The organism is Bellilinea caldifistulae, assembly GCF_001306055.1.
Taxonomy (GTDB): Bacteria; Chloroflexota; Anaerolineae; order Anaerolineales; family Anaerolineaceae; genus Bellilinea; species Bellilinea caldifistulae.
In genome coordinates this window covers 1-57671 of sequence record NZ_LGHJ01000004.1, presented here as the reverse complement: position 1 = coordinate 57671, position 57671 = coordinate 1, and the positions used below count along the sequence as shown (strand labels likewise).

The following is a 57671-nucleotide window of genomic DNA, read 5'->3' as shown; positions in this document are numbered from 1 at the left end:
TTTAATGGTGATCAACTGATTTTCGGCGAAAATTATGTTCTTCGTTCATCCCAAACGCTGAACGGCTCACTGGTCGTTTTGGGCGGTAATGCCGAAATTGAAAACGGGGCTACCGTCAATGGCGAAATTGTGATCATTGGGGGCAACCTTCAAGTGAGCGGCAGGGTCAACGGGGATATCAGCGCGATCGGCAGCAACGTCTATCTGGATAGTACTTCCTTTGTTCAAGGTGATGTCCAAATTATTGGGGGTTCCGTCACCACTCAAGCGGGTTCAACCATCACAGGAAGCATCAATCGGCTAAAACCGCAAACCATGATGTTCGACTTTGATCGGTTCGAGTTCACCCCCTTTGACGACGCCTCACCTTTACGTCTCTTCACGTCGTGGATGAGAGATGCCCTGGCCAATATTCTGCGCATTCTGGCTATGGCAGTTCTGGCAGTGGTGGTTGCGTTGCTGCTGCCGCGCCCGCTGCGGGTAATCGGCAACACTATCGCCGATCAAACCCTGTTGAGCGGCGGGATTGGACTGCTGACCATGGTTGTTGCGCCGCTTATCCTGCTCGTCCTGGTAATCACCATCCTTTTGATCCCCGTAGCACTGATTGCGATGCTGGTACTGGCTGTTGCGGTGCTGATTGGTTGGATTGCAGTCGGCTTCCAGATTGGCGAACGAATTGCCACCATGCTGAAAACCCAATGGGTTGAGGCCGTCTCGGCTGGCATTGGCACCCTCATCCTCGGACTGATTGTCTGGCTGCTTGGGTATTTGTTCTGCCTGGGTGGAATAATGTCTCTACTGGCGGCCAGTATCGGTCTGGGAAGCATCATTCTCACTCAATTTGGTACCAGGCCATATCCGGCCCCCCCGACCGTGGTCTATGTTCCTGCATCCCCCCCGCCAACTCCGCCGGCTGCGCCGTCAACTTCGTCAGAAGAAGGTTCTCCTGCAACCCCAAATGAAAACTGAACCGAGATCGAAACTGTCATGAAAATCCGAAATAAACACCTTTTGATTTTTCCTGTCATTGCACTGCTGGTCAGTTCACTGGCATGTTCCTTTACCGTCAATTTGCCGGAGGCAAAATTGGGCGAAACTCAAACCTTCACCATAAGCGAAGCTCTCCCCGAAGATTCCCAGACCGCCAAAATTTCCATCGAAATGGGCGCCGGCGAGCTGGATATTCAAAGCGGTAGCAAAATGTTGATTGAAGGACAAATTCAATACAACATTTCCGAATGGAAACCGGAAGTCATTCGCGATGGACAGAACCTGATCATTCGCCAGGGCCGCAAAGAAAACCTGCGCATTCCGACACGGGACGTGATCAATCGCTGGCAGTTCAAACTGGGCAGCGCCCCCGTGGATCTGGACATTGCAGCCGGCGCATACAAAGGTACTCTCAATTTGAGCGGAGTCGCACTCACCCGTCTGAACATTCAAGATGGAGCCAGCCAGGCAGAAGTGCGCTTTGACCAGCCGAATCCCGTGCAGATGGAAAGCCTCCGCTATCGAACCGGTGCATCCGAAGTTTCTTTGATTGGGTTGGGTTATGCCAGCCCCGCTTTTCTAAATTTTGAAGGCGGCACCGGCTCCTACACCCTGGACTTTTCCGGTCGGCTCCAACAAGACATGAACGCGAGTATAACAGTTGGTGTGAGCAGCTTGAAAATCGTCATTCCAACCGGCACGCCGGCGCGCGTTGTCATCACCGGTGGACTGAACAATGTTCAACCGAGTGGAACCTGGCGCATCTCGAATAATGTTTATGAAACCGAGGGAGACGGACCGAAAATTGAAATCAACCTGAATATGGGTGTGGGCAATTTGGAATTGGTTACCCAATAAACTCAACGGCAGCCATCTACCGCGAAAATAAACAGGTTTTCAGCGGTTCGTACTGCGATCAACTGCCCGTCAGCCGACCATTTTGACTCGGCTACGGGCAGTGTTTCCATTGGTAGAGCCGATTTTGTGCCAGATGTCAGATCACCAATCCAGGCCACATTGGTACGATCCGTGAAAAACACCCGCCGGGCATCCGGAGACCAGTTCGCATTTCGCCAATTGCGGTTTGGCACCACACCAGGCTGATTGAGGACGATTTGAAGGCTGGTGTCCTGCCCGGGACGGGTTTCCTCTACAACAGTCTTTACACCGCTAACCAGATTGTGTTCCACATAACGCAAACAATCTGCGCCACAACTTTCGGATACCTGAAGGACCTGATCTGAGCCCCAGCCGACAATACCTTTCAGACTGGAAAACTCATCCGTCACAGCCACATCGTACAGGTCAAGTGTTCTTCGATCTCGCAAGGAATATACCCCGATAGAATACTGCGCTTCTGCCGGACGGAGGATCACAAACGCAATCTGCTCGCCGGAAGGCGACCACGTCAAATCCCCGGCAACGCGAATATCTTTGGTGCGTTGTGTTTCTCCGTTATCAACATCCAGAATGACCAGATCTCCCTGGTACCATCCCCAACTATCATTGACAGGGGTAATAAACGCAAGCCGATTGGTGTCCTTCGACCAGGCCAGCATATCCCCCATCAGCCGGTCGGTTTGGATGACCACGGTTCGATCCAACAGACAGGCCCGGCCGGGTACCACCGTCAGACCATCATTGGTCAGGTCAGCGGCAAGTATGGTTGTAGGAGTGTTCTCAATAGCCTGTTCACCCCCCGCCAGAGAGGTGCAAGCCGCCAATATCCAAAACAGAATACCCCAAAGAATGCTTTTTCCTGAAACCAAAGACTTTTTCATGATGCTTCTTGACGGGAAGAAAACGGCAGGTGATAGATGCCCAATTCTTCAATCAAACGGTAAACCGCCGGGGGAACATAATACCGATAAGCACGACCTGCCGAAATCCGCTGACGAATTTGACGTGCCGAAATTTCTAATAATGGCGCCTCAATAAAACAAACTTTGACCGTCAAACCGGGAATTTTTTGCTCCAATTCGCGCAAATCCACCTCATCCCCCGGCCGGCGCATGACCCCCAATCCGTCTATCAAGTGAATCAGCCGCTGGGGTTGATGCCATGTCGGCAGGTCATGCAACGAATCACCGCCGATCAGGTAATAAATTTCCGAGGATGGAAATTGACCTTTTAGAATTTGAACGGTATCCACCGCATAATGCGGCCCGGGGCGCTCCATATCTACCCGGCATAACTCAAAAGAAGGATTATCACCGATTGCCGCCAGCAGTAATTTCATGCGGATGGACAGCGGAGAAATGCTTTGATCCTGTTTATGAGGTGGATCGGGAGTCAAGACCCATAACAAACGGTCAAGTCGTAGCTGATCTTGCGCCTCGGCAGCCAGAATAAGATGTCCGACATGGGGTGGGTCGAACGTGCCGCCAAATACACCAATCCGCTGGGCTTTCATTCCTGCCATTCCAGTTCGTACTCATCCCCAATATAGACGGTATCGCCGTTTTGAATACCCATTTCACGCAGCTTGTCTTCAACTCCCAATCGCTCAATCATCCGCTGAAAACGGCGCACCGAACCTTCAAATTCCCAGTAAGTCATCGCCGCTGCCCGCTCAATGGCTGCTCCCTGGACCTTGAAACCGCCATCCGGTGTGCGGGTGACCGTAAATTCGCGCGGATCATCCCCGGGGCGATACACCGGCAATTTCTCAGGCTTTTGAGTCTCCGGCGCAGTTTTAAGCAGTTCCACGCAGCGCCACAACACCGGTTCCAGTCCAATTTTTGCCAGAGCCGATATGGCATATGGCTCTTGCACTCCTTTTTTCTGCAATTCCGTCTTAATGGTTTCCCAGCGGGCCTGGACTTCGGGCAAATCCATCTTATTGAGCGCCACAATCATGGGTTTTTGCAATAACTGCGGATCAAACAGCGCCAGTTCAGCATTGATCTGACTGAAATCAGCCAACGGGTCGGCAGAAAGACCATCCAGCAGGTGGATGAGTACCCGGGTGCGCTGAATGTGCCGTAAAAAGGCATCACCCAAACCAACTCCCTGATGGGCTCCTTCAATCAAACCGGGGATATCCGCCAGAATCAGGCTGGTATGTTCATCCAAATCGGCAACACCCAGGTTCGGTTCAAGGGTAGTAAAAGGGTAATCCGCAATTTTTGGTTTGGCATTGGTCACGGCCGCCAGAAAACTGGATTTACCCGCGTTCGGCACACCCACAATTCCCACATCCGCAATCAGTTTCAACTCCAATCGCAGATTACGTTCTTCACCCGGTTCACCCTTTTCGGCAATTCGCGGAGCCTGGTTGCGGGGTGTGGCAAAACGAGCATTCCCGCGTCCACCGCGTCCGCCTTTACACACCACCAACCGTTGGCCGGCCTCAACCAGGTCACCGAGCAATTTACCGGAATCAGCATCATACACAACCGTGCCAGGAGGAACGGGAATGATCAAGTCCGGTGCAGATTTGCCGGTCATGTTGTTAACACCCCCTTTAGCGCCGTCCTGAGCAATAAACTTACGCTGATAACGAAAATTTACCAGCGTGTTCAGGGTTGGCACGACTTCCAGAACAACATCACCACCGCGCCCGCCATCGCCGCCATCCGGCCCGCCGCGGTTAACATACTTTTCCCAGTGAAAATGGACAAAACCATCTCCCCCTTTTCCGGATCGAACATAGATTACCGCCTCGTCAATGAACATGGGTTTACCAGACCATCTGCCTTTGCCTTCCCCCATTCTCAAGTTACAGAATGGGGGAAGGTCTCATGATCAGAAAAACAGCCTACTTGACAAACCTGGCTTTTAAAATATCTTCCAGGGTGGGCTGCCCAATTTCCTGTAATTCATAGCGTACGCGCTGCATTGGTTTACGGATCTTAATCACACGGTTCAAGTCAATCGGCGTTGCAGAAATGACCAGGTCCACATCGGATTGATTGATCGTTTGCTCCAGATCACGCATTTGTTCTTCGCCGTAGCCCATGGCCGGCAGGATCGGTCCAGTAGTGGTGTATTTCTGATAGGTCGCAGCAATTGAACCGACTGCAAATGGGCGTGGGTCAACAATTTCGGCAGCTCCGAACCTTCGGGCAGCCACCCAGCCCGCGCCGTAGGCCATCTCGCCATGGGTCAGGGTCGGGCCATCCTCAATCACCAACACCCGTTTGCCGCGGATTTCCTCCGGGCGATCCACGAATAAGGGGGAGGCACCTTCAATAATCGTGGCTTGGGGATTAAGCGCTGACAGGCTTTCCCGCACAGCGATAACCGCATCTGGGCTGGCCGTGTCCACTTTGTTGATGACGAATACATCCGCCCGGCGGACGTTGGTCTCACCGGGGTGATAGCGCACCTCATGTCCGGGGCGGTGAGGGTCGGCAACCACAATCGCCAAATCATCCTGGTAGAATGGAAAATCGTTGTTTCCGCCATCCCACAGGATAATATCCACTTCCTGCTCAGCCTGTCTCAGAATACGTTCGTAATCCACACCGGCGTAAACAATCACGCCATTATCCAGATGTGGTTCATATTCCTCGCGTTCCTCAATTGTGCATTGATGTTTATCCAGATCGCTGTAATCGGCAAAGCGCTGCACCGCTTGTTTGACCAGATCACCATAGGGCATGGGGTGGCGAATCGCCGCCACTTTAAACCCCAGATTGATCAGAATCTTGGAGACACGGCGGGTGGTCTGGCTCTTGCCTGAACCGGTTCGCACCGCACAAACCGAAACAACCGGTTTGCTGGATTTGAGCTGAGTTCCCTTAACGCCCATCAACCGGAAATCCGCTCCGGCTGCCAACACTTCCGAAGCTTTGTGCATAACATATTCATGAGAAACATCACTGTAAGCAAAAACCACCTGGTCTGCTTTCAAAGTGCGGATCAAATCAGTCAGTTCGCTTTCCGGATAAATCGGAATGCCTTCTGGATAGAGGCTGCCCGCCAGTTCGGCCGGGTAGCGGCGGCCTTCGATGTTCGGAATCTGGGTCGCCGTGAAAGCGACTACCTGATAGTCCGAATTGTCGCGGAAAAAGACGTTGAAATTATGAAAGTCTCTTCCCGCTGCACCCATGATGATCGTTCGAATAGCCATACTTTTTGTTTCTCCTTTTTGAATGTGAATGAGATTGAGAATCTGTTCACATCGCTTGTGGGGCTGTGATGCCCAGCAAAGTCAGGCTGTTGGCAATTGCCTGACGTGTTGCCGCTGTAAGGCGCAACCGAAAGTTGCGCACTGCCTCCTCTGCCTGTAAGACCGGACACTGCGTATAAAAATCATTAAACGCTTTGGCCAGTTCGTAGGCATAGGTGGCAATCCAAAGGGGTCGGAGTTCAGCGGCTGAGCGCTGTACCTCAGCCGGTAAACGCGAAATTAAGTTGATTAATTCGACTTCTTGCGGCGTCAGAGGCCCGGTGACTTTGCCTTCCTCTGGAACAGCCTGGCCAGACTTGCGTAATATGCTGCCTGCCCGAACATACGCATATTGTATATAAGGCGCAGCCTGACCGTTAAAATCGAGGGCCGACTGCCAGTCAAAGGTAACCACTTTGGTATTCTCCCTCGCCAGCATTGGGTACTTTATGGCGCCAATCCCCACTGCCTGAGCAATCTTCTGTTTGACCTCATCGCTCAAATCAGGGTTCTTTTCGCGGACTACCGCCAGCGCCCGGGCGATTGCCTCGCGGATTAAGTCTTCCAACAATACAACCGTCCCCTCGCGAGAAGCCATTACCACATTCCCCGGCAAAATCACCAGTTCATAAGGAATGTGTTGGCAGCGCGTAGCCCACTCATAACCCGCCAGCTCCAACGTCTTGAAAACCTGCTGGAAATGCAAAGACTGCCGCACATCCACTACATAATAGGAACGGCTCAGGTCGGGATAATCGGTAAACTTCTTCTTTGCCAGCGCTAAATCTTCGGTAGCATAAAGGGCGGTATTATCTGAGCGCAAGACCACCAGAACACGGTATTTTTCGGTCTTCAAACCGAGCAGCTCATCCAGTTTCACCACCACGGGTCCCTCCGGTCGCTCATCCACCGCAATGCCCTTGGCGATCAATTCGTTCACAATCTCTTTACCGGGATGTTCCACCTGACTGTTGAAATAATACACATCAAAGTGAATATCCAGCTGGCGGTAAATTTCTTCAAACCCATTCAGGGACCACTGGCGTGTTTCTTCCCACAGTGCCACCACCTCCGCATCCCGCTGATCCCAGCGAGCGTAGAGTGCCCGAACCTCGCTTTCCAGTTCCGGGTTTTCTTCCAGCCGCCGATTGGCTTCGGCATAAATATCTCCCATCCAACGAGTAATGTCACTGGTGGGTTTTTCGCCGCGATGAAAATTCATGTAGCACCACAGCCACTTGATTACATGAAGACCAATATCCCCCGGATAATTGGCGCGCACCACAGAGAAACCGGCAAAATCCAGCAACCGGCTGATGACATCGCCCAAAATTGCGCTCCGTAAATGCCCGACATGAAAGGCTTTATGGGTATTAGGCTGAGAAAACTCCACCATCACTCTTTCATTGCGGCGGATGCCTCTACCAAAGTTCTCTCCCTCTTGCAATACCGTATTGATTACCTGTTCCGCATACGTACTTTGTAAAAAGTAAATATTCAAATAGCCATTGACCGACTCAATTTTTTCGAACCCCTGAGGGGTTCCCAGATAAGAGGCTACCTGAGCGGCCAGTTCAGCCGCGCGGGCATTCACATTGATTTTTTTGCCTTGCCGTGCTTCCAGCGCCGCCAGTTGAAAAAAGGAAGTGGAAATCCCCCAGTGACCGCTGAAGGGTATCCATTTCCACTGAAAATCCACCTCGGGCAGCTGATTTTCCTGACAAAAAGCCTTGATCTTCTCTGTGATTGCTTGCTGTTCTCGTTCGAACATGCCTGAACCCTTTAACCAAAGATGCCAAAATGAACGGGAGAATTATAACACGCCCCGACTTCCCGATGGATGCCACAAAATCAAAAGCGGGAGATACAACTCCCGCTATCATTAAATCATCATCAAAAAAAAGGTAATTCTACTTGCTGAGAGCAGCCAGGCGCTTCATCAAGCGGCTTTTGCGGCGCGCGGCGTTGTTTTTGTGAATCACGCCTTTTTCCGCAGCCTTATCTAGGGCTTTAACTGCCAAAACAACGGCCTCGCGGGCTTCGGGAGTTTCACCGCTTTCAATGGCCACCCGGGCTTTGGAAACGGCTTTTCGGGCCGCACCGCGGAAAAAGCGATTGCGAAGACGGCGTTTTTCGTTTTGTTTATTGCGCTTGATTTGTGACTTTATGTTAGCCAAATTACTTCCTCCAAAAAAACGTTCAATCCATTGCGAAAGCCAATTTTACTCGAAAGATGTTTTTTTGTCTAGAAAAAATTTGGAATTCTGAAGTTCTTATCCGTACCAATGAGCGGCTTTCATGGTCGGAGTCAAATGGTAGCAACGTGATTCGACCCCCGCTGCGCGAAAGGCAGCTTGCATCGTCTGGGCTACGGCGTTGGCATTGTCGTTGGCAAAAGCAATCACGCTTGGCCCTGCACCGGAAAGCGCTGCAGCGGCTCCCAGTTCATTGGCGGCTCGAATGGCAGCCTGGCTGCCGGGGATCAAGGGGAAGCGATAGGGTTGGTGCAGACGATCATCCATGGCAGTCATCAACAACTTTCGGTCGCCTTCACGCAGGGCATCAATCACCAGTGCGGTACGATTGAGGTTAAATATCGCATCACAGCGCTCAACCATTGCCGGCAGTAATTTGCGCGCCTCGCGGGTAGACAAATCCACCTTTGGGACAACCACCACAAGATTCAAAGCGGGTAAAGTATACGATCGGACGATGGGAGGATGAAGATCGGAGGCCACAAGTACCAATCCGCCAAAGAGTGCGGCAGCAGCATTATCGGCATGACCCTCAATGTCAATCGTCATGCGCAGCAACTCCAATCGGGTAAGGGGTTGCCCCAGGAAGAAATTGGCAGCGATTAGTCCCGTCAAAATTGCGGCGGTACTGGATCCTAACCCTGACTCGATTGGGATAAGATTATGACATTCGACTTGCAGATCGCGCGGCATGGTCGCTTCCCGGCGAACATACAGGGTTGTAAACGCCTGTACAACCAGATTGCCCGTATCTTCGGGCAATTTACCGGCACCCTCTCCCTCCACATGAACCCTGATTCCATCTCCGCCCAGTCGAAAGGTTGTTGTATTCCACAAATCCAGCGCAAGCCCCAAACAATCAAAACCCGGCCCCAAATTGGCAGAACTTGCCGGTACCGTTACCACCAATTCATTCATGGCTGACCTCCCCCAAGATGATCTCTTCCAGACTTCTTAATTCCGGTTTGACAATTTTGGGGCTGCTGAATTGCCTGACAATAATGTCCGGGTCTTTTAGTCCATGCCCCGTGCAGACCGCCACCACCCGTTTACCCTTGAGATTGAGCCGTTGTTGGCGGATCTCCTGTGCCAGTCCTGCCAAACCAGCTGCCGAGGCCGGCTCAACCCACAACCCATGCAAGGCTAAACGGCGTTGCATTTGCAAGATTTGATCATCACTGACCGCGATGATTTTGCCACCCGACTCCTCGGCTGCCTGTAAGGCTTGTTCCCCGCGTGCTGGCCGGCCGATCCGAATCGCAGTCGCCACGGTTTCAGGATGCTCCACCGCATGTCCCAACACCAGCGGCGCAGCCCCCTCAGCCTGCACTCCCAGTAATTTCGGTAACCCGCTTTGTCTGGCTTGATGATACTGGCGGAAACCCATCCAGTAAGAGGTGATGTTGCCAGCATTCCCAACGGGCAGGCAAAGCCAATCAGGCGCACCTTGAAGCACATCGCAAATTTCAAAAGCAGCCGTTTTCTGCCCTTCCAAACGGTATGGATTGAGCGAATTAACCAGCCCAATCGGATGTTTCTGGCTGATTTCCACTACCAGATTGAGGGCATCATCAAATGAACCGTCAATTTGAATGACATCGGCACCGTAGGCAATCGCGCCAGCCAGTTTTCCGGCTGCCACTTTGCCCTGCGGAATAATCACAATCGCACGCCGGCCGGCGCGGGATGCGTATGCTGCTGCCGAGGCTGCCGTATTGCCGGTCGAAGCGCAAATCACCGCCTTCACCCCCCGACCTACCGCCTCGCTGATCGCCACCGTCATCCCGCGATCCTTGAAAGAACCGGTCGGGTTCATCCCCTCAAACTTTACCCACAGGTCAAACCCGCCACCCAATTCTTCCGCCAGTCTTGGCATGGGAATCAGGGGAGTATTGCCTTCGAGAAGACTGATCACTTGCAGATGATCAGGCACATCCAGCCATTCTCGATACCGTTCAATAACGCCACGATAAGTTTCCAAAATCACCTCAACCAGAACAAGGGGATTTGAAATAGGACATCATTGCGAGCTGGACATACATCACCCTGCTCGCAATGATTGATTCCTTAAAGTTTAATTGTATGTCAAAAATTCGAAACAGCCGCCTTATTTATCCAGCAAAGCCGCAACGCCGGGCAACTCCAACCCTTCCAGCATTTCCAGAGAAGCCCCACCGCCGGTTGAAATGTGCGTGATTTTTTCCGCCAATCCGGACTGATTGATTGCTGCAACCGATTCGCCGCCGCCAATCACGCTGATCGCACCGGAGGAAGCCACTGCCCTCGCAATACCAAAGGTGCCTTCGGCAAACTTGGGGAACTCAAAGACGCCCATTGGGCCGTTCCAAACCACCGTTCCGGCTGCGCTGATAACCTTGGCATACGAGGCAACCGTTTCAGGGCCAATATCGAGAATCCGCCATCCATCCGGCACCGGGCCAACCGGCATTACCCGTGACTCAGCCTCGGCATCAAATTTATCGGCAATCACAACATCCACCGGCAGGCGGATTTTCTCCTTCCCTTCTTCCAGCAACCCGCGGGCTGTTTCGAGGGCCTCATCTTCCACCAGCGAATCGCCCATCGGGTAACCCTGTGCTTTGAAGAAAGTGTTAGCCATCCCGCCGCCGATCAGGATTGTATCGGCTTTTTTGAGCAGATTCTTAATCACACCAATTTTATCGCTGATTTTCGCCCCACCTAAAATCGCCACGAAAGGCCGTTTCGGGTCATCAATCGCCTGCCCGAGGTATTTAATCTCTTTTTCCAGCAAGAACCCCGCCACCGCAGGCAGGTAAGCTGCAATTCCGGCCGTCGAAGCATGGGCGCGATGAGCCGTTCCGAAAGCGTCATTGACATACACATCGGCGAGTTTTGCAAGGGCTCTGGACATGCCCTCGTCATTCTTTTCTTCCTCAGGGTGAAAACGAGTGTTTTCCAACACCAGCACCTCACCCGGTTTGAGGGCTGCTGCAGCCGCTTCGGCTGCCGGGCCAATGCAATCCTCCGCAAAGGCCACCGGCTTGCCCAGCAGGTTGGATAGATGATCGGCAACCGGCTTAAGCGAATATTTGGGATCCGGCCCTCCTTTGGGACGACCAAGGTGGGAAGCCAGAATCACGGCCGCTCCCTGATCCAGAAGATATTCTATGGTGGGCAATGCTGCCCGAATGCGGGTGTCATCCCCTACCACCCCGTCTTTGACCGGCACATTGAAGTCCACCCTTACGAAAACCTTTTTGCCTTTCACATCAATATCGCGAACGGTCTTTTTGTTGAACATAGTTACCTCCCGCTTGGGAATTCAATCAAAAAACGAATAACCGGCTTGCATCAAATGTCATTTGCAAGACCCCTCACGGAGTCTTGCAAATGACTCGATTGTTAATCTTCTCGGATGAAGTTTAGAGTGATTTGGCCATCATCGCAGCCAGATCAGCGGTGCGGCAGGAATATCCCCATTCGTTATCGTACCAGGCCACCACCTTGACCAGATTACCGCCCATCACCATGTTGGAGGGCAAGTCAACGATCGAGGAACGCGGATCACCCTTGAAATCCATTGAAACCAGCGGATCGGCATATGAGCCGGTGGTCACACCCAGAATGCCCTTCAATTTACCGTTGGCAGCCTCAATGAACATTGCATTCAGCTCATCCTTGGTGGTGGATTTTTCAACCGTTGCCACAAAGTCCACAATGGAAACTGTCGGGGTTGGGACGCGCAAAGCATACCCATCGAATTTACCCTTCAACTCCGGAATGACCAGCGCCACTGCTTTTGCCGCACCGGTGGTGGTGGGAATGATGTTCAATCCGGCCGCACGGGACCGGCGCATTTCTTTCTTGTGACCCTGATCGAGAATCACTTGATCGTTGGTGTAGGAATGGATGGTAGTCATCACCGCAGAGATGATCCCCAAATTTTCATGCACCACTTTGGCAGCCGGGGCAAGACAGTTTGTCGTGCAGGAAGCATTGGAAATCACATGATGCTTGGCAGGATCATATTTGTCATCGTTGACGCCCAAGACGATGGTGATATCTTCATTTTTGGCAGGAGCACTGATGATGACCTTCTTCGCTCCGCCGGCGTCAATGTGAATCCGCGCGCCGGGCTTTCCTTTGGCAGGATCACCAACCGCATCGGTGAACACCCCGGTGGACTCAATCACAATCTCCACACCCAGATCCTTCCACGGCAATTTGGCAGGATCTTTTTCCGCAAAGGTCTTCACGGGTTTACCGTCAATGACAATGTCACTGCCAACCACTTCGACCTTGCCCGGATAGATGCCGTAGTTCGAGTCGTACTTAAACAAGTGGGCATTCTGCTGGGGATCAAATAAATCGTTGACAGCCACCACTTCCAATTCATTCGGATAGTATTCCATGATGGCTTTCAAAACCTGGCGGCCAATCCGCCCAAAACCATTGATACCAACTTTGACTGTCATGTTAGAACCTCCTGTTTAGTAGAAAAGAATTGGATCAGCCTCTCGTTTCGATTTTTTCGCTCACGAGAGGCTCTTCATCGCGTTGGGAAAGAGGACCGGTTCGATCATAAAACAGGTCCATAACGACCCTGGCAAGCTTCCTTGAATCATGTCGCCAGGGCTGGACTTCATCCAGCAAATCAGCACAGTAGATCGAGTACTGCTCGCTCAGCCGTTCGTTTGGCAGTACCGGCTCAACTTTTTCGGGCAATTGCTCACTGACCCGATTGTTACAGATGACCAGATCAAATATTCTCCCGCCGAGATGCTTTTCAATAGCCTGAACGTGATCAAGGCAGTCGAAATGATCGGTTTCGCCGGGCTGGGTAGCAACATTGCAGATGTAAAACTTGAACGCGCGGCTGGCATTGACGGCCGCTGCAATATCCGGCACCAACAAATTGGGCAGGATACTGGTGAACAGGCTGCCCGGTCCGATCACGATCAGTTCAGCGTTGAGAATCGCTTGAATTGCCATCGGATAGGCTTTGGGATTGGAAGGCTCCAACCACACCCGCTTGACTCTCCCCGGCGTGGTGGGTATGTTGCTCTCCCCTCGCACCCGAACATCCTTTTGAGTGGAAGGGTCAACCAAATCAGCAACCAGGCGAACATCGTGGAGAGTGGAGGGCATAACCCTGCCGCGCACCGCTAAAACCCGCCCCGATTCAGCAACAGCCTTTTCAAAACTCCCGGTAATATCGGCCAGAGCTGAAATGAACAAATTTCCCAGACTGTGCCCGTTGACTCCCGCGGCTTCACTGAAGCGGTACTGAAAAATTTGGGTCAGCAAGTCCTCATCATCCGAAAGGGCAGCCAGACAGTTGCGAATATCACCCGGCGGCAAAATGCCCAAACTACGCCGCAATGCACCCGAAGAACCGCCATCATCCGCAACGGTAACAATGGCAGTCAGGTTGTGAGTGTACTCTTTCAGGCCGCGCAACAAAGAAGACAAACCAGTACCACCACCAATCACCACCACCCGCGGCCCTTTTTCCTTTCGGCGGTAACTGCTAACGGTATCCACAATCGGCTTATCAGGGCGCATAAAGGGTCTTAAAAGCGAACGATTGAACCCAATGACGCTGTATAAAATCAGACCAATCCCGGCAAGCGTGAAGATCACCACCCGCATGCCACGGTCGAGTTCTTGCAGGGAAAGCAGCGTCAGAACAGGTTGCAGGGTTTCGGGCGCATTTCGGTAAAGATCCAGCGCCACCATGGTCAAACCCAACGCTACCAGCGTCGTGCCAACCAATAAGGGGATCAGCCAGCGTTTAACCCCAATACCCGGAGCCAGCCAGCGTAATTCCTGCCTGACGGTTTGAAAGAAGCGTTGAATTCCGGGCATCTTTTTGGGCTGCATACCACATCTATTTATAATCTTGTTTTCCCTCAGCGTCAACTCACCTGAGGTTGATCAGTCAAATTTTGTGATACTCTTCTGATATAATTTGTGACATGGATAACTTTATTGTAGCAGATATTGGCGGCACTCAAATACGGGTGGCTTTGTTTTCGAGGGGAAGAATTGACCCGCTGAAAGTCCGCAAAATCCGCACTCGTGACAAAGAGCAGACCCCTCTGGAACGATTGATTGCCCTGATTAAAGAGGTCTGGGCAGACATGGATAACGTCCGGGCAATTTGCGTTGCGGTTCCCGGCTTTATTGATGCAGAAAATGGCCTCATCATTGATGCCAACAATATTCCTGGCTGGGTAAATTACCCCATTCGTCAGCTGCTTGCGGAGCATTTCTCGGTTCCAATCCTGATTGGCAATGATGCCAACCTCGCCGCATTGGGGGAATGGCGTTACGGCGCCGGGCAAGGTCATCATCATCTTCTGTATTTGACGATCAGCACGGGCATTGGCGGGGGTGTCATCATCAATGACCAACTACTGGTGGGGGCGCGCGGTTTAGCCGCCGAATTTGGACACATTACCATCATCCCCGAAGGACCCACTTGCAGTTGCGGACAGCGCGGCCATTTAGAAGCGGTCGCCTCTGGGACGGCAATCGCCCGCTGGGTGCAGGAAAAAATTGCTTTGGGTTTCCCGTCCTCCCTTGAGGGAAAAGCCAGTCTCACCGCCCGGGAAGTTGCTGAAGCCGCGCATCAGGGGGATGAATTGGCCTTGCGAGCCATGAGCCGTGCCGGAACATATATCGGTTATGCAATTGCCGATTTTCTGCATTTGTTCAATCCATCAATTGTCATCCTGGGGGGTGGTGTCTCCACTACCGGCCCGTTGCTGATTGATCCGCTGCGCGCTGCTGTTGTGGAGCGAATCATGGACCGTGCCTATCTGAAAGACCTGACCATCACTACCGCCCAACTGGGGGATAATGCCGGGTTGGTTGGCGCACTGGCGCTGGCCGAAAGCGGCATTGATCCGTAAAAGCCCGTCCATTCTCAAATCGCTAACGTCAGTCGGTTCATAAACGATTCCCCCAACGAAAAAGAACCAATCGGATATGGACAACAAAGGTTATCCCATGCGGCGATTTGCTATAATCAACTCAACAACAGTCTCTTTCGAGTTTTTATAAACGCTACCCAAAAATCCCTGACTGCAAAACAATTATGGAGGATTTATGCCAATTAAAAACCTGCCCGGACCCCAGGCGCGGAAGTGGATTGAGCGTGATCATGCCGTAATATCACCATCCTACCCGCGGGGTTATCCCTTCGTCATGGACCACGGAAGGGGTGTCGAAGTCTGGGACGTGGACGGCAACCGCTTTCTGGATTTTTCAGCAGGCATTGCGGTTGTTTCCACCGGTCATTCCCACCCCAGGGTGGTCAAGGCCATTCAGGAACAAGCCGAAAAGTTTATTCACATTTCCTCGGACTTTTATCACCAAAAATGGATTGAACTGGCCGAGAAAATCAACCAGATTGCTCCATTTCAAGAAGATGCCGTCAGTTTTATGACTAATTCCGGCACCGAGAGTATCGAGGCTGCGATAAAACTGGCCCGCTACACGACCAAACGCACGGAATTCATTGGATTTTTAGGGGGGTTTCACGGACGAACAATGGGGGCGGTTACTTTTACTGCCAGCAAAGCATCCTATCACCGGGGTTTCTTCCCATTAATGAACGGCGTAGTCCATGTTCCCTTCCCCGATCCATACCGCCCCATCCTCGCCAGCCGTCCAGGTGAGGATTATGGTGAAACGGTTGTCCGTTATATCGAAGAGGAAATTTTAGGCCGCATTCTGCCGGCCGATGCGGTTGCCGGCATTCTGGTCGAGCCTGTTCAGGGCGAAGGTGGCTACATCATTCCCCCGCCGGGTTTCTTCCCCGCCCTGCGCCGTTTGTGCGACCGGCACGGCATCTTGCTCATCGCCGATGAGGTACAATCCGGCGTTGGGCGCACCGGCAAATGGTGGGCAATTGAGCATTTTGGCGTTGAACCGGATATCTTTTGCGTGGCTAAGGGGATTGCTTCCGGTATGCCGTTAGGTTTAATGGTTGCCCGAAAATCGCTCGTCACCTGGACAAAGGGCTCTCACGGTAATACCTATGGAGGCAATCCACTTTCTTGCGCCGCAGCGCTGGCTACATTAGAAATCATTGAAGATGAACTGCTCGAAAATGCCACCCGGGCAGGCAACTACGCCATGGAAAAACTGCGTGCCATCCAGGAAAAACATCCCTCCATCGGTGAGGTGCGCGGGATCGGTTTGATGATCGGGATTGAGTTCGTCTATGACCGTCAAACCAAACAGCACGCCGATGATCTCCGAGACCGGGTCGTTGATTTGGCCTTTGAAAATGGTTTGTTAACCCTGGGCGCTGGTCGAAATGTCATCCGCATTTCTCCACCGCTCAGCGTCAGTTTGAACGAGCTGGATGAAGGATTGGCCATTTTGGAACAGGCCATCGCACAGGCAGAACAGGAAATGCTGCCGGTGAGTCAGACTCAACCCCAGCCCTGCTAGAAGGAATTTTCGATGCTGTTGCCTGATTTTCGTGTCCGACAACGCGATTACTTGCTGGAAATCTCCCGCGCCCTGACTCAGGAACTGGATCTGGAAAAATTACTTGGTCGGATTCTGGCAATTTCCATTGAAATGCTGGCCGGACAGGCAGGGCTGATCGCCCTTCGAGATGAACGCGGTAGCTGGACTGTACCGGTGTCCAATGGTCTGCCGCCTTTATTTCTGCGCTACCTTGCGCCCTATCTGGATCAGATCACCGAAGATACCCCCCCTGATGAGTTCGAATTGCTCGAAATCAACCGCCGGTTGCGAGAACTGGCGCGCATGGCCAGTATGGGCTTGTTAAACGGGGTTGTCTTGCCGCTGGTCGCCCGCCAAACCGTCGTGGGTGTGATCTTTATCTTTCGTTCCTACCCGGACAACTTCTCCGCCAACGACCGCGCCCTGTTACGCAGTTTTGCCGATCAAGCGGCCATCGCCGTTCAAAACGCCCAGTTATACACTCAATCCGAGCGCACCAATCAGCGTTTGAACGCCCTGCTGGACTCGGTTGCAGATGGCATTCTCATCCTGGCCCCGGATTTGAAAATTGACCGAAGCAACCCCGCCGCCGCAAGGCTCTTAAACCGGCCCCTTGAAAAAATTCAGGGCAAACCACATGAAGAAATTATCCGCTGGGCAAAACCACCCCGCGACATGACCCTTGAACAGGCGGTGGCCGGCGGTTGGCCGTTAACCGCTCATGCCCATTTGTATGTTGAAGGTGACCTCATTCGCGGCGATTCCTTACCTCCGCTTCCGGTTGGTATTACTTATGCTCCACTGATATCGGACGGCATTTTGCTGAATATCATCGCTACCCTGCGCGATATTACCCACTTCCGACAGGCAGAAGAACTCAAAAGCACCTTCATCTCCATCATCTCTCACGAACTCAAAACACCGCTGGCTCTGATCAAAGGCTATGTCAGCACTCTACGCCGGGAAGATGCCCGTTGGGATCGCGAAATCGTCAACGAGAGTCTGGCAATTATTGAAGAGGAAGCCGATCGTCTGGATTTGCTGGTTGAAAATCTGTTGGATGCCTCCCGTCTGCAGGCTGGTGGATTGGCGCTCAAACTCTCTGATGTTAATGTGCCCGATCTGGCCCGGCGAACCGCCGAACGGATGCAGATTCAGACTACCCGCCACACCATCCTGACCGATTTTCCACCTGATTTTCCAATCATCCTGGCGGATGAAAACCGCTTACGTCAGGTGCTGGCAAACCTGATCTCGAACGCCATCAAATATGCTCCGGAGGGGGAAATTCGGATCAACGGGCAGGTGAGGCCGGATATTGTGATCATCTGTGTCAGCGATCAGGGGCCGGGTATTGCCCCGGATGATATTCCACATGTTTTCGACCGATTCTACCGCTCCGCGGAGGCGATGCGCCAGACCAAAGGAGCCGGTTTAGGCCTGTACCTGACCAAAGCCATTGTCGAAGCCCATGGCGGAAAAATCTGGGTGGATACCGAAAGCGGTAAAGGGGCGAGAATCTGCTTTTCGCTACCCCGTATCGAAGAAACACCCCCTCCGCCGAAAGTGGTATAATGAACCCGTTCGTTCCGCCACCGGCTGAGGCGAGGAATACCCCGCCCCAGATTTTTTATAATGATTTCTTTGATAGAAGGTGAGAAAATTCGCATGGCAAAAATTCAGACCCAATGTCCTCGCTGCAAAGCCCCCGTCGTCGCAGAAATTGAGCAGCTGTTCGACCTGAATGTCAACCCGCAGGCCAAACAGCAATTGTTAAGCGGTCAGGTGAATGTGATTCACTGTCCCTCCTGCGGTTATGAAGGTATGCTTGGCACCCCTATTGTGTATCATGATCCTGACAAGGAATTATTGCTCACTTTTGTTCCCCCCGAATTGGGTTTACCGGCCAATGAACAGGAAAAACTGGTTGGACCGCTGATTAATCAGGTCATGAACAAACTGGCGCCAGAAAAGCGTAAAGCCTACCTTTTACGGCCTCAAACCATGCTCACCTTTCAAACCTTAATTGAACGGGTCTTAGAAGCCGATGGTATTACCCGCCAGATGATTGATGAGCAGCAAAAACGGCTCAATTTGCTCCAGCGGATTCTTTCCACCCCTCAAGCCGAATTGCGCCTGGAAATTATCAAGCAGGAAGAAGCCTTGATTGATGCTGGCATGTTCTCATTGCTCACCCGTCTGATCGAGAGCGCCCTTGCACAAGGCGATGAGCGTGGAGCCAGGGTTCTGGCTGCCATCCAGAAAGAACTGCTGGATAATACCGCTGTCGGTCAGGAAATCAAAAGTCAGTCTGAAGAAGCCCAGCAAGCCGTTCAAATGCTGCAAGAAGCCGCAAAAGAAGGTTTCACCCGCCAGAAATTGCTCGATCTGGTTCTGCAAACCGCCAATAGTGATGTCAAACTCAGCACCATTGTTTCAATGACCCGCAACGGCATGGATTACACCTTCTTCCAAATGCTGGCTGAACGGATTGATCAGGCAAGCGGCGAGGAGAAAACCCGTTTGGAGAATCTGCGTCAAAAATTGCTTGATTTTACGCGCAAAATTGATGAGCAGATTCAACTGCAACTGGAAGACAGCCGAAAACTGTTGAATCAAATTTTAGCCTCAGAAAATATCGAAACTGCCACACAGGAACATCTGGGGGAGATGGACGCCTATTTCGTTGAAGTATTACAGGAAGAAATGAATACCGCTCGTTCCAACGGGGACCTCGAACGAATTGCCAAGCTTCAAAAGGTCAATGGCGTCCTGGAAAAGGCTTCTGCGCCCCCGCCCGAACTGGCCCTGATTGAACAACTCCTCGAAGCCCCCACTTATGACGAGCGCATGAAACTCATGCAGGAAAAAGCCGAGATGGTCACCCCAGAATTTGTTCAAATGCTTTCGGCGCTGATTGCCCAAAGCGAGCAAGAACAGCCCCCTGAGGTGGTCACCGCCTTGAAAGAGATTTACCGCATTGCCCTGCGTGTTTCGATGATGTCAGCCTTAAATCAATAGTTGAGGTCCGGAATTCCACAGGACGCGCTGCTGCGCCTGCCATAAACCGGAATACACACCGCCTGCCGCCAGCAGGCGGTGATGATTTCCGCGTTCGACGATTTGCCCATTTTGCAGCACAAGAATTTCATCCATCTGATCCATCTCAATCAAGCGATGGGTGATCCACAACACACCCTGCTCCCGAAAAAGATCAAAAATCGTTCTTATCAATTGAATTTCATTCAACGAATCCAGGCCCGCAGTTGGCTCATCCAGCAGGATGAAGGGCGCCTGACTCAGCAAAGCCCGTGCCACAGCCAACCGTTGGCGCTCCCCTCCGCTCAGGAACTGACCGTGTTCGCCCACCCAGCTTTCCAATCCATCCGGTAAAGCCTTCAGCCATTCGGTTAAACCCGCCGTTTGAATGGCGTGGTAAAGTGCCTCATCACTGGCATCGGGACGGGCAATCAACAAGTTTTGCCGGACGGTGGCGCTGAACAGATACGGCGTTGCCGAAACAACCCCAAAATAACCCCGGATGTGGGTCGAATCGAGATGTTGATAACCCACTCCATTCAAGCGAATTTCCCCCTCGTCATAATCCCAAAAGCGAAGCAGAAGTTGAATTAACGTGGACTTACCAGCCCCGCTTTCTCCCACAACGGCAATTTTCCTGCCGGGGGAAAGCCAGAAATCAATCCCCCTCAGGGCCGGCAGCGTCAGTTCGGGATAGGTAAAGGTGAGTTTGTTGACCTCCAGCCGAGGATATTCGACCGCAGGCGTCCCTTGCGGGTCAATGGGATCATTCACGGCTGGTGACTGGTCGCTAATTTCAAACAATCGCTTCGCCGATTCGAGATTTCCGCTCAACAGTTGAGCGGCTTGCGGCAGTGAATTGACCGCTTCAAAACTGGCCAGGGTAAGCACGGCAAGGACTGCCAGCCGGTAACCTTCCAATGCACCGGCATTGACCAGCGGAATAGCCAACCACAACACCAGCACGAGGGTGAAATTGCTCAGAAAGGTCATTAGCCCGTTGACCAAACCACTGCCCAGTACCATGTGACGTTGAATGCGAGAAACCGCCGTGAGCGAAAACTCGACATCCCCCTTAATTCTCCCTTCTTGGCTATACGCAACAATATCCGCAAGCCCCTGGATGATTCCCACCATCTCCGCGTTCAACAGCGCCCTTTGCTGAACATAAACTCCCCCCCATTTCTGACCAATCCAGTAAGCCAGCAAAGATAATCCCCCACCGCCTGTCAGCAGCCCCCCGGCCAGCACCATACCCAGCCGCCAATCCACCAGCCCGACAAACCAGCCCATTCCGACAGTAACCAGAATCGCACTCAACGGCGGAGCAATCACCCGCACATAAAAATTTTCCAGCGTTTCAATATCCCCAATCGCCCGCTGAAGGACATCTCCGCTTCGATAGTCCTGCAGCCTGGCCGGGACCAGCGGTTCCAGACGACGATAAAACCATACCCGTAACTGAGCCAGCAGTCGAAAATTGACCGAATGCGACACCAAACGTTCTAAGTAGCGCAGGACGGCACGTGAAATTCCAAAAAAGCGCACTCCAACGATGGACACCTGCAAAGGTGCAATACCGGGCTGTAAAGCCGCTCGCGCAATTAAATCTGCCGAGGTGCCCAACAACCCAACACCTGCAAAAACGGTGGCAGCATTCAACAACACCGACAGGGTGACCCATCCCCAAAATGGCTTCAAAAATCCCAGGAGGCGCAGGATAGCCCTCATAACCTCCCCCCGTAACCCTGCACCAGACGGGCATAGAAGCCATTTTGGTCTATTAATTGAAGGTGATTCCCTTCTTCAATTACCTGCCCATCCTGTAAAACCAAAATCCGATCAGCCCGCATGACAGTCGGCAGGCGATGAGCAATCATCAAAACGGTACGACCCGTGCACAATCGAAGGATGCTTTCTTCCAGAACCTGTTCCAGCGAAGCATCCAGATGCGCGGTTGGCTCATCCAAAATCACAATTGGCGTATTTTTAAGAAAAGCCCGCGCCAGTGCCAGCCGCTGAATTTCTCCGCTACTGAGTTTTGCCCCTTGCTCCCCAATCCGTGTGTCCAGTCCGTCCGGCAGACGCCCAACCACCTCGTCCAATCTCGCCTGTTGAATCGCCCTTTTCAATTCCAATTCATCTGCCTGAGGCGCCACCAGCAGGAGATTGTCGCGCAGCGTACCGTGTATCACGTAGGGCCGCTGTCCAACCCATGCAATTTGCCGACGCCACGAACGCGGATCAATTTCGGCCAGCGAGTGCTGATTGACCCATATATGACCTTGTTGAGGTTGAATGAAGCCGATCATCAAACTGGCCAGCGTGGTTTTTCCGCTCCCGCTGCTGCCAACCAAAGCCACGCTCTCACCATAGCGGATTTCAAAATTCAGGTCTCTCAAAGCGGCCGTTTCTCGTTCCGGAAAACGGAAATGCACATTTTCAAATCGAATGACACCTCCGCTTTGAAATAAAGGAGCAGTTTTAGTAGAGATTTTGTCCAGATGTGGCACGGAGTCAATCCATCCAAAAATTCGATTTGCAGCGCTCACGCCGCTCATGCCGGCATGAAAGCGCTGCCCCAGCAAGCGCAACGGCTGATAAAACTCCGGCGCCAACAACAAAACCACAAAAGCCTGTTCAAACGGCATCAGGCCGTAAAGCAAACGCAACCCAATTTGAACCGCAACGACCGCCGTGCTGATGGTTGCTACCAGTTCTAACACCAGCGCCGATAAAAACGTAACTCGCAGCACCTCCATCGTTTTTTTGCGGTAGTCTTCGGATACTCTGGAAATCCGCTCAGCGTGTCCGCGAGAACGATTCCACTGTTTGAGTTCTCTCAACCCCTGCAGGGTGTCCAGAAAGAAGGCACTCATCCGGCTGAGAGCCTGCCATTGGCGGCGCGTGACATTTTCCGAACCCTTTCCAATCAACACCATAAAAAAGGGAATCAGAGGAGCCGTCAATAAAAAGACCAGACCGGAAAGCCAATCCAGCGGGAAGACCGCCAGCAAAATGGTTAGAGGGGTGATTGCAGCCACAACCAGTTGGGGAAGGTATTGAGAATAGTAGGCATCCAGGGCCTCTACCCCATTGATAAATGTATTGCTGATTTCTCCACTATTTTCCTGCTGAACAAGTGACGGGCTACTATCCAGCAGCAGGTTAAGGAATTTTCTGCGGAGGTTGTCTTTGATCCTGATCGCCAGCCAGCCGGAAATGACCTCGATTCCTCCCACCGCCCCTGACCGCAAAGATCCGATGACGAGCAGACCGCCCAGCCACGGCAGCACTTCGTTCAAATCGCCACCGTTTAAAAATACAGCAGATAAAATTCGACTCAACATGCGTGCCTGCAGAACAATCAGGACCGCCGCTGCAAGACTTACGCTCCCAATCAACACCACCAGCCAACGTTCCGGCCCTAAAAGGCCAAGCAGACGCCTGTCAAGTTTCATCTTTTTTTGTCAGGTCACTGATCCGAAAGCACTACTTTTGAGGACGGGCGTGTTTCAGGGCAAGTTTCAGGGACTCAATTGCCGGAACGGGTGTCGGATCAACCCCATAAGCCATCGCCAGATAGTAGGAAACATAGTCCCCAAAATGGAGAGTTGTCCACATTTGCGCCAAACGGCTTTCACCTTTGGCCTGAAAATAATCCGTACCCAAACCAGCCAGCATAAAAGTTTGCCGGGTCAGATCACTGCGCAGGATGTTCTGAGGATGATCCAGCGAAGCCTTTAAAAAGATGATCATCGTCTGGCTGAGCATGGATGGCGGGTTTTCCACACCGGCAAGGGTGTTATGGTCGGCTTCCGGTAAAAATTCAAATTGTGCCCAGGTCTTGGAAACCTCGCTGATCTGGCCTTTCCAACGCCGCGCTACCGGAGCAAGAAAACCCGATCCCATCACCACTACCCAGCGGTTGATCAATTGACCGGCTAAGCGTTTAGCCGGATTGCTCGTAACCGGTACTTCTGCCAGCAAGGTTTGTTGTTGCTGCCGCATCGCCTGAGTAGCATCCCTCAACTCTGCGGACGGGTCAGGCAACAAACCCAGCCGACTCAACATCGCCAGCAGCAATCCAAAGGAAAATCCCACTGCCGCCCGTGGTTGCCCGGTGTGCTTGAAACGCCAGAGCGGAATTCCCTGACTTTCAGCCAGTTCAGCCAGCTTGCCGCCTGTGCATATGGCTGCCACCGAGCAGCCGGCTGCAATGGCTTGTTCAAAAACCGAGAGTGTTTCTTCCGTGTTACCAGAATGACTGGAAGCAATCACCAGTGTCGCCGGTGAGTTCGCCCAGGCCGGCAGCGTGTAATCGCGTTGAACCACGAAGGGTACCCGTCCAAGCGGTTCGAGATAAGCCCCTAACAGGTCTGCCCCAATCGCTGAACCGCCCATTCCGGCAACCAGCACCTGTTGAATATCACTTACCGGCGGCAGTGATAATTGATTCCCCATCTCCCAGGCTTGTTCCAGTTGGGAAGGCAAGTGATTAATCTCTCCCAACATGTTTTGGGAATCAATTTGGGAAAATTTCTGAAAGTCATCCAGGCTGTTCATCGTGTTCTCCACAATCTTGATGGTATTTGGTCATGGGATTGCCCATGTAAGGAAATCAAAGCGAATCGTCAGCGGTGATGGCGAAATTGAAACTACCCTCAAACTACCCGAAAGCCCCTGATTGGTTCGGTAACAAAGAAAAGTACCCTCCGGAATTGATTCCACGCCGATGCGGTTTGTTGAAAAAATTGCACTGCGGCAATCATTGACGGACGGCTGGACCTCTCCGAAAATCATCAATCCGGCATTCCCGAACACCTCGACCCAAATACTTCCTTCATCGGTTTGTATAAGTCGAATATCCGCCTTTTCCTCGTCGCCGCTCAACTCACCAAGGTCAAGATCAACCCATTCCCCCAATCCGAGGTCAAACCTGCCGCTGGCAAGAGTGATTGGAGTTGGTGTCGTTGTTGGAGTTGCCGTCGGCGTGGAGGTGTAAATCGCGATGACCTGGATACGAGCCCAAAAAGGGGCATTTCCGCCCGGCCCAATCCCAAATAATTTACCTTCTGGATTCCGCAGCATCCAGTAACTGGTGTATAAACCGGGCTGTTGCGGTGCTAACATATCCACCGCAATATCCACGCTTTCACCGGGTTCAACTTTACCCGGCAGGGGCTGTGAGGGGCTGACTCCCAGTCGGTCACCGGAAAACCAGACCACCTGATAATTCCGATTCCAGGTACACGACCCGCGATTGACCAGCCGCCAGATTTTGGTAAACTGCTGACCCGGTAACAAACGGCTGTCATCCGGGTAAGTCACATCCAGCATGCTCCCCGCCCCGGCCCGATCACACGGAATTTCGGCAGGAAATGCTGTGCCAGTATTTTGTAGCGAAGGGGTCGGTGTAAGGATAATCGGCGTGGGGGTAACCGCCGGTTGGGTTACATTCTGGTTCAAAGTCGCCGCTAAACTGGCTGCAATTTGAGTAAGTTGAATTTCCGCGGTTTGAGCAAGTGCGGTCAAGTCCAATGAAGCAGCAGGGCTGCCGGATGGTATGTTGCAGGCAGCCAAAGCAATCATCAAAAACAAGGTAGAAAAAAGGAAAATGATATACCGGATTGATAAATAAAACCCATCGTTCATGGCATGACCAATTCTACCAAGAATTCTGGCTGCACACAGAATCTGGATAATCAAGTAAAATTAGAGAACCTCTGTCCGATAATTACTGTTAGAAAAAAGGGCTCACATGATTAAACATGACGCGGTTCAACCCGTCCGTTATCTTCAATACCGAAGTGGAATCACTTCTCTGGTGGAAGAAGGACTTGTTATTTCCGAAGCCAGTGTCAGTCTGACGGTTAATGGAACACTCTGGCTATCCTGGATGTGCACCCCGCTGGAACTGGAAGATTTAGCCGTTGGTTTTCTATTCAACGAAGGAATCATTCAAAGCATCCATGAGATTGAAATCCTGCGCCCCTGCGATCATGGCGCAAATGTGGATGTCTGGCTCAATCATCCGGTGGAAAAACCCCTCACGTGGCGCAAGACTTCCGGCTGCACAGGTGGTGTGACCAGCGATGATGCTCAAAAACACACCCAGCCCATCCTCAACGGAGATGTCTTTCCGGCAGAAAAACTGGTTATGTGGATGGATTTACTGTTCGATTCCCAACAGTTATACCGGCAAACGCGCGGCGTCCACTGCTCTTTATTAACCGACGGGAATAAGGTCATCGCCCTTGCCGAAGACATCGGCAGGCACAATACTCTCGATAAAATTGCGGGTAAAATCCTGCGTCAATCGCTCCAGCCCAGCCGGCGCATTATCCTGACCACCGGACGGATCAGTTCAGAGATGTTGCAAAAAGCCGCCCGGATTGGCGCTTCGATTGTCATCTCGCGCACCTCGCCCACTTCTCTTTCCATTCAACTGGCTGACCAGTACGGGATTACCTTGATCGGTTATGCCCGCCGCAATCAGTTCAACCTCTACACCCATCCGCAGCGGGTTCGTTTTGACGAATCCTCAAATGCTACCGAAAAACACACTGCTCCCTATTCCATTTCGGCGTGAGCCGCTGCCTCGGCACGGGTTAATTCCTGCGGGGTATTGATATTCCAGAAAATTCGTCCTTGCGGATCAAAAGGCTCCCATTCCGTCTGTTCGATGGTGTAAAGCCTCACCTTTGGAAACCACGCAATCATTTTTCTCTCGCCCATTTGAATTGCCAGCTCAACTGCCTGTTTACATGTCTGGGTGCGATAAACAGCATGGAGAGGCTCATAACCGCCCTCGCCTCTGGGAACCACCGCATCCCAATTCCCCTGTTCCAAAACCTGTAACTGGTACACCAGCAATTCAGCACTGACGAACGGCATATCACAGGCCAGCACAGCTGTTACTGGCGAGTTGGAAACTGATAAAGCGGTCAGAAGACCACCCAAAGCTCCATAGCCGGGCAAAATGTCCGGATATATCGGCAAATTCAAAAAGTCATAATCCGCCGGTTGATTGGCGGTAATCAAGACCTCCCCGGCAATGGGTTTGACCCGTTCGACCACCCGCTCAATCAAAGGCTGCCCCATGAATGGAAGCAAAGCCTTGTTTTTTCCCATCCGACGGGATTCACCGCCTGCTTGAACCACTACCGTCAACTTCATGTATAATAATTATAACCGGTTTAGTAGGAATTATCCGACTTCACCCCCAACCATTGCTCCCCTCTGCTGCTCTTTCCAAAATTCGCTGGTCGAAAAGGAGAACCCATGTCCGACCTGGATTTAAGTCCCCTTCTCCATCGTTTGGAAAGCTATCATTCGCGGGGACGAACGTCCCTGCTGCCTGCCCTGCATGATGCTCAGCAAATTTACGGTTACATTCCCCGTGTGGCTGCCGAAGCCGTCGGACAGGCTTTGAACGTCCCGCTTGCCGAAATTTATGGAGTGATTGAATTTTATTCCCTGTTTTACAGCCAACCGGTTGGAAAAACCGTCATCCACGTTTGCAATGACCCGGCTTGTGCATTGGCAGGTTCCGAAACGCTTTTCAAACAAATTCGCTTTCAGCAAGAGGCTGCCCCAACCGGCAATTCGTCATCTTCTTTGACGATCGAGATGGCACCCTGTTTAGGCCTGTGTGAACACGCACCTGCCGTTCTGGTACAGGGTCAGCCGGTTGCCAGAGCTGACCGCCAAACCTGGCAGGATTTGGTCAGTGGTAGGGGCGAGCGGCCTTCCAGTCTGCTGGGTGGCACGGTCTCAATCCTGACAGCCAACTGCGGGCTGGGTCATACCGTTGAATTATCCGAGTACCTCGACCTGGGCGGTTATCAGGCTCTCCGCAAAGCTCTCCAAACCCCGCCGCGCCAGATCATTGAGGAAATCAAAGCCGCCGGGTTGGTTGGACGGGGTGGAGCTGCCTTCCCAACCGGTTTGAAATGGGAAGCCGCCGCGAATGCTCCCGGATCAGTCAAATATGTTGTCTGCAATGCCGATGAAGCTGAACCCGGCACCTTTAAGGACCGTGTCTTGATGGAAGATGACCCCCACAGCATCCTGGAAGGGATTATCATCGCCGGTTATGCCATTGGTGCCCAAAAGGGCTATGTCTATATCCGCGGTGAGTACTTGTTGCCCTATCAGGCCATGAAGAAAGCCGTGGAAGACGCCCGCGAAGCCGGTTTTCTGGGTAATAATATCCTCGATACCGATTTTAACTTTGACATCGAAATTCGACGCGGTGCAGGCGCTTACATCTGCGGCGAAGAAACCGCTCTATTTGAGTCCATCGAAGGTAAACGCGGCTTTCCAAGGTTAAAACCACCCTTCCCAACCACTCACGGATTATTCGGCAAGCCCACGGTGATTAATAATGTAGAAACCCTCGCCAATGTACCGGTGATCATCCGCAAAGGAGCCGCTCATTATCGCAAATTGGGAACCGAAAAATCTCCCGGCAGTAAATTGTTCTGTCTCTCCGGAGATGTGGTTCGACCGGGTCTGTACGAAGTACCCTTTGGGATACCTTTTCATCATTTATTGTATGATCTGGCTGGTGGTGTCCGGCCCGGTCATCACCTTCAGGCAGCTTTGTTTGGTGGAGCAGCCGGCGCATTTGCCACCCCTGATCACTTGAATGTACGCTTGACCTTTGAGGACTTGAAAGAAGCCGGTTTACCGCTTGGTTCAGGCGTGATCACCGTATTCGATGAAACCCGCGACTTACGGGATATTTGCCTGCGATTGGCGCGTTTCTTTGCGGAGGAATCCTGCGGTAAGTGCTATCCCTGTCAAATGGGCACCCAGCGCCAATTTGAAATTTTGGAACGCATCGCCAGAGGTGAAGTTCAACAGGAAGACTGGGAACGCCTTCAAGATGTCGGCTGGACGATGACCGATTCTTCCCTTTGCGGTTTAGGACAAACTGCTGCTTCTGCCATACTGAGTGCCATGAAGCACTTTCCTCACCTGTTTCAACCCATCTAAATAATACGGAAGGGTAATCCAATGAGCGAAACCATCCGCTTAACCATTGACCAGCAAACCGTTGAGGTACCCGCAGGCAGCACCATTTTACAGGCTGCGCAGCAGGCAGGCATCCAGATTCCGACAATTTGTTACCATGATCACTGCACTGCCAACGGTCTGTGCCGCATTTGTGGGGTTGAAGTAGAAGGAACGCGCACCTTGCAGCCAGCCTGTGTGGTGCAGGTGCGAGATGGTATGGTCATTCACACTCGCAGCGAACGGGTCATTCGCTCGCGGCGCACCATCCTGGAAATGCTGGCTTCCAGCGTGGATCTGAGCGAATCACCGGAGATTCAAGCCATGATTCAGGAATATTCCTCTGATCTATACCGCTTTCCGGATGCCGAAGCGCGCCGCCCAACGGTGATTGATGACAACCCCATGTACATCCGCGATTATGCCAAATGTATTCTGTGCTGGCGTTGCGTACAGGTATGCGCCGAAGATGCCCAGTATACCTACGCCATTAACTTTTCCGGGCGCGGTTATGAAACCCAAATCAGTACCTTTTACGAAATTCCCATGCCCGAATCCACCTGCGTTTTTTGCGGACAGTGCGTTGGGGTTTGTCCGACCGGAGCGCTCAAGCCCAAGCGCCAATGGTTGCTTGAAATGGGCTACAGCCCAGACGAGATCATGAGTCTGACACGCAGCCAGCGTCAACGCCGTAAACGGCGCGAAGAAATTTCCGCTAACCCCTCATAATACAGAGGAGGATAATATCATGTTGAATGCCGAAAAAGTTGTTCCCACCACCTGTCCTTACTGCGGCGTGGGCTGCAACCTGGAATTGCATGTTCGAGATGAATTCATTTACAAGGTAACCTCTCCCTTCGATTCCGTCGTCAATCACGGCAATTTATGCGTTAAAGGGCGTTTCGGTTACGACTTTATTTACAACAAAGAGCGTGTTACTGTTCCTCTTATCCGCAAACAGCCTCAAACACCCGGTCAGCGCACCCAAGCGTTTGATCGTTCGGCATGGCGCGAAGTCAGTTGGGATGAAGCTCTCGACTACACCGCCGACCGGCTGGTGGAAATTTACCAGCGCGATGGCTCAAAAGCCATGGCGGTTTACTGCTGCGCCAAAGCCACCAACGAGGACAACTACCTTCTCCAAAAATTTTTCCGCGCTGTTTTTCGTACCAATAATGTAGATCACTGTACCCGCTTATGCCATGCCGCCAGTGTAGTTGCCCTGCAAATGGCCATTGGATCTGCAGCCATGAGCAACACGGCTGCCGAGGTCAGCGATTGCGATGTGTTCATCTTAACCGGCTCCAACCCAACCGAAAATCATCCGATTATTGCCCTGCAAATGAAAGCCGCCGTCCAAAAGCACGGCGCAAAATTGATTGTGGTTGACCCGCGCCGCATCGAAATGGTCAATTACGCCACCCTGTACTTGCCCATCCGTCCTGGCAGTGATGTGCCGGTCTTTTCGGCAATGGCACATGTCATCTTCAAAGAAAACCTTTATAACCGCCAGTTCATCGAGGAACGCACTGAGAATTTTGAGGCCTTTGCAACCTCCATGGAAAAGTTCACCCCTGAATTCGCTGAGCAGATCTCAGGGGTTGACCGCGGGTTGATTATCGAAGCCGCCCGCATGTATGCAACCGCCCACAACGGGGCTATTTTTTGGGCGCTGGGAATTCCTGAATCCACTCATGGGACAGCCAACGCTTTAAGCCTGATCAACCTGGCTTTGTTGACCGGACATGTCGGTCGCAAGGGCACCGGCTTGAATCCTTTACGCGGTCAAAACAACGTCCAGGGAGCGTCCGACTCAGGTGCAATGCCATGGCACTACCCCGGTTATCAGGCTGTGGACAATGAAGAAAATGCCCGCCGCTGGGAAGAAGCCTGGCACATTGAACCAGGAGGGCTGAACCGGCAGCGAGGACTGACCACCACCGAGATCCTGGCAGCCGTTCATCCTGGTGGCGTGCGAGCCCTCTACATCATGGGTGAAAACCCAATGATGTCCGAGCCAAACCTCAACCACACCCGCAAGAAGATGCAGGAACTGGAATTTTTAGTTGCCCAGGATCTGTTCATCAACGAATCCGGTGCGTTTGCGGATGTTTTCCTGCCGGCTGCCTCCTGGGCAGAGAAAGAAGGCACCTTTACCAACACCGACCGGCGGGTTCAACGCGTTCGACAGGTCATTCCCCCACGCGGTCAATCCCGCCCGGATTGGGAGATCATCTGTGATCTCGCCAAACGAGTTGAACGCCGCTTGAACCGCCCCAATTCGGCCTATTGGGACTATCACCATCCTGCTGAAATCCTTGAAGAGATGGGGCGCTATGTCCCGGATTATGCTGGCATTCGGTATGATCGCATCGAAAAAGTCGGTTTGCAAACCCCGGTTCCAACCCCGGATCACCCCGGTACCCCCTACCTTTATGGCGAGCGTTTTCCACGCGGCAGAGCCAAATTCCACCCCCTGGAATACATACCAAACGCCGAAATGCCGGATGAAGAATATCCGCTGATACTGAGTACCGGGCGAGTGCTGGAACACTGGCACGGCGGAACCCTCACCCGGCATTCATGGATGGATGACCTCTTTCCCGAAGCCCTGATGGACATTCACCCGGCGGACGCCGCCCGTTTAGGAATTCACGATGGCAGCCCGGTGCGGGTTACCTCTCGGCGCGGTTCAATCGTTTTACGCGCAAAAGTGACCACCAAAACAAACATCGGGGTAGTTTTTATTCCTTTTCACTTCCGCGAAGCGGCTGCCAACCTGCTGACAACCGACGCACTTGACCCGCAGGCTAAGATTCCGGAATACAAAGCCGCCGTCGTGCGGGTAACACCCGCCAGTGAGGAAGAACTGACGGCTGTTTTCGAATCCCAGCCGCGTGGCAGATATTAATTACCGTCCATCCGCATCGCGGATAATCGCCCGTGCCAGCTGCAAAAATTCCTCCCACTCCTCGGTGAAGAAGTGCAGAGTCACATTATTTAATTCCAGATGGTAAGTCGTTTCCCCATCCGGTTCTTCGGCCTGCCACGCCATGTAGTTGTCGGTTTCTGCAATCGTTTCAGTTTTCGGATCCATGGCATTGCTCATTTCTTTTCTCCTTGATGATCGGTTTTGGTTTCGAGAATAATTATTTACCGGAATTCGTTTTTTTCTGGGGCGGCACATTTTTTTGCAACGCACGTCCCAACCAGTTACGAAACTCCTCCAGCCAGTTGACCAGCGGAATTCCATTGGGAAATTGTTTTTGAAAACGCCTGTTGATCCAGGCAAACAATTTACCAAACCATTGACTGATCCAGCGGGCCATTGCATTGGGTTCCCGGTCGGCGATCTTCTCCATGCCCTCCCAGGGGTCCAGGTCGAACATTTTGCGAAACACGTAATTGGCAATCAACTTGATCGTTGCCGTGACCGGAGCCGCCAGCAAGACCCCAATCAAACCAAACAGATTGGCGAATATTAATGCTGCCACCATAATCGCCGCCGGGTGAATGTTCAAAGCGCTTCCCATCAAACGCGGGACTAAAAAGTTATCCAGAGCAAAATCAACGACAATGGCCGAGCCCAAGACAATAAGGACATAAACCCACGGTTCAACCCCGAACAGGGTACTGCCCTGTAAGTAAGAAACCAACCCGTAGGTAATCCAGGTTACCCACGGCCCGATGTAAGGTACAAAGCGGGCAAGCCCTGCCAGCAGCGCCAGTCCCACGTAAAAACTCACTCCCAATGCCCCTAACAGCGGGATATACACCAGCACGGTTATGATAAAAATGATCATTTGACCGCGCAAAAAAGCATTCCAGATCCGGTTCAATTCCTTGCCAAAACGGGCAATATCCTCACTGTAACCCGGAATTTGCAGGTTAATCAAACGTTCGCGAACACCGCCAGAATCATTGAGGATAAAGTATGCAATCAAAACCGAAAAGAATAACCAGCCAACAGTGGTCGCCGCACTCGCAGCCAGTTTTCCAACAAGGGAGGTCAAATTAGACAGAACTGGCTGTACCATCCCCAGTAATTGACTTGCCAGACTGGCAAGGTCATACTGAGCAAGATCAATCTGGAATATACCAATTTCAATCGGGTGAGCGGTTAAATCAGCAATAATTTTCGGCAGGTCACGGATGCGGGTATCCAGAAAACGCACCAGATTTTGAACTTGCTCAAAAAGCGCCAACCCGCTGACGGTCAACAATGATAAAAGCCCAACCAGTAAAATCAGAAAGATAATGAAAGCCGCCAGCCGCCAGGAAAGCCTTAACTTACGGTGAAGAAAATCGGTGATCGGATAAAGCAGGTAAGCCAGGATAAACGCCACCAGCAACAGACCCACAATCTGGCGAAAACGGATCAGCAGTCCCGCCAGAATGGCAACCGTCGTCAGAGCCACGACCAGTTTCGTCGTACCGCTCCAACGTGGGGAAATTGATGGTTGCGCAGAATCGCTCATTGACAAATGTCCAGATTGGGCTTCAATTCAATTGTACCAGAGCAAGCCCGCAAATCCACAATCAACCCCTTGGAGCCCCTGCTGGAAGGTCATTGAATTGAAACCCTTTTCGTTCTAGGGAGGGCAAGCTCCCGGTATGAAAAGATTGGTAATCGTATTGAATGGCGAGGTGCAGTACAAATTCAAGGCATCAAAAATTGCAAAAGCAATACAACCACAAGCCAGCACAATCACCACAACGATTAAAACAATCATCAGAGGAGACAGTTTCTTTTTTGCCGTCTGGGTGCTTTTTTGAACAGCCGCCGGTTGCGGCACCTGACCGGTAAAGCTACCCGGTATCGGGGGAGGGCTTGTCATTACCGGCTCATACGCCGTCTGCGGTTCGGCTTCCTCTTCCAGCAGAGAACTACGCACCGCCGCAATGGTCGCATCCGGGTCAAGCTCAAGCGCTTCAAAGAGAAGATGGGTATTTTCCCCAAGTGTGATCAACTCCCCGCCCTGAAGGGCATAAGCCGTTTCCAGCCTGACCCCATTAACCGCCGTTCCATTGGTAGATCCAAGATCTTCGAGATAATACCCTTCGCCCTGCCGGTAAATACGCGCATGCCGGCGTGAAACCTCCGGGTCATTGACCACCAGCATGTTACTGGCATCTCTTCCAATAGAAATTAGATCACCCTCCACAGGGTAGGTCAGACCCGCATTCGGCCCGGACTTGAGTACCAGTTGATATCGGGCAGCCATCTTTTCATCTCCTCTTGGCGATTGAACTATTCATAGTGTAGTCCGATTGAGGAGGGATGTCAACAAAAAATCTCCATGCCGCTGAGCAACAGGAGATAAAAAAACCCCCCGCCGTGCCGTGTGCTGCGTAGTTTTGAACCTGCATTCGCAGGTATGGGATCCTCCACCGAGATCCGCCTTGACCGAAGTCTATCGCGTCACTCAAGTGATATTGGAACCCTCTTAATTGGTGTTGGCTCAAAACCGGTCGTGCTGCATCACGAACACAGCAGGGTTATCTTTCTTATACCACAATTTTTATTCCATGGGTAGGCGTTGACAATTCCACGCAAGGGTGAAATTTCTTAAAATTTTCGGAATTTGAGTTTCCGAAAAACCAATCAGGTGAGCCGGGCAGTCATTCCGACAATCCGTAGCCCCAAAACCGCCTGCCGGTATAAAAGCAGTAGGTTGCCTCAACAAAAATTGCGTCCACCAGCACTCCCACCGCTCATCGCCCTGTGAGAAGACCACCTCGACAATCTCACTGTGGGGACGCAGGTAATCAATATGCCAGTGTGGAGAAGTACGAGGTTTGAAATGATGCTTCAACCGCCCTCTTAAACCGCCGCTGCCCAACGCAGAACCGCAGTAAAAATAAACACCAGCCGGAAATGGAATTCGTCCTGACTTACCAACCAAAATTTCCACAGCATTGGTCAGCCGCAGCACCAAAATATAACTTCCCCCTGTGGAAGGAAATAGATCGAGCTTCATCGTTTTTGTACCAGGAAATCCATTTGATGGGTCAAAAAAACCAGTTCTCCCCTCTGTATTTGGGCATGGCGAATCCTCAACCACTCTTGAAAATCGCCTGGGTCAATTTGCGGGTAGCGCGGAATGGTTTCCTCAAAGAAATGCAGAATGAAATGCAAAAAATAAGCCTCATCAGCCGGATATTGACCACCGCGCGCAAAGACCACCCAATCCGATGATCCGGCATCCAAAATGTCAAAACCTGCCTGACCTGACACCGAAAAAAGAAGCCGTCCCGTCCGACTGCCACCTGAAGGCTTACCGTTGATGCGCCGCTCGTCCATGCTTTGATGGTACACACGAATGATTTGCTCATCCAGGGCAGCATGAATCAACGGCTCAAAAGCCGTCATCCCATCGAAGTTGATCGAAAAGTAGCCCATTCCACCCTGTTTGAGGCTGTTGTTGATCATTGGCAAAACAGCCTGAACGTCCACCACATCCAGCACAGCATTCGCAATCACCAGATCAAAATAATTCTGCCAGCGAGGCTGTTGCAAAAAATCGAACAAATCAGCCTTCAAAAAGCCATAAGCCACCCCATCGTGTCTGGGTTTTGCAGATTGTTGAAAATCCAAACCTTGCACATTCCAGCCTTGCTCCTTTGCCCATGACGGAATAATGCGATTGGCAACGGCAATATTTTCACTTTCAGCATCAATGCCAATATACTCCGCCTGTTCTACTAATCCCCATTCCAGCATCCGTTGAAACATCGTGCCGATGCCCATGCCCACTTCAAGCACTCTAAGCGGCTGCGAGTCGGCCTTATGCTCGATTTCCCGTCTCAGCGACTCCCAGACCTGCCGATTGAGCGCCCGATCATCCACTGACTTCTTAGCGGCTAAATATCGGACAAACGACCATTCCATTTTCTAACTCCATGTTTTACCCAAAAAATTCTCGATCAAAAACCGGCGTACCGCTGCCATGCTCTGCTGCCAGGCGGGGAATTGCTCATACCGCTGGCGGGCGGCTTGTTTAATAGCATTCCGCAGACTCGCATCGGCGATTAAGGTCGCCAAAAGATTACTCAACTCTGCTGGAGAATCGGGCCGAACAAGAAAACCATTGATCCCCGATTGGATGATTTCCCCGGCTGCCCCGTCTTTCCCGCCAATTGGGATCACCCCAAAGCGCATCGCTTCCAGATAGACAATTCCGAACCCCTCATACTGAGATGGGACTACCAGCACGTCGGCGGATTGCCATAACCGAACCAGATCCTCATTCAAGACTGCTCCATGAATGTGCACTTTCTCGCTCAAGCCGCTTGCGGCAATTCGATGGCGAATCTTCCGCTCATAGGATGGCATCAAGTTCGTTCTGCCCACCAACGATAACCGCCATGATTGCGAGCTCAGGGGTTGTAATGCCTCTAACAGGATATGCAGGCCCTTCCGGGGGATCCAGTTCCCAACAAACAAAAATTGCACCACCGCATTTGGGTTATGCGGAATGGAATGGGGCACGGTTTTTAAAGGCAAAGCATCGCCGCCGGGAGTTGCAACCACAGCAGGTTTTGGATTTTTGATGAGCCCTTCCACCGTTTCAAGGGTTGTCCGGCTATTGCAAATAAAACCATCCACAGAATTCAGATAAATTCTTTCAACCTGCCGATACCACCACCGCAATAAAGAGGGGTGTTGTTCATTACAGCGCAAGTGATGGACAATGCTCACCAGCGGGTAACGAACCGTCTTTTTCAAATTTACGTTTAGAAGAAAAAGAGAAGGATGATTGAGTTCATCCTGCAGCAGCACATCCACCCGCAATTGTCGCAGACGTTCTCGGAAGGCGGGGTTGAAATTGTCCTGATAATGTCGCAGGTAATCCCGCCAGGGCAGAGAGATGATCTCCACCTCATCTCCCTGACTCCGCAGATACTCCACCAATTTACGGTCGTACAGATACCCCCCGGACAGGGTACTTAACTCCCCGTAAATGATCAGCCCAACTCTCACTTAGCGGTTTACCTCATACCCTGCCCAGGCAAGTGAGTTTTCCCACAATTTGACAGAAATGCGCTCGACCGCCCCATGCAGAAACTGCTGAGCCAACGATTCACACAACACGCGAGCAAAATGCTCCAGAGATGGATTGATCCCCGCAAATTCCGGCAGATCATTCAAGGTATGATCGCGGTAATAAGCAATCAGGCGGTCGAGAGCCTGCTCAATCGCCACGATGTCCACCAGATATTGATGTTGATCGAGCTGCTTTCCGCTCAATTCCAATTCGAGGCGATAGGGATGCGAATGAAGTTGATTTTCTGCTCCCCAATCCCCGCCAATCAGATAATGCTGGGCAATAAAATCCCTCAGCACACCGACCCGGTACATAGTTTCACTCCTTTTACAAAAAGATGACTCAGCCCAAAGCAATCAGCAAATCTACTATAATCTTAACATGATCATGGCTGATGATCAGTCCAGTGAACAAACTTTGGTGGAAATCAACATTGAGGATATGTTGATTTCCTTCGGCATTGAAAAGCGACCTCTGGCACGTCAGATTGCCCGACGTTTATTCGACTATCCGGCCCGCAAGTTTACCCGCCATGTACTCGAATTTGACCGCGAGGTTGCTTCGGGTGGTCTTAATGCCGGTTCACGGAGAATGCTCCCCGAATATGTCCGTTCCCTGAACGTGAGCGGTCAGGAATATCTTCCCCACAGCGGGCCAGTTTTAATCCTCTCCAATCATCCCGGCATGGCAGATACGCTCGCCCTGTTTGCAGCCTTGCCGCGTTCCGATTTACGCGTTCTGGCAGCCGAACGTCCCTTTTTGCGGGCTTTGCCGGCCACCAGCCGCTACTTATTCTTTGTTCCAGAAGCAGAACACCAACGTGGCGAGGTGATTCGTCAAGCCGCTGCTCATCTGCGGGCTGGCGGGGCTGTGCTGACCTTTCCCGGCGGAAAAATTGAACCCGACCCGAAAGTTTTGCCGGGTACGCTCGATTCCCTGGATGATTGGTCAATCAGTACCGGCTTGTTTGTGCGGCTCGTTCCCGGTTTGCCGATCCTGCCGGTGCTGGTCAGTGGTGTGATTGCAGCGCCTTCTTTGCGCCACCCTCTCACGCTGCTCCGCCGCCGGCCAGAAGACAAACGCCGTCTGGCAGCCACTCTGCAAATTTTGATGCGCGAACTTTTCCCAGCATTGTGGCCGGTGGATGTTCAGGTTGATCTCCTTCCCCCAATTGACACCCGTCCATTGGCTGTTTACCGCCGCCCGGAGGAAATCACCCGTCACTTAATGGATCAGATTCGCCCGCTCTACGAGCGAACAATCGAAAAAATCAAGAACTCCGCTGATCACCCACCCCATTTACCCACACGCCAACCCGCCGATCACCTTACCGATATGTAAAAACCGCTTGTAATACTTGCTCGGGCGAATCAACCAGCCATTGAAACACCTGATCGGCCTCAGACAACGGAAAAAGATGGCTGATCCAGTTACCGGGTTTGACTTTCTCCAGCTGTTCAAATACCACCTCAAAACGGCGCCGTTTATCCCATCGTCCGATGAGCGATGGATCAATTGTGCTGACCTGACTGGAAGAGATGCTGATTCGGTTGCGATGAAACGCTCCACCCAATGCCAGAGAAGCCGTTTTCTTACCGTACCAGGAACCGATGATCATCCGGCTGTTGAATCCACACACCTCAATCGCCTGATTGATCACCTCTGGGTTACCACTCAGTTCATAAACCAGGTCTGCGCCAGTGTTGGGTAAACCGGCCGATTCAAGCGCCTGACGGAGCAATCCGGTTTGCGGAAATTCAACAGGGTTGAGGGCAATATCCGCGCCAAGGCTGAGGGCAATCTGTCGTCGGTAAGGGAACAGGTCCAATCCACCCAAAAATCCCAGCGGAAACTGCCCCAGTAAAGCACAAGTCAACAAGCCCACCATCCCCAAACCAAACACCAGGACGGCTTCGCCCAGCAAGGGCTTGCCATCCTGAAGAAAATTGACCGCAGTTTCCATGTTTGGCAAAAACACCGCATCTTCATCCCGCAGGGTATCCGGCAAGAGGATTAAGTCATCCCATGAAACTGTGAAATGACTGGCATGAGGATAAAATGCAAATACCCGCCTGCCCAGCCATGCGGGAGAAATCCCTTTGCCACATTCGATAATCTCTCCCACACAGCAATACCCATATCGGAAAGGATACTGGAATTCTCCCCTCAAAGCTGCCAGATTCTCGTCCAGACTGAGATGTTCGGGAAACAGTCCCTGATAGATCATTGCTTCCGTACCGGCGCTGATTCCGCTGAAACGGGTTTGAACCAGCACTTCATTTTCAGCCGGAGAAGGACAATCTTCTTCTACAACCTCAACTTTCCGGACTGACCGGTGAACCAAAACCTGCCGCTTCATTTAGCGCTCCGACCAATCCAGATCACCGAATACCACCACATCCCTGCCAAACACTTCATAGCGGACATGGTTCAACGAAGGCAATTGATCCGACGCCCGCTGATGACTGATCACATTCACACCGCCCAGCCAGCGCGGAACAATTGTGATCACGGCTAAATCTGCCAGCCTTTCGGTGAGAAACGAAGTTAAGACCTTCGCTCCTCCCTCTACCATCACTGATTCAATCCCTCTCTGCCATAATTCTTGCAATAATTTTTCTAAATCCAATCCGCGATCACCGCGGCGCGGTAAAGGGATCAATTCAACCCCACGTTGAAGCAATCTTCGTTGTCGAGTTTCTTCAGCCGTAACGGCACAGGCCACCCAGACTTTACAATCCTGACGGCGCAGCAATTGACATTCAAGGGGAATTCGTAGCCGAGAGTCCAGAATGATCGGCTGCGGGTTTTTTCCCTTCACCAATCGCACAGTCAACTGGGGATCGTCGGAAAGCACCGTCCCAATCCCGATCAGAATGGCATCATGGCTGGCACGCAAACGATGAGTCAGGCGTTGGGACTGAGGCCCACTCAAACCAATCGGTCTTCCCCGCCGAATGGTCAGGCTTCCATCCAGCGTTTGGGCATAGCTGAGTGTAACCAGCGGCTTCTTCTGATTTTCAGCCAATTTTTTATGCTGGTTCAACCAGTCAATCGCTGCAAGTTCAATATCAGGGATGATTTCCATTGCGATTCGATTCGGAGTGAACAAATTGAAGTACTTCTGCATCCAGCAGGTGATTCATCCGCTTTATTTTGGTCATCAAGTAGGCGGCATTATCCGGATATATGGTGGGGATGAGCGGTATTCGCTCAACAACGCGGATTCCGCGGCTCTCTAAATCGGCAATCTTGTCCGGGTTATTGGTCAACAGACGCACCGACCGCACCCCCAGATCCTTCAAAATGGCCGCAGCCACACTGTATTCGCGTTGATCTTCAGGATGCCCCAAAGCAAGATTTGCATCCACCGTATCCATTCCTTGATCTTGCAGATTATAAGCCCGTAGTTTCTCCATCAAACCAATGCCGCGGCCTTCCTGCCGCAGATAAACAATTACCCCGCAATCCTCCAGGGCAATGTATTCCATCGCATGGTGCAATTGTTCCCCACAATCACACCGGCGCGAACCCAGAACATCACCAGTGAAACATTCCGAATGAATCCGGACAGGCACGTTTTCCTTACCGAACACGTCCCCCCGAATCAACGCCAGATGTTCCTTGTCGTCCCGATTATTGGTGTACAGGCAGAGCTGGAATTCTCCCACTGCGGTTGGGACTCGCGCGCAAACAATTTGATTCAAAATTAATGGTTCTTCCATTACAACACCTCAATGATTTAAGAAGATTGACGATTACCGAATGAACCCCGCCGATAATCCATCCACAAACTGATCAAAAGGGCTATTTCAACGATTTTCGTAGCAAACCCCAACGTTGAGCGCTCACCAATCGCAACCCACAAGAGAATGGTCACCAGAGTGTATCCCATATAAGCCCAGGCAATCCATTTTCTTCGCTGAGTAAACAGCGGTATTGGTAAAAAATATGCTGCAGCCAGCGAAAGGAATCCCAAACCATTCAAGATGAACACCACATCCGGAAAAAGCAATGAAATGTGAATTGCAGCGGTCGCAAGGGTGAGCAAAATAATTAATCCCTCCAAAACCCCAATCTTTGAGCGAGTAGTCATCATGGGTATCTCCATTCTTTTATTACTTAAAATCCTCTTGAATTGAATGGGATGGGCGGGTTAGAAACCAGCCACCCAGCATCAAGCCTGCCAGTCCAATGGACACATCCCTGGCGCGCATCCATAAACTCAGTGCCAACCCCGCTGCTGCCGGCATTCCGACTGATTGCATTGCGAAAACCTGACTGGCTTCCAAAACCCCCAATCCACCCGGTAAGGGTGCCAAAAAGGCAAGCCGCGAAAGAACAAACGCAAACGCAACTTGCTGACCATTCATTTGCAAAGCCAGAAATTGCGCAGCCAGATAGTACTCTAAAATCATCCCCGCCCAGGAAAGCAGAGACACCAAAATTGCCAGGAGCAGGCTTTTTGGATTTTTTTCCAGGAAGATTGCAATTTGACCTTCTGCCTCAACCAGCAGTTGACTGGTTTTCCGCATCCATTGCCGGTTTGAACGGTGGGCTCCACTCTTTTCTACCAGCCACTTGATAGGATATAAGTGGCTTTTCAAGGCAACCAGATGAATCATGGGAACCACAGCCACCAGCAAAACCAGGACCCAGCCATTTTGGCTGGAGAATATGGCTGCCAAAGCCCGCGTTTAAAGTTAGGAAAAGTCCCCCGAAGATGACCAGAATATTCACCAATAACTCCAACAATTTATCCAGATAGACGGACGAAATGGCAGCAGGGGTTTGAACAGGATGATGACGGGTCAAAAAGGCAACCTGCGCCGGTTCGCCGCCAAATTGCGGGCCGGGTGTAAAGTAGCTCACTCCAAAACTGGTTAAGCGGTAACTGACCAGTTTATTCAGAGGCACTTTCATCCCCATGGCGCGCAGAATAATCTCCCAGCGCAATGCAATCAAAAGAAAAACTAGAATGTTGACCCCTGCTAAAATCATGACCTGAGCAAGGTGGAGACGAGAAAATACCTGCACAATCTCATTCAGCGGCGTTGAACCCAGCGACCAAACCAACAGAGGGATTGACGCCAGCAAAATCACCCAAATCCATTTCGAAACGGAGGTTTTTGATTTCATTCTATTCTATTGTACCAACCAGACCAAGTTTGTAAAGTTTTTGTAACGTTAATGTAGAACAGGGCACCCATCTGGGTGCCCTGTTTGTTTGAATTATTCTGGATTTTATTCCACCCTTTTCAGGGCAATGGTCACTTCCTGGTCGTCGAAGGTATCCTGCGTCGTGGGCAGGTTCTCAGCCGGCAGTGAATCAACCATCTCAATACAGAGCGTTTCGGCTTGAATATAACCGGCAAAGTCTTTAACGGCTTCCGCCAGCAAAGGTGTGGCTGAGTAATAAAGCCGGATTCGGTCTGAAATTTCTAAATCGGCTTGTTTACGCAAATCTTGAACCCGGCGTACAAACTCCCGTGCCAACCCCTCTTTGACAAGTTCCGGGGTCAAGTCCGTGACCAAAGCCGCCAGATAGGCACCTTCACTGGCCACTGCAAAGCCTTCACGCGCCATCGCTCGCACTTCCACCTCTTCCGGTAAAATGGTAAAGGTTTCCCCTTCCAGCACCACTTCAAGCGGCTTTCCGGCCAGCAGTCGTTTTGCAGCCGTTTCGGGTTCCAGTTCCAGTAATGCCTTGCGGATCGCCGGAAATTTGCTGCCGTACTTTTGACCCAATTGTTTGGGCAAGGGGTTGAGCGAATAGGCAACCGCTTCGGCGGTTGTATCCAGCACACGCACCTTCTTGACATTTAATTCATCTTCCAGCAAATCCGCGTAGGCTTCGACCACGCGCATTTCCTCGGCCGTGCCAACCGAAAAAGCCGCTTCCGCCAGGGGTTGGCGCACTTTGCGGTTGGCTTTATTTCGCGCAGCATGTCCAACCGAAGCCAGTTTCATCACCAGAGCCATTTCGCGGTTGAGCCGTTCATCAATCACCGCTAAATCGTAGCCGGGCCACTGCGCCAGATGTACCGATTCCGGTGCAGATTCATCCAGACTGCGTACCAGATTCTGGTAAAGCTCTTCTGCAATGAAAGGCATGGTCGGCGCAAGTAATTTGGAAAGTGTGACCAGGGCTTCATAGAGCGTTGCATAGGCTGCGCGCTTGTCCTCATCCGACTCGCTCTTCCAGAAACGCCGCCGTGAACGCCTCAGGTACCAGTTGGATAACTGATCCACAAAAGTTTCAATTGGACGGGTGGCTCCCAACACATCGTACGATTCCATGGCCTCGGTAACATCCCGCACCAGTGTATGCAAGCTGGATCGTAGCCAGCGGTCCAAATCACTGTATTGCGGGAGATGAGAAGCATCCGGTTTCCAACCGTCCAGATTTGCGTAGGTTACGAAGAAAGAGTAAGTGTTCCACAAGGTCAGTGTGAAATTTCGTACCACCTCTGAAACCAGCTCGGATGAATAACGCCGCTCCTGGCCGGGCGGGCTGGCGGTATAAAGATACCAGCGCATGGCATCGGCACCGTGTTTATTCAAAACATCCCACGGATCGGCTACATTCCCGCGCGATTTTGACATTTTTTCGCCTTTGCCGTCTAGAATCAGACCAAGGCAAATCACATTTTTGAAACTGACCTGATCGTTGAGCAGAGTACTGATCGCATGAAGCGAATAAAACCACCCACGGGTCTGATCTACGGCCTCGCAAATGTAATCGGCCGGATACTGTCGGGCGAAAATTTCCTGATTTTCGAAGGGGTAATGCCATTGGGCATAGGGCATTGAACCCGAGTCGAACCACACATCAATCAGTTCGGGTATGCGGCGCATTTTTCCACCACACTCCGGACAAGAGTAGATGATTTCATCCACATGCGGACGGTGCAGGTCCAGGCCGGAAAGATCACGCCCCGCTTTCTGGCTTAATTCAGCCACCGAGCCGATGCACTCCTGATGTTTGCACTGCTCACATTCCCACACCGGCAAGGGGGTTCCCCAATACCGCTCACGGCCCAAGGCCCAGTCAATGTTGTTTGCCAGCCAGTTTCCAAACCTTCCGGTCTTAATGTGAGCCGGATACCAGTTGATTTGTTCGTTCAGCTCGACCATCCGCTCCTTGAACTGACTGGTTCGAATATACCAGGTTGGGCGGGCATAATACAGCAAAGGGGTATCGCAGCGCCAGCAGAACGGATAGGTGTGGGTGTACGTTCCCGAACGGAAAAGTAAACCGCGTTGTCGCAAATCTTCGGTGATCAATGGGTCAGCATCTTTGACGAACATGCCTGCCCAGGGACGCACATCGGAGATAAATGTGCCATTGGGCGCCACCGTCATCAAGATCGGCAAATCATACTCCAGCGCTGCGCTCATATCTTCGGCACCGAAAGCTGGCGCCATGTGAACCAGGCCTGTACCATCCTCGGTAGTCACAAAATCGCCCATCACTACATAATGAGCAGGCTTGTCGGGCGGAACAAAGGTAAATAAGGGTTGATAGCGCTTGCCTTTCAGGCTTTTACCCTTCATCTTCCTTACAACCGTGAACGGCTGGTTGTTGAAGACCTTTTCAAGTAGGGCTTCAGCGAGGATTAATTTTTCGCTGCCGCCTTCTTCCATTTCCCGTTCCACCACCACGTATGTTTCTTCCGGATGAGCAGCCACCGCCACATTTGCCGGCAATGTCCACGGAGTCGTCGTCCACACCAGTAAGGCGGTATCCGGTTCATCAACCAGCGGCATCCGCACATAGACCGAGGGATCGGTTGCTTCATCGTAACCCAGCGACACCTCATGGTCGGAAAGCGGCGTACCACACCGCGGGCAGTACGGGACAACTTTGAAACCCTGATACAACAATCCTTTGTCCCAGAAATTCTTCAAGATCCACCAAACCGACTCGATGTAATCGTTGGTATAGGTTATATAAGCCGTATCCAAATCCACCCAATAAGCGATCCGGTCGGTCAACTTTTCCCATTCCTGAATGTAGGAAAAGGCCGATTCACGGCAAAGTTCATTGAACCGGGCAATTCCAAAATCCTCAATTTGTTGTTTATTGGTAAAACCGAGTTTTTTCTCAACCTCGATCTCAACCGGCAATCCGTGGGTATCCCAACCACCGCGCCGGATGACATGATAACCCTGCATGGTCTTGTAGCGGGGAAATACGTCCTTGAAGGCGCGTGCCAGCACATGATGCACACCCGGTTTACCATTTGCTGTGGGAGGACCTTCATAAAAAACGTATTCCGGGCCACCTTCCCGCTGCTCCATAGTTTTCTGGAAAATTTGATGCTTTTTCCAGAATCGGAGCACACCCTCTTCCATTAACACAATATTGAGTTTTGGAGAAACCGGTCGAAACATGTTCACTCCTTTAATTACTTGAATTTAAGACATAAACCCTCTGCCCACACAGGGACGAGAGGGTTTTCTCGCGGTACCACCCTGTTTCCTGCTGATCCAGCAGGCACTCAGCCGAATACGCCATTTTCAGGAAATATTCGCGCCTTATCTAACGGCTGGCGAAACCGGCGCCCCTACTGACAGGCAACCCTGCGTTCAGTTTGCAGCTCCGGAAGGATTTTCGATTTGTCGCTTTGCGCCCGGCTCACACCCACCCGGACTCGCTGTGGCTGCGTTCAAACCTACTCGTTTCCATCATCGCTTTTATAAAGATGCCGAAATTATGCCACGAATTTAACCGAATGACAAGTGCAAAACCAATCAAATGTTAAGGAGCCCGGTACCGGTAAAGTCTGAATTCCAGAATATCAGTTACGGGTTCAAGGCGTCCATCGAACAGGGAATAATACGGAGCTGAGTCTTCAATCATTCCCGGATTTCCAAACACATAATCCAGGCGCAGTTGATCCAGGAATTCCCTTCCTCGCCCGTTTTTGAGATGTTGAAAGTAATCATAACTGTTGATCAAGCCATCCAGATTAATGATAGTGCGATCGTGGATAAAATAGGCAGTTGTCCCGCCCCCCGGCATTCCAATTAAACTCCCTGCAGGCGTATGTTTTTCCAGTAATTCAACCTCTAGAAGATAGTAGGATTGAGCAGTATTCCGCTGCAACACATACGAATTAAGTAATCTCAAACTGCCCCAAACAAATATCACCATCATACTTAAACCGGCAAAGGCGACGAGCCATTTTTCTTTTCGTTTTATAAAAGAAAATAGGGGAAACCAGCCATCCAGTGAAAAAGCAAATAATAATACCCCGACAAGGGACTCATTCACCCAATACCATGGGCGCAGATTCACATAATAGCTCCCCGTGTAATACATAATTTGCAGCAGGCAAGCAGACAAAACCGGGGTTATCACTAATATTCGAGGATCAAAATTGGATTTTTTGATTTTCCAAATCAAACCAATCAACACCAATACCAGCCAGCCAACCACCAGACTCGCTCTTAACCATGCACTCTCAACCACTCCCCCCATTCCACCTGACAAAGCGTTGCTTATTATTGAAGCCGGCAGAAAGAGCAACCACCACGGGCTTTGACCAATATTCTCAAAAAAACCAAATAAGGCAGGAATGCTATTGACAGGTTGACCATAAACGATATCCAAAATCGTACCCCACCAATGCTTAACCTGACCGCTGACAGGAGTCGGCGTTCCAAACCAAACCAGATTAAGCAGCAGATAAGCGCTCAAACCGATCACAATCGGTAAAGCATACCCAACCCCCCGCCAGACCCACTTGCGAAAATTTTGAAAAAACTCCCGCAGCGGTGAGATTTCCTGATCTTCAATTTTCCCCACCAGCCCAATCGCCAGTCGCCGCGCAGGTAAAAATAGAAGCATACTGTATAAGATATCCAATAAACCCACCATGCGAGGATAGCTTCCGATGACCCCGCTGACATTGAGCATCAGCAACAATATCGCTACAACGGCTGCCGAACTCAGGCTGACAAGGCAAACCCTCGAGAACTCCTTCCGAAGTCCCCTCCACATCGGATCAAACAATCCCATGCTATAAGCCAGAATGATCTTAAGCGGCACACCCAGTCCAATCATCGCATATAGGGTATGTTGAAAATCATTCAGCAAGCGAGGAAAACCAATCCGAGAAAAAAAGGCCAGATAAATTGCAATGAGACCCACAGTAAGATAAAACAGCCAGAAAATGAATCTTCGCTTTTCGCGAAACACGACCACCAGACCGACGGTTAATACTAAAAACACATTATCCAGCCGGGCAAACAAAACCAGGAGTGCAGTCATCCCCAAAAGCAGGCGATCACGCCACGACTCTTGAGCGATTGGCTTCTCTAAAAGGCGGCCAGTCAGGAAAATCAATACCCCTACACACAGTCCATTAAGTGCCGATTCCATCCCCAGTTGAGTGATAGAGCGATGAAGTGGAGGGAAAAAAAACCAGAAAACTGCCGCCAGCATTGCAAGAAACGGATGAACAGTCTTTGAAAGAAAGCGGTACAGAATAATACCGCTTGTCAGAGAAATCAACACCGACAAGCCAACGACCAGACGCAAAGGCACAAAAAGGTCAAGGCGTGCCAACGAGAAAACCGGAATCAAAACAAGCATCCACAAGGGATGATAGCCGTTCGAAGGATGGATGCCGTCAAGGGTAGATCCCCTCCCTTCACTGATGTTGCGCGCCACCTGAAAGTAATAAAAAGCATCATCGGTGGTGAACCATCTTTCCAACAGTAAATCCATTGGAGCAAAAATCACCGTTAAGTGAACGGCGATCACCAATAACGCAAATGCCACCTCAAACCATCTTAGTTTCATTACACCCAAAACGGAGCAGACTACTCAATTACCCCGTAAAACAAAGGTAAGGGCTGAACCGAGGTGGTGCTCCAGCTGTGCGCCGCCAGTAATCGTTGTTTGGCCTGTGCCAGTTTGGAGCGGTCATTGGCATGGATGGTAAAAAGCAGATCCCCCTCACGCACAAAATCCCCAACTTTATGATGGATAACCACACCCACAGCGTGATCAATCGGATCTCCTTTTTTGGTCCTGCCGGCCCCCAAATCTACCGAGGTTTCACCCACTTCCCGGGCGTTAATAGCGGATAAATACCCCTGCTGGCTGGCATAAACCTTTTCAATGAAATCTGCCTTCGGTAGCAATTCGGGTTGATCCACCATGCGAACATCCCCCCCTTGGGCCTGCACCAGTGTGCGGAATTGCTGCCATGCCCGCCCTTCCCGTAAGGCTTCTTCCGCAAGATCGCGCCCTTCGCGCAAATCTTGAACCTTTCCACCAATCACCAGCATGTGGCTGGCAATTTCCATACAATGTTCGTAGAAATCTTCCGGCCCGTTGCCATGCAGGGTATCTATTGCCTCGCGTAATTCCAGTGCATTTCCCACGGCGTACCCCAACGGCTGATTCATGTCCGATAAAACCGCCACCGCTTTGCGCCCGGAAAGACGGGCAATCGCCACCATTAATTCCGCCAGCTGACGGGCATCCTCCAGAGTTTCCATGAAAGCACCCGCCCCAACTTTCACATCCAGAACAATTGCCTGCGCCCCGGCAGCAATTTTTTTACTCATAATTGAAGATGCGATCAAAGGAATGGACGGAACCGTACCAGTAACATCCCTTAAGGCGTATAATTTACCGTCCGCCGGGGCTAAATCCCCCGTCTGACCGGTCAGTACCAATCCATAAGTTCGCAGATGATGGATGAACTCCTCTTTGCTCAAATCGGTGCGAAAACCACGGATTGATTCAATCTTGTCCAGTGTGCCGCCGCTGAAACCAAGTCCGCGTCCGGACATTTTACCAACCGGTAACCCACAAGCAGCCACCACGGGTTCAACCACCAGCGTAGTTTTATCCCCAACACCACCGGTTGAGTGTTTATCCACCGCAATCGGAACAACACCGGTTAAATCCAAAACCTCCCCAGAATAAGCCATTGCCAGAGTCAAATCCGTAGTTTCCTGTTCGGTCATACCGTTCAGCATCACCGCCATAGCCCAGGCCGCTACCTGATAATCCGGTATTTCTCCCCGTGTAAATCCCTGCACAAAAAAATCAATTTCTTCACGGCTCAGCACTTTTCGGTCGCGTTTCTTTATGATGATATCCACTGCTTTCATGAGTTTTCCTCCGTCAGAAAAAGCGAATTTTGGGCCGTTCCAGACGACGATCTTTCCAAGTAGAGGTGCCGCTTATAGTCAGATAGAAAGAGCGCACCGCAATCAAAGTGTTGAAAAGCACCGTCAGGGGATAAAAAATGGCCAGATAAACCGGAAATTTCAGACGGGCATAAACCAAAGCCCAAATCATCAGAGAGAGACCCACTGCCACACCAGCTTTTTGCATTGGAAAGTAATTAGCTTTCAAACCAAACAGGTTAAGAAAAAGAACGACCAGCGGTTCCCAGAAAACCATCATCAACCACGAAAACACAAAACCATATGTTAAGAGATTATACCGAAAAGCCGCAAAATAATTCTTACTAAAACCTTCAATGACCTGAGTTAGAGAACGATACATCCGGCATTTCACCTGCGTCGTCCCATCCGCCAGCCACCAGCGGAAACCCCGTTTCACTGTCAGGCGTCCCAGAGCCAGATCATCCACTGCATCGTTCCGCACCGCCGCATGGCCGCCGATTTCAAAATAAACCTGCCTGTCAAACAGCATAAACTGGCCAATTGTAAAGGTCAACCAGTCAAGCTGCACCTTTCTGGCAATGCCCAGGGGTAAAACCGTGTAAACCGCCCACAAGAAAAAGGGTTGAATCAGCCGTTCTCCACAACTTTTTACAATTTCCTTCGGAACAACGCTAAGCAATTGGACGTGTTCGTGAAAAAAAGTATTTACCGCATGCGTAATGGCTTTTGGATGAAGCACCGTATCTGCATCTAAAAAGAGCAACAATTCACCGCTGCTTTGTTCGGCTAACTGATGACACGCCCAGTGCTTTCCCAACCAGCCGGGCGGGAGAGGTTTCCCTTCCACCAAAACCAACCGCCGATCCTGCTGAACGTAACGACGGGCAATTTCAGCCGTTCGATCGGTAGATTGATCATCCAGAACCCGGATTTCCAAGTTGGGATAATCCTGTCTCAATACCGACTCCAGACACGCCCCAATATTTTCCTCTTCGTTTCGGGCTGGTATGAGGACGGACACGAGCGGTTTTTGAGCAGCTGGCGGATAGCGGTCAATTCGCCGAAACCAAAAAAGATTGAAGACCGAAATGGTCAAAATGACCCCAAGGTAGCCCAGCAAGCCATCCGCATGGGTAGAAACGATGAACTGCCAGATGGTCACATTATCTCCAAAAAGAAAACAGGCTTTTCAAGTTCGCCATTGAAAATGCCTGTTTCTGATAATGATTCATGAATGGTGTTTCTTGAGAAAGATTGTGACCTTTCGGTTTGGTTCCTCACCCACGCTTTCGGTGGTTACTTCCGGATGATCGCGTAGTTCAAGGTGGATCACTCGTCGTTCATTAGCCGGCATGGGTTCAAGGGTGATTTTTCTTCCGGTGTGCACGACCTGTTCGGCACTGCGGCGTGCCAGCACCCGTAATTGACGTTCCCTTCGGGCACGATAGCCCTGCACATCAATAATCAACGGTACCCAATGGCCAACCTCTTTGCTTAGAATCAGGCTGGTGATGTACTGCAAGGCATTCAAAGTCTCCGACCGCCGACCGATGAGAATACTCAAATCCTCGCCCTGCACCTCCACCATCACCGTCGGTTGATCGTTTTCATCCTGCGGGGGAAGCATGCTCGCCTTTAGACGAGCTTTCAGGTGCATTTTTTGCAACAACTCCCCCGTAATTTGCTCAGCGGTGGCCAATACAAATTTCTCATCCCTGTCCAGAGTTCCTTCGGTTGGCTGAGTCGGGTTTGTTGAGAGAGCGGGTTTCCTTTCAATCTTGGCCGGTCGTTTCTTTTCGTTTTCCAGCGGAGCAGTTTGAACGCTCTCTTTTTCTTTGATCCACAAACGGATACGCGCCTGACGGCTGCCCAAACCAAGGAAACCACGGCTACCAGCATCCAAAACTTCAACTTCGACCTCTTCTTCGCGCAGGCCAAGTTGATTCAATCCTTTAGCAACTGCCTCTTCGACAGTTGGAGCAATGATTTCAAGGGTGGTTTTCTCGTGACTCATAGCCTCCTCAAATCTTCCCTTTTCAAATTTAATTAGGGCGATGCTGCACTATTTCGAATAGGATTTTTTCCCGCCGCTGCCGGCTGGCGCTGGCTGTTTGTTCAAAAATGGGAACACGTTTCCCCAATTGACTTTACCTAACATTGCATATTGCAGGATACCGATCAGGTTCGAAGCCACAAAGTACAAAGCCAGACCCGAAGCCAGTGTATAAGCCAGATATCCCATGAAGATTGGCATGTACAGGTTCATCATATTCGACATTGCCGCTGTTTGATCTTTGGGATTGGCGGAAGGGGTGGCAATCAACTTCCCCTGCACATAAGTCGTGATTACAACCACAACCACCAGTACCGGAATGCCAAAACTCAACCCCGGAATGAACAACCGTTCGGGTTGACCCAGATCCATCCACAGGAAACGCGAATTCAGCGGGATCAGCGATTCAACCTGCAAAAGGCCGGGATAAATATGGCGGATCAACCGCAGCAAATCCAGTGGTGTACTGGCCAGCGCAGAGATGATTGCCTGATACAAGCCGAAAATGATCGGCAGCTGGATCAAAGTTGGCAGACAGGAAGCAAACGGATTGATTCCCAACTCTTTGTAGAGTGCCATTTGCTCCTGTGCCAATTTTTCACGGTCACCTTTGTATTTTTCTTGAATTTTGATCCATTTTTCGTTCTTTTGAAGTTCCTGCATTGCCTGCGCTCCCTTGATCTGTTTAACCATCAAGGGGTGGGTAATTAACCGAATCAGCAGGGTGAACAGGATGATGGCAATCCCAAAATTCTGTCCAACAATGTTATAGATGAACAGCAGGGTGTTGATAAACGGCGTAATAATCAAAGCGTCCCACATGACTTTTACCTCTCTTATTTAGGTGGAACAAACGTCCAAAGGTCTTGCCCATCCAGCGAGACCATTTTCAAAAACTCTTTACCGCCGGCAATGCCCACTGCCAGACGGTCGCCGATGACTACCGGCCCGGTGTACAACTTTCCTTCAAAGGTGCGGCTCCACAAACGCTCACCCTCCAGCGTCATGGCAATCAGACTGCCATCCTCGGTCGGAAAAATCACCCGGCTGTCCAGAACTGTTGGTTTACCGGTCACTGGCTGATCCACTTTTTGAGTCCAGATTTCAGCCCCATCCTTCGTCGAGATGGCATAGACTGTTCCCTGCAAATCTCCCATGTAAAGCCGGCCATCATGCAAGGCGGGCTGAGTCCACAAACCGCCTTCGAATTGGCGCTGCCAGCGGATGGAACCGTCCTGCGTGTTGATAGCCATCAGATTGCGCGCCAAAGTGGTCAGATACAACGTACCTTCCTCGGCGTCCAGGGTGGGTGAATAGATCACCGCCCCGCCAACATCCAATGACCACAGCTCTTGTCCGGTTCGAAGGTTTATGGCGTACACCTTGTGATCCATCGAAGCCTGATATACGAACTCCCCGTCACTGACCGGCTGCGCCCACAAGGCCCGGCCGGTTTCAAATTTCCACAGTAGCGATCCATTTTTGGAAAGGGCATAGAGAAAATGATCCGCATTCGGGGCGAGGATTACATCCCCCACCACCAGCGGACTGGCAATCCAATCGGCCTGAGCCTGTGTGAAGATCCACTTTTCTACCCCGCTGTTCGGATCGAGACTGTGCAGGACATTTTCATAATCCCCCACAAGCAATTGATCATCAGCCAGCACCGGTGCGGCGAAAAACATCTGTCGCCCTGCTTTCTCTGGAAAACGCCAGATCATGCTGCCATCCGCTGCCCGAATGGCATAAACGTGCTGCATATAGGCAACGTAGACAGCATCGCCGTTTGAGCTGACCCCCGGCCAGCTGGAGCCTGAAAGCGGTGCGCCACAGGATGTTAACAATACAGCTCCTAACAGGAACAGTCCGATGAGTAAAATTTTTGTATTTTTCATAGATTTTTTTCGTGTCAGTTAGATTTCTCGCTCAACTTCAAGGTACGGGATCATATCCACCGGGATTGAAAGGATTGCAACGCAATACCCGCCACACCGCCATAAGCGTACCTTTAATTGCGCCATGCTTGTAGATGGCCTGATAACCGTAGTGTGAGCAGGTCGGATAAAAACGGCAGGTGTTGGCCGGTAATGCTGGTGAAACCAGTTTTTGATAGAGGCGGATTAAACCCAGCAAAACCCAACGCGGCGCCGTTTTGAAGTTGAACGGTAAATCCCGTAGTCTCGGTTCATGAGAATAATCATGCTCGATCATCGAACCTTGTCCCGTTTTCAACAATCACGTGCGCGCGAGTCAACAATTCCAACACCGATTGAGTCAAGTCTTCAAAATCGGCGGTTAAGACCGGTTTGCGCGCAATCAGCACCACATCCCAGCCGGCCTGCATGCGGGGCAGCAACCCGTCCACCACCGCTCGCAAGCGCCTTTTGGCTCGATTCCGGTCTACGGCACTGCCCACTGCTTTGCTGGCGGTAATACCGATACGCAATTGACCTTCCTCATTGGACAGCACACTTAACACAACAAACGGGTGCGTAAATGATTTACCTGATTGCCGCACCCGCTTGAAATCGTTCGACCGTCTTAGCCTGAATTTGCGCTTCACCCATGAATCCGTCCATTGAAGACCAATGAACGGCAGGTCGCGCCCTAAGGGCATTACCTGCGTAGACAGCACCGATTACCAGCGTACCTTTTTAACATGGCTGTTTGCGGTGACTGTCAGACGGTAGCGGCCGCGCAAGCGGCGGCGTTTCAATACCTGCCGTCCGTCAGCCGTTGCCATCCGGGCGCGAAAGCCATGCACGCGAACACGGCGGCGAATTTTTGGTTGGTATGTCCGTTTGGGCATATCGTAATCCTTTCCTCATTGATTTTTAGCCACTGTGTCCTGCGCAAATTGCCAAACCCCTTTATCGAAATGTTTGGCGATTTCCGCAGTGCACAGGTGATTGCGAAGGGTAGAACCAAATTATACCCTATGCTTGGGTAGTGGTCAAACAAATTTCACTTTGTACGGCCATTGACCGCCTTATTCGGGGAGAGCATTTTAGCCAGTTGCCGGGCACCTTCCGGATCTGCCACGGCTAAAACTTCATCGCCGGGTTCAAAGGTGGTCACACCGCGCGGCACAATCACCTCTCCGTGCCGAATGATAGCCGCAATCACACAATGTTCAGGTAAATTCAGGTCTTTTATGGCAACCCCCAATGCCGCAGCATCCGCAGGGACTTTCTCTTCGACAAGGGAATAATTCCCCCGCCGCAGCTTGATCAGAGTCATCATATCACCCAGCGACATCTCTTCTTCGATGATGGATGCCATAATTTCGGCCTGATTGACCGCCACATCCACATGAAACTTGTGATCAAACAGCCACGCGTTACGAGGATTATTGATGCGAGCAATAGTTCGCGGAACTTTATAACGGCTACGCGCCATGAAACAAATCGCCAGATTAACCTCATCTTCGGTTGTACAGGCTGCCAGTACATCGGCTTTTTCTGCTCCGGCTTTTTCCAACACCAGCGGGTCAATCGGGCGTCCCTCAAAAATCACCTCGGTGGGTAATTCTTTGTGCAAACGCGCCAGTACCTCTGGGCGATTATCAATCAATTGAACATAATGATTTTGGGCAACCAGAATCCGCGCCAACTGGGCGCCGGTTCTTCCGCCACCTGCAATAATGACATACATTCTGGCTACTCCCTTCCTTCCATCAACTTTTGGCGTAAGCAGTTACTGCCATTAAAGGTAGCGCTTACGTGAATGATGTCACCGCCCTTGATCATCAAGCCGGATTGGGGCAGCATTGCCCGCCCAGCCCGTGTAATCGAGATCGGCAGGCATTCTTCATCCGGCAGCAATTCCTCCAACGTTTTACCATCCCATCGTTCAGGGATGACAAATTCGTAGATCTCCACTTCCCCATTTCCGGCTGAAAAGACCGTATGAACGCCCGAATCGTAGAGCATTTCTTCAATCCGCTGCGCCCCCCAACTGGTCGAACTGATCACCTGAAGTTCCAGCTCTTCAAACAACACCCGGCAGCGTGGATCGTAATTGCGCGCAACCACATTGGGGACATGAAAAACCTCCCGGGCAACCCGTGCTACCACGGCATTGATGGCATCCGAGCTGGTAACGGCCGCCAGAGCATCGGCATTTTCGATACCTGCCCGCACCAACACATCCTGCGAGAGCGCATCCCCTTCATGAAGCCGGCCGGTAAAATCGGGGGGCAAATTATTGAACGAAGTTGGCGATGAATCAATCACCGCCACCGAGTGACCGGCTCGAAACAGCCGATAAGCCAGGGCTGACCCCAGCCGGCCGCAGCCGACCACGATGATCTGCATTCTTTTTTGAGATGATTCTTGATCTGCTTTCATTAATCCACCTGATAGGGAACGCTGGTGATGACAATATCTTTATGAAAGAGCAATGCCATACGTAAAGTAAGTGCAGTTTGAGTGTGCAGTAAACTGGCCCACCAATGCCGCGGCACAAACTCCGGCACGACAATGGTGATGATTTCATTGGGCTGACGGAGGGCTTCGATTTCATTGATGTATTCCAACAACGGCTCAATGAATAAGCGATAGGGCGATTCAAGAATGACCAACCTGCGGCCGTCTCCCCACGTTTCCCATTTTTGTCGCACCCGGTCGGCTTCCTGCGGATCAAGGGACACATGCACGGCTGTAATGTCATCCGAGAGCGTACGAGCATACCGCAGAGCCGCCAGCGTACCCCGATGAACACCGCCGATAGGGATGATCACCCGATGACGACCGATCTGCGGTAAGCCGCCGTAATTTTCAAGAGAAAGTTTGGCAGCCAGATGATGGTAGTGCCGCTGAATACCGCTAAAAATCACCACCAGTGTGGGAATAATCACAATCACTACCCACGCGCCATCCACAAACTTGGTTGCGGCAAAGACAATCATCACAACACCCGTGCAAAAAGCCCCAAAGCCATTGATGACCATCTTAAGAAGCCAGTTTGGGTCGTAACGGAGCACCGAGCCGCGTTCCCTTAACTCTTGTCCTTCTTTCAACTTTCCTATTTTCCACCAACGGTGTGCCATGCCGGCTTGAGACAAGGTAAAGGAAAGAAAAACACCAACGGCGTAAAGCGGGATCAAGCGTGTGACCGAGGCTTGAAATACAACGATCAACAAAGTTGCCAGCAAAGCCAGCAGCACGATCCCCCGTGAATACACCAGCCGACTGCCACGGTAGGTCAACTGACGCGGGAGCAAACCATCGGTTGCAGTGATTGCGCTCAACCGCGGGAAATCAGCAAACGAGGTATTGGCTGCCATAATCAAGATGACGGTCGTAGCGATAATCACTGCACCGTACAGGCCACCCCTCCCATTAAAAGCCGTGCGCGCCAGTTGCGAAATGACCGTTTCAGCCTCGGACGGAACAGCCTGAATGTGAGCCGATAAAAACGAAATACTCAACATCAGACTGCCGAGAATGAGCGACATGATGATCAGCGTAGTACCCGCATTTTTGGAGCGAGGCTCACGAAAAGCCGGGATGCCATCGGCAATGGCTTCAATACCCGTCAATGCCGCAGTTCCGCTGGCAAAAGCTCTCAAAATTAGAAAAGCCCCCACCCCATAGGTTGTGTGAAGAATTTCGAGTGGTGGTGGATCGGTAACCACACCCAGCGTACCAAACAGGTATCTTCCCAATCCTACCAGCACAGTAACAAACATGGTAATAATGAAAAAGTACGTGGGAATGGCAAATGTCTTGCCCGACTCCTTAATCCCTCGCAAGTTGACCACCATGATAAAAGCAACCAGCCCAACTGCAATCCAAACTCGGTATTCAAATAGTGACGGAATAGCAGAAACAATTTGGGCAACCCCCGAGGAAATAGAAACCGCAACGGTCAGAATGTAATCTGTCAGCAATGCTGCAGCGGCAACTTTTGAGGGTAAGGCTCCTATATTGTCCCGGGTTACGATATACGCGCCACCGCCATTTGGATACGCATGAACCGTTTGTTCGTAGGAGAGAGTAACGATTCCCAATAGAATTACAATTGCGATGGCCAATGGAAAGACGTACTGATAAGCTTGAGGCCCCAACACCATCAGGATGACCAGCATTTCCTGCGTAGCATACGCCGTCGAGGAAAGCGCATCCGATGCAAAAACAGCCAGCCCAATCAACACCCCAATCGTTTGGTGAGGGGCATCTGCAGTTGGTAAAGGTCTGCCAATCAGCCAAGTGCGCCAGCTTTTCTTGGGCTTGGCCTCGGTTTCACGGCGAAGTACAGTCGTACCGGTTTGATCTTCGATATTCATTTATTCTCAGTAACGCCTTTATTTCCAGACGCAAGAACTCTTATCAACAAAGCCTGTGATTATAATAGCAAATCTTGGCGTGGTCAATTATAATTTTAGTCAGAGATTGTTGAAAAACAAACAACTGGGATTGACGAAAAGGGGAAAACCTTAATACAATCGAACCAAACCACTTTGGAGATCAGCGGGATGGAAAAGCAGCGTTTCGAAGAAACCGGCAAAGGATCAT

Annotated in this window: 53 protein-coding genes, 1 other RNA gene and 1 other annotated feature (1 of these 55 running past the window's edge); of the genes, 11 read left to right on the top strand and 43 right to left on the bottom strand. The window is 51.3% G+C overall.

Going from position 1 to position 57671, the window contains the following annotated elements:
* Together AC812_RS01065 and AC812_RS01060 are read left to right on the top strand one after the other, a co-directional pair.
* Positions 1–972, top strand: the 3' portion of a protein-coding gene (locus AC812_RS01065) for a polymer-forming cytoskeletal protein (protein WP_061917972.1). The gene continues 105 nt to the left of window position 1, outside the view; the window shows 972 of its 1077 coding nt (coding positions 106–1077); the start codon falls outside the window, past its left edge; the stop codon is at positions 970–972.
* Between the two features lie 18 nt (positions 973–990).
* Positions 991–1851: a toast rack family protein gene (locus AC812_RS01060; protein ID WP_061917974.1), complete on the top strand. Its 861-nt coding sequence runs from the start codon at positions 991–993 to the stop codon at positions 1849–1851.
* Positions 1852–1853: 2 nt separating this feature from the next.
* On the opposite strand, the gene AC812_RS01055 is transcribed toward AC812_RS01060, so the two are convergent.
* The 11 genes from AC812_RS01055 to yvcK form a co-directional block, all read right to left on the bottom strand.
* Positions 1854–2774 (bottom strand): TolB-like translocation protein, encoded by a 921-nt coding sequence (locus AC812_RS01055; protein WP_061917977.1) that lies wholly within the window; start codon positions 2772–2774, stop codon positions 1854–1856.
* Entirely contained in the window at positions 2771–3415 is a 645-nt protein-coding gene (gene nadD, locus AC812_RS01050; RefSeq protein ID WP_082149144.1) for a nicotinate-nucleotide adenylyltransferase, read from the bottom strand. Before nadD ends, AC812_RS01055 begins: the two co-directional genes overlap by 4 nt.
* Entirely contained in the window at positions 3403–4671 is a 1269-nt protein-coding gene (obgE, locus tag AC812_RS01045) for a GTPase ObgE (protein WP_061917981.1), read from the bottom strand. Before obgE ends, nadD begins: the two co-directional genes overlap by 13 nt.
* 82 nt (positions 4672–4753) lie before the next feature.
* Complete coding sequence (locus AC812_RS01040) at positions 4754–6070, bottom strand: cyclic 2,3-diphosphoglycerate synthase (protein WP_061917982.1); 1317 nt, start codon at positions 6068–6070, stop codon at positions 4754–4756.
* Positions 6071–6116: 46 nt separating this feature from the next.
* Complete coding sequence (gene argS, locus AC812_RS01035) at positions 6117–7880, bottom strand: arginine--tRNA ligase (RefSeq protein WP_061917984.1); 1764 nt, start codon at positions 7878–7880, stop codon at positions 6117–6119.
* 139 nt (positions 7881–8019) lie between these two features.
* Complete coding sequence (rpsT, locus tag AC812_RS01030) at positions 8020–8286, bottom strand: 30S ribosomal protein S20 (RefSeq protein ID WP_061917986.1); 267 nt, start codon at positions 8284–8286, stop codon at positions 8020–8022.
* 96 nt (positions 8287–8382) lie between these two features.
* Positions 8383–9282, bottom strand: a complete 900-nt coding sequence (gene thrB, locus AC812_RS01025) for a homoserine kinase (RefSeq protein ID WP_061917988.1) — start codon at positions 9280–9282, stop codon at positions 8383–8385.
* Positions 9275–10345 carry a threonine synthase gene (gene thrC, locus AC812_RS01020; RefSeq protein WP_061917990.1) on the bottom strand — a complete coding sequence of 357 codons (1071 nt, stop codon included), beginning with the start codon at positions 10343–10345 and terminating at the stop codon, positions 9275–9277. The genes thrB and thrC overlap by 8 nt, the downstream gene beginning before the upstream one ends.
* Positions 10346–10471: 126 nt before the next feature.
* Positions 10472–11647: a phosphoglycerate kinase gene (locus AC812_RS01015; protein ID WP_061917992.1), complete on the bottom strand. Its 1176-nt coding sequence runs from the start codon at positions 11645–11647 to the stop codon at positions 10472–10474.
* A 121-nt stretch (positions 11648–11768) separates the two neighbouring features.
* Positions 11769–12821 (bottom strand): type I glyceraldehyde-3-phosphate dehydrogenase, encoded by a 1053-nt coding sequence (gene gap, locus AC812_RS01010; protein WP_061917994.1) that lies wholly within the window; start codon positions 12819–12821, stop codon positions 11769–11771.
* Positions 12822–12855: 34 nt separating this feature from the next.
* The gene (gene yvcK / locus AC812_RS01005) at positions 12856–14229 is read right to left on the bottom strand and encodes a YvcK family protein (protein ID WP_061917996.1); all 1374 of its coding nucleotides are present in this window, start codon (positions 14227–14229) and stop codon (positions 12856–12858) included.
* A 95-nt stretch (positions 14230–14324) separates the two neighbouring features.
* Here yvcK and AC812_RS01000 point away from each other — a divergent pair, with 95 nt between their 5' ends.
* The 4 genes from AC812_RS01000 (at position 14325) to AC812_RS00985 (ending at position 19854) form a co-directional block, all read left to right on the top strand.
* Positions 14325–15263: an ROK family protein gene (locus AC812_RS01000; RefSeq protein WP_061917998.1), complete on the top strand. Its 939-nt coding sequence runs from the start codon at positions 14325–14327 to the stop codon at positions 15261–15263.
* A 196-nt stretch (positions 15264–15459) separates the two neighbouring features.
* On the top strand, positions 15460–16812 hold the full coding sequence (locus AC812_RS00995; RefSeq protein ID WP_061918000.1) for an acetyl ornithine aminotransferase family protein: 1353 nt from the start codon (positions 15460–15462) through the stop codon (positions 16810–16812).
* Positions 16813–16824: 12 nt separating this feature from the next.
* Complete coding sequence (locus tag AC812_RS00990) at positions 16825–18408, top strand: ATP-binding protein (RefSeq protein WP_061918002.1); 1584 nt, start codon at positions 16825–16827, stop codon at positions 18406–18408.
* A gap of 93 nt (positions 18409–18501) precedes the next feature.
* Complete coding sequence (locus AC812_RS00985; RefSeq protein ID WP_169787241.1) at positions 18502–19854, top strand: CpXC domain-containing protein; 1353 nt, start codon at positions 18502–18504, stop codon at positions 19852–19854.
* Here AC812_RS00985 and cydC read toward each other — a convergent pair.
* From cydC to AC812_RS00965, 4 genes are read right to left on the bottom strand one after another with little or no spacing between them, the layout of a single operon-like run.
* A complete protein-coding gene (gene cydC / locus AC812_RS00980) occupies positions 19843–21603 on the bottom strand; it encodes a thiol reductant ABC exporter subunit CydC (protein ID WP_061918006.1) in 1761 nt (586 codons plus the stop codon). The two genes, AC812_RS00985 and cydC, sit on opposite strands and share 12 nt — an antisense overlap.
* Positions 21600–23333 carry a thiol reductant ABC exporter subunit CydD gene (gene cydD, locus AC812_RS00975; protein ID WP_082149145.1) on the bottom strand — a complete coding sequence of 578 codons (1734 nt, stop codon included), beginning with the start codon at positions 23331–23333 and terminating at the stop codon, positions 21600–21602. Before cydD ends, cydC begins: the two co-directional genes overlap by 4 nt.
* Positions 23334–23364: 31 nt before the next feature.
* Entirely contained in the window at positions 23365–24438 is a 1074-nt protein-coding gene (locus AC812_RS00970) for a bifunctional phosphoglucose/phosphomannose isomerase (protein ID WP_061918008.1), read from the bottom strand.
* A gap of 30 nt (positions 24439–24468) precedes the next feature.
* Complete coding sequence (locus AC812_RS00965) at positions 24469–25527, bottom strand: NBR1-Ig-like domain-containing protein (RefSeq protein ID WP_061918010.1); 1059 nt, start codon at positions 25525–25527, stop codon at positions 24469–24471.
* 106 nt (positions 25528–25633) lie between these two features.
* Between AC812_RS00965 and fdhD the strand changes: the two genes are divergently transcribed.
* Complete coding sequence (gene fdhD, locus AC812_RS00960; protein WP_061918012.1) at positions 25634–26464, top strand: formate dehydrogenase accessory sulfurtransferase FdhD; 831 nt, start codon at positions 25634–25636, stop codon at positions 26462–26464.
* Here fdhD and mobA read toward each other — a convergent pair.
* A complete protein-coding gene (mobA, locus tag AC812_RS00955; protein WP_061918014.1) occupies positions 26446–27051 on the bottom strand; it encodes a molybdenum cofactor guanylyltransferase in 606 nt (201 codons plus the stop codon). The two genes, fdhD and mobA, sit on opposite strands and share 19 nt — an antisense overlap.
* Positions 27052–27156: 105 nt before the next feature.
* Between mobA and nuoF the strand changes: the two genes are divergently transcribed.
* The 3 genes from nuoF to fdhF are packed head-to-tail and all read left to right on the top strand — an operon-like array spanning position 27157 to position 31804.
* Positions 27157–28875 carry an NADH-quinone oxidoreductase subunit NuoF gene (nuoF, locus tag AC812_RS00950; RefSeq protein ID WP_061918016.1) on the top strand — a complete coding sequence of 573 codons (1719 nt, stop codon included), beginning with the start codon at positions 27157–27159 and terminating at the stop codon, positions 28873–28875.
* 21 nt (positions 28876–28896) lie between these two features.
* Positions 28897–29622 (top strand): 2Fe-2S iron-sulfur cluster-binding protein, encoded by a 726-nt coding sequence (locus AC812_RS00945; RefSeq protein ID WP_061918018.1) that lies wholly within the window; start codon positions 28897–28899, stop codon positions 29620–29622.
* Positions 29623–29641: 19 nt separating this feature from the next.
* Complete coding sequence (gene fdhF / locus AC812_RS00940; RefSeq protein WP_082149146.1) at positions 29642–31804, top strand: formate dehydrogenase subunit alpha; 2163 nt, start codon at positions 29642–29644, stop codon at positions 31802–31804.
* Here the strand turns inward: fdhF and AC812_RS00935 are convergent, their stop codons facing one another.
* The 8 genes from AC812_RS00935 to AC812_RS00900 all read right to left on the bottom strand — a co-directional run bounded on the left by AC812_RS00935 (position 31805) and on the right by AC812_RS00900 (position 37255).
* Entirely contained in the window at positions 31805–32002 is a 198-nt protein-coding gene (locus AC812_RS00935; RefSeq protein ID WP_061918020.1) for a hypothetical protein, read from the bottom strand.
* A 40-nt stretch (positions 32003–32042) separates the two neighbouring features.
* Positions 32043–33371 (bottom strand): AI-2E family transporter, encoded by a 1329-nt coding sequence (locus AC812_RS00930; RefSeq protein WP_061918022.1) that lies wholly within the window; start codon positions 33369–33371, stop codon positions 32043–32045.
* A 114-nt stretch (positions 33372–33485) separates the two neighbouring features.
* Positions 33486–34118: an FHA domain-containing protein gene (locus AC812_RS00925; protein ID WP_061918024.1), complete on the bottom strand. Its 633-nt coding sequence runs from the start codon at positions 34116–34118 to the stop codon at positions 33486–33488.
* A gap of 101 nt (positions 34119–34219) precedes the next feature.
* Positions 34220–34396, bottom strand: a non-coding RNA gene (gene ssrS, locus AC812_RS00920) — 6S RNA.
* 19 nt (positions 34397–34415) lie between these two features.
* Positions 34416–34874, bottom strand: coding sequence for a GIY-YIG nuclease family protein (locus AC812_RS00915; protein ID WP_062158741.1), 459 nt, complete (start codon positions 34872–34874; stop codon positions 34416–34418).
* Positions 34871–35785: a class I SAM-dependent methyltransferase gene (locus AC812_RS00910; RefSeq protein ID WP_061918028.1), complete on the bottom strand. Its 915-nt coding sequence runs from the start codon at positions 35783–35785 to the stop codon at positions 34871–34873. Before AC812_RS00910 ends, AC812_RS00915 begins: the two co-directional genes overlap by 4 nt.
* Before the next feature lie 3 nt (positions 35786–35788).
* The gene (locus AC812_RS00905) at positions 35789–36877 is read right to left on the bottom strand and encodes a glycosyltransferase family 4 protein (RefSeq protein WP_061918030.1); all 1089 of its coding nucleotides are present in this window, start codon (positions 36875–36877) and stop codon (positions 35789–35791) included.
* The gene (locus AC812_RS00900) at positions 36878–37255 is read right to left on the bottom strand and encodes a 6-pyruvoyl trahydropterin synthase family protein (RefSeq protein ID WP_061918033.1); all 378 of its coding nucleotides are present in this window, start codon (positions 37253–37255) and stop codon (positions 36878–36880) included.
* A gap of 67 nt (positions 37256–37322) precedes the next feature.
* On the opposite strand from AC812_RS00900, the gene AC812_RS00895 reads away from it, so the two are divergent.
* The gene (locus AC812_RS00895; protein ID WP_061918035.1) at positions 37323–38282 is read left to right on the top strand and encodes a lysophospholipid acyltransferase family protein; all 960 of its coding nucleotides are present in this window, start codon (positions 37323–37325) and stop codon (positions 38280–38282) included.
* On the opposite strand, the gene AC812_RS00890 is transcribed toward AC812_RS00895, so the two are convergent.
* The 19 genes from AC812_RS00890 to AC812_RS00800 all read right to left on the bottom strand — a co-directional run bounded on the left by AC812_RS00890 (position 38269) and on the right by AC812_RS00800 (position 57442).
* Positions 38269–39300: a zinc-dependent alcohol dehydrogenase gene (locus AC812_RS00890; RefSeq protein ID WP_061918037.1), complete on the bottom strand. Its 1032-nt coding sequence runs from the start codon at positions 39298–39300 to the stop codon at positions 38269–38271. The genes AC812_RS00895 and AC812_RS00890 overlap by 14 nt on opposite strands.
* A complete protein-coding gene (locus AC812_RS00885) occupies positions 39301–40029 on the bottom strand; it encodes a RibD family protein (protein WP_061918039.1) in 729 nt (242 codons plus the stop codon).
* Positions 40013–40666 carry a GTP cyclohydrolase II gene (ribA, locus tag AC812_RS00880; protein ID WP_061918041.1) on the bottom strand — a complete coding sequence of 218 codons (654 nt, stop codon included), beginning with the start codon at positions 40664–40666 and terminating at the stop codon, positions 40013–40015. Before ribA ends, AC812_RS00885 begins: the two co-directional genes overlap by 17 nt.
* Positions 40667–40683: 17 nt before the next feature.
* Positions 40684–41040 carry a hypothetical protein gene (locus AC812_RS00875; RefSeq protein ID WP_061918043.1) on the bottom strand — a complete coding sequence of 119 codons (357 nt, stop codon included), beginning with the start codon at positions 41038–41040 and terminating at the stop codon, positions 40684–40686.
* Between the two features lie 19 nt (positions 41041–41059).
* Positions 41060–41566, bottom strand: a complete 507-nt coding sequence (locus AC812_RS18240) for a lysylphosphatidylglycerol synthase domain-containing protein (RefSeq protein WP_082149148.1) — start codon at positions 41564–41566, stop codon at positions 41060–41062.
* Complete coding sequence (locus tag AC812_RS18235) at positions 41448–42080, bottom strand: lysylphosphatidylglycerol synthase transmembrane domain-containing protein (protein WP_061918047.1); 633 nt, start codon at positions 42078–42080, stop codon at positions 41448–41450. The genes AC812_RS18240 and AC812_RS18235 overlap by 119 nt, the downstream gene beginning before the upstream one ends.
* 105 nt (positions 42081–42185) lie before the next feature.
* Complete coding sequence (ileS, locus tag AC812_RS00860; RefSeq protein ID WP_061918049.1) at positions 42186–45338, bottom strand: isoleucine--tRNA ligase; 3153 nt, start codon at positions 45336–45338, stop codon at positions 42186–42188.
* Positions 45339–45385: 47 nt separating this feature from the next.
* Positions 45386–45645: a binding site (T-box leader), on the bottom strand.
* 60 nt (positions 45646–45705) lie between these two features.
* A complete protein-coding gene (locus AC812_RS00855) occupies positions 45706–47754 on the bottom strand; it encodes a hypothetical protein (RefSeq protein ID WP_061918051.1) in 2049 nt (682 codons plus the stop codon).
* A 20-nt stretch (positions 47755–47774) separates the two neighbouring features.
* Positions 47775–49079, bottom strand: a complete 1305-nt coding sequence (locus tag AC812_RS00850) for a thymidine phosphorylase (protein WP_061918053.1) — start codon at positions 49077–49079, stop codon at positions 47775–47777.
* 13 nt (positions 49080–49092) lie between these two features.
* Positions 49093–50262: a glycosyltransferase gene (locus tag AC812_RS00845; protein WP_061918055.1), complete on the bottom strand. Its 1170-nt coding sequence runs from the start codon at positions 50260–50262 to the stop codon at positions 49093–49095.
* Between the two features lie 66 nt (positions 50263–50328).
* The gene (jag, locus tag AC812_RS00840; RefSeq protein ID WP_061918057.1) at positions 50329–51114 is read right to left on the bottom strand and encodes an RNA-binding cell elongation regulator Jag/EloR; all 786 of its coding nucleotides are present in this window, start codon (positions 51112–51114) and stop codon (positions 50329–50331) included.
* 48 nt (positions 51115–51162) lie between these two features.
* Entirely contained in the window at positions 51163–51975 is an 813-nt protein-coding gene (locus AC812_RS00835) for a YidC/Oxa1 family membrane protein insertase (RefSeq protein WP_061918059.1), read from the bottom strand.
* 14 nt (positions 51976–51989) lie between these two features.
* Complete coding sequence (locus AC812_RS00830; RefSeq protein WP_061918061.1) at positions 51990–53048, bottom strand: outer membrane protein assembly factor BamB family protein; 1059 nt, start codon at positions 53046–53048, stop codon at positions 51990–51992.
* Between the two features lie 37 nt (positions 53049–53085).
* Positions 53086–53286 carry a membrane protein insertion efficiency factor YidD gene (gene yidD / locus AC812_RS00825; protein ID WP_061918071.1) on the bottom strand — a complete coding sequence of 67 codons (201 nt, stop codon included), beginning with the start codon at positions 53284–53286 and terminating at the stop codon, positions 53086–53088.
* 64 nt (positions 53287–53350) lie between these two features.
* Complete coding sequence (rnpA, locus tag AC812_RS00820; protein ID WP_061918063.1) at positions 53351–53770, bottom strand: ribonuclease P protein component; 420 nt, start codon at positions 53768–53770, stop codon at positions 53351–53353.
* Positions 53771–53791: 21 nt separating this feature from the next.
* Positions 53792–53962 (bottom strand): 50S ribosomal protein L34, encoded by a 171-nt coding sequence (rpmH, locus tag AC812_RS00815; protein WP_061918065.1) that lies wholly within the window; start codon positions 53960–53962, stop codon positions 53792–53794.
* A gap of 155 nt (positions 53963–54117) precedes the next feature.
* On the bottom strand, positions 54118–54807 hold the full coding sequence (locus AC812_RS00810; protein WP_061918067.1) for a potassium channel family protein: 690 nt from the start codon (positions 54805–54807) through the stop codon (positions 54118–54120).
* Positions 54808–54812: 5 nt separating this feature from the next.
* Complete coding sequence (locus AC812_RS00805; protein WP_236839265.1) at positions 54813–55502, bottom strand: potassium channel family protein; 690 nt, start codon at positions 55500–55502, stop codon at positions 54813–54815.
* Positions 55502–57442, bottom strand: coding sequence for an APC family permease (locus AC812_RS00800; protein WP_061918069.1), 1941 nt, complete (start codon positions 57440–57442; stop codon positions 55502–55504). Before AC812_RS00800 ends, AC812_RS00805 begins: the two co-directional genes overlap by 1 nt.
* Positions 57443–57671 lie beyond the last annotated feature (229 nt).

Excerpts from the sequence above, each read along its gene's own strand:
- AC812_RS01060 (WP_061917974.1), top strand. The coding sequence starts at position 991 with ATGAAAATCCGAAATAAACACCTTTTGATTTTTCCTGTCATTGCACTG.
- AC812_RS01055 (WP_061917977.1), bottom strand. The coding sequence starts at position 2,774 with ATGAAAAAGTCTTTGGTTTCAGGAAAAAGCATTCTTTGGGGTATTCTG.
- nadD (WP_082149144.1), bottom strand. The coding sequence starts at position 3,415 with ATGGCAGGAATGAAAGCCCAGCGGATTGGTGTATTTGGCGGCACGTTC.
- obgE (WP_061917981.1), bottom strand. The coding sequence starts at position 4,671 with ATGTTCATTGACGAGGCGGTAATCTATGTTCGATCCGGAAAAGGGGGA.
- AC812_RS01040 (WP_061917982.1), bottom strand. The coding sequence starts at position 6,070 with ATGGCTATTCGAACGATCATCATGGGTGCAGCGGGAAGAGACTTTCAT.
- argS (WP_061917984.1), bottom strand. The coding sequence starts at position 7,880 with ATGTTCGAACGAGAACAGCAAGCAATCACAGAGAAGATCAAGGCTTTT.
- thrB (WP_061917988.1), bottom strand. The coding sequence starts at position 9,282 with ATGAATGAATTGGTGGTAACGGTACCGGCAAGTTCTGCCAATTTGGGG.
- AC812_RS01015 (WP_061917992.1), bottom strand. The coding sequence starts at position 11,647 with ATGTTCAACAAAAAGACCGTTCGCGATATTGATGTGAAAGGCAAAAAG.
- gap (WP_061917994.1), bottom strand. The coding sequence starts at position 12,821 with ATGACAGTCAAAGTTGGTATCAATGGTTTTGGGCGGATTGGCCGCCAG.
- yvcK (WP_061917996.1), bottom strand. The coding sequence starts at position 14,229 with ATGCAGCCCAAAAAGATGCCCGGAATTCAACGCTTCTTTCAAACCGTC.
- AC812_RS01000 (WP_061917998.1), top strand. The coding sequence starts at position 14,325 with ATGGATAACTTTATTGTAGCAGATATTGGCGGCACTCAAATACGGGTG.
- AC812_RS00995 (WP_061918000.1), top strand. The coding sequence starts at position 15,460 with ATGCCAATTAAAAACCTGCCCGGACCCCAGGCGCGGAAGTGGATTGAG.
- AC812_RS00990 (WP_061918002.1), top strand. The coding sequence starts at position 16,825 with ATGCTGTTGCCTGATTTTCGTGTCCGACAACGCGATTACTTGCTGGAA.
- AC812_RS00985 (WP_169787241.1), top strand. The coding sequence starts at position 18,502 with ATGGCAAAAATTCAGACCCAATGTCCTCGCTGCAAAGCCCCCGTCGTC.
- cydC (WP_061918006.1), bottom strand. The coding sequence starts at position 21,603 with ATGAGGGCTATCCTGCGCCTCCTGGGATTTTTGAAGCCATTTTGGGGA.
- cydD (WP_082149145.1), bottom strand. The coding sequence starts at position 23,333 with ATGAAACTTGACAGGCGTCTGCTTGGCCTTTTAGGGCCGGAACGTTGG.
- AC812_RS00970 (WP_061918008.1), bottom strand. The coding sequence starts at position 24,438 with ATGAACAGCCTGGATGACTTTCAGAAATTTTCCCAAATTGATTCCCAA.
- AC812_RS00965 (WP_061918010.1), bottom strand. The coding sequence starts at position 25,527 with ATGAACGATGGGTTTTATTTATCAATCCGGTATATCATTTTCCTTTTT.
- fdhD (WP_061918012.1), top strand. The coding sequence starts at position 25,634 with ATGATTAAACATGACGCGGTTCAACCCGTCCGTTATCTTCAATACCGA.
- mobA (WP_061918014.1), bottom strand. The coding sequence starts at position 27,051 with ATGAAGTTGACGGTAGTGGTTCAAGCAGGCGGTGAATCCCGTCGGATG.
- nuoF (WP_061918016.1), top strand. The coding sequence starts at position 27,157 with ATGTCCGACCTGGATTTAAGTCCCCTTCTCCATCGTTTGGAAAGCTAT.
- AC812_RS00945 (WP_061918018.1), top strand. The coding sequence starts at position 28,897 with ATGAGCGAAACCATCCGCTTAACCATTGACCAGCAAACCGTTGAGGTA.
- fdhF (WP_082149146.1), top strand. The coding sequence starts at position 29,642 with ATGTTGAATGCCGAAAAAGTTGTTCCCACCACCTGTCCTTACTGCGGC.
- AC812_RS00935 (WP_061918020.1), bottom strand. The coding sequence starts at position 32,002 with ATGAGCAATGCCATGGATCCGAAAACTGAAACGATTGCAGAAACCGAC.
- AC812_RS00930 (WP_061918022.1), bottom strand. The coding sequence starts at position 33,371 with ATGAGCGATTCTGCGCAACCATCAATTTCCCCACGTTGGAGCGGTACG.
- AC812_RS00925 (WP_061918024.1), bottom strand. The coding sequence starts at position 34,118 with ATGGCTGCCCGATATCAACTGGTACTCAAGTCCGGGCCGAATGCGGGT.
- AC812_RS00915 (WP_062158741.1), bottom strand. The coding sequence starts at position 34,874 with ATGAAGCTCGATCTATTTCCTTCCACAGGGGGAAGTTATATTTTGGTG.
- AC812_RS00910 (WP_061918028.1), bottom strand. The coding sequence starts at position 35,785 with ATGGAATGGTCGTTTGTCCGATATTTAGCCGCTAAGAAGTCAGTGGAT.
- AC812_RS00900 (WP_061918033.1), bottom strand. The coding sequence starts at position 37,255 with ATGTACCGGGTCGGTGTGCTGAGGGATTTTATTGCCCAGCATTATCTG.
- AC812_RS00895 (WP_061918035.1), top strand. The coding sequence starts at position 37,323 with ATGATCATGGCTGATGATCAGTCCAGTGAACAAACTTTGGTGGAAATC.
- AC812_RS00890 (WP_061918037.1), bottom strand. The coding sequence starts at position 39,300 with ATGAAGCGGCAGGTTTTGGTTCACCGGTCAGTCCGGAAAGTTGAGGTT.
- AC812_RS00885 (WP_061918039.1), bottom strand. The coding sequence starts at position 40,029 with ATGGAAATCATCCCTGATATTGAACTTGCAGCGATTGACTGGTTGAAC.
- ribA (WP_061918041.1), bottom strand. The coding sequence starts at position 40,666 with ATGGAAGAACCATTAATTTTGAATCAAATTGTTTGCGCGCGAGTCCCA.
- AC812_RS00875 (WP_061918043.1), bottom strand. The coding sequence starts at position 41,040 with ATGATGACTACTCGCTCAAAGATTGGGGTTTTGGAGGGATTAATTATT.
- AC812_RS18240 (WP_082149148.1), bottom strand. The coding sequence starts at position 41,566 with ATGATTCATCTGGTTGCCTTGAAAAGCCACTTATATCCTATCAAGTGG.
- AC812_RS18235 (WP_061918047.1), bottom strand. The coding sequence starts at position 42,080 with ATGAAATCAAAAACCTCCGTTTCGAAATGGATTTGGGTGATTTTGCTG.
- ileS (WP_061918049.1), bottom strand. The coding sequence starts at position 45,338 with ATGTTTCGACCGGTTTCTCCAAAACTCAATATTGTGTTAATGGAAGAG.
- AC812_RS00855 (WP_061918051.1), bottom strand. The coding sequence starts at position 47,754 with ATGAAACTAAGATGGTTTGAGGTGGCATTTGCGTTATTGGTGATCGCC.
- AC812_RS00850 (WP_061918053.1), bottom strand. The coding sequence starts at position 49,079 with ATGAAAGCAGTGGATATCATCATAAAGAAACGCGACCGAAAAGTGCTG.
- jag (WP_061918057.1), bottom strand. The coding sequence starts at position 51,114 with ATGAGTCACGAGAAAACCACCCTTGAAATCATTGCTCCAACTGTCGAA.
- AC812_RS00835 (WP_061918059.1), bottom strand. The coding sequence starts at position 51,975 with ATGTGGGACGCTTTGATTATTACGCCGTTTATCAACACCCTGCTGTTC.
- AC812_RS00830 (WP_061918061.1), bottom strand. The coding sequence starts at position 53,048 with ATGAAAAATACAAAAATTTTACTCATCGGACTGTTCCTGTTAGGAGCT.
- rnpA (WP_061918063.1), bottom strand. The coding sequence starts at position 53,770 with ATGCCCTTAGGGCGCGACCTGCCGTTCATTGGTCTTCAATGGACGGAT.
- rpmH (WP_061918065.1), bottom strand. The coding sequence starts at position 53,962 with ATGCCCAAACGGACATACCAACCAAAAATTCGCCGCCGTGTTCGCGTG.
- AC812_RS00810 (WP_061918067.1), bottom strand. The coding sequence starts at position 54,807 with ATGTATGTCATTATTGCAGGTGGCGGAAGAACCGGCGCCCAGTTGGCG.
- AC812_RS00805 (WP_236839265.1), bottom strand. The coding sequence starts at position 55,502 with ATGAAAGCAGATCAAGAATCATCTCAAAAAAGAATGCAGATCATCGTG.
- AC812_RS00800 (WP_061918069.1), bottom strand. The coding sequence starts at position 57,442 with ATGAATATCGAAGATCAAACCGGTACGACTGTACTTCGCCGTGAAACC.